Annotated in this window: 45 protein-coding genes (1 of these 45 only partly in view); 27 read left to right on the top strand and 18 right to left on the bottom strand. The window is 76.9% G+C overall.

Translation table 11 applies throughout. The features are described 5' to 3' along the window. Positions 1-136 precede the first annotated feature (136 nt). The 6 genes from LPA54_RS19370 to LPA54_RS19345 are packed head-to-tail and all read right to left on the bottom strand — an operon-like array spanning position 137 to position 6556. Positions 137-1648, bottom strand: a complete 1512-nt coding sequence (locus tag LPA54_RS19370) for an aromatic amino acid ammonia-lyase (protein ID WP_228979466.1) — start codon at positions 1646-1648, stop codon at positions 137-139. Next, a complete protein-coding gene (locus tag LPA54_RS19365) occupies positions 1645-2673 on the bottom strand; it encodes an AMP-binding protein (protein WP_228979465.1) in 1029 nt (342 codons plus the stop codon). Before LPA54_RS19365 ends, LPA54_RS19370 begins: the two co-directional genes overlap by 4 nt. Further along, complete coding sequence (locus LPA54_RS19360; RefSeq protein ID WP_228979463.1) at positions 2670-2963, bottom strand: acyl carrier protein; 294 nt, start codon at positions 2961-2963, stop codon at positions 2670-2672. The genes LPA54_RS19365 and LPA54_RS19360 overlap by 4 nt, the downstream gene beginning before the upstream one ends. Further along, on the bottom strand, positions 2960-3391 hold the full coding sequence (locus tag LPA54_RS19355; RefSeq protein ID WP_228979461.1) for a hypothetical protein: 432 nt from the start codon (positions 3389-3391) through the stop codon (positions 2960-2962). Before LPA54_RS19355 ends, LPA54_RS19360 begins: the two co-directional genes overlap by 4 nt. A 40-nt stretch (positions 3392-3431) precedes the next feature. Next, positions 3432-5255, bottom strand: a complete 1824-nt coding sequence (locus LPA54_RS19350; RefSeq protein WP_228979460.1) for a prenyltransferase/squalene oxidase repeat-containing protein — start codon at positions 5253-5255, stop codon at positions 3432-3434. Further along, entirely contained in the window at positions 5252-6556 is a 1305-nt protein-coding gene (locus LPA54_RS19345; RefSeq protein WP_228979458.1) for a phenylacetate--CoA ligase family protein, read from the bottom strand. Before LPA54_RS19345 ends, LPA54_RS19350 begins: the two co-directional genes overlap by 4 nt. A 220-nt stretch (positions 6557-6776) precedes the next feature. Here LPA54_RS19345 and LPA54_RS19340 point away from each other — a divergent pair, with 220 nt between their 5' ends. From LPA54_RS19340 to LPA54_RS19305, 8 genes are all read left to right on the top strand, one after another. Continuing rightward, complete coding sequence (locus LPA54_RS19340; protein ID WP_228979456.1) at positions 6777-7511, top strand: SDR family oxidoreductase; 735 nt, start codon at positions 6777-6779, stop codon at positions 7509-7511. A gap of 8 nt (positions 7512-7519) precedes the next feature. Further along, positions 7520-8473, top strand: coding sequence for a RimK family alpha-L-glutamate ligase (locus LPA54_RS19335; RefSeq protein WP_228979454.1), 954 nt, complete (start codon positions 7520-7522; stop codon positions 8471-8473). Positions 8474-8507: 34 nt separating this feature from the next. Next, positions 8508-9890, top strand: coding sequence for an amidase (locus tag LPA54_RS19330; protein WP_228979451.1), 1383 nt, complete (start codon positions 8508-8510; stop codon positions 9888-9890). Then, positions 9887-11071 carry an AMP-binding protein gene (locus LPA54_RS19325; protein WP_228979449.1) on the top strand — a complete coding sequence of 395 codons (1185 nt, stop codon included), beginning with the start codon at positions 9887-9889 and terminating at the stop codon, positions 11069-11071. The genes LPA54_RS19330 and LPA54_RS19325 overlap by 4 nt, the downstream gene beginning before the upstream one ends. A 50-nt stretch (positions 11072-11121) precedes the next feature. Then, complete coding sequence (locus LPA54_RS19320) at positions 11122-12510, top strand: hypothetical protein (RefSeq protein WP_228979447.1); 1389 nt, start codon at positions 11122-11124, stop codon at positions 12508-12510. Further along, positions 12507-13781, top strand: coding sequence for an ATP-grasp domain-containing protein (locus LPA54_RS19315; RefSeq protein WP_228979446.1), 1275 nt, complete (start codon positions 12507-12509; stop codon positions 13779-13781). Before LPA54_RS19320 ends, LPA54_RS19315 begins: the two co-directional genes overlap by 4 nt. Further along, positions 13778-15076 (top strand): MFS transporter, encoded by a 1299-nt coding sequence (locus tag LPA54_RS19310; RefSeq protein ID WP_228979444.1) that lies wholly within the window; start codon positions 13778-13780, stop codon positions 15074-15076. The genes LPA54_RS19315 and LPA54_RS19310 overlap by 4 nt, the downstream gene beginning before the upstream one ends. 198 nt (positions 15077-15274) lie before the next feature. Next, positions 15275-16906: a carboxylesterase/lipase family protein gene (locus tag LPA54_RS19305; protein WP_228979443.1), complete on the top strand. Its 1632-nt coding sequence runs from the start codon at positions 15275-15277 to the stop codon at positions 16904-16906. A gap of 51 nt (positions 16907-16957) precedes the next feature. Here LPA54_RS19305 and LPA54_RS19300 read toward each other — a convergent pair whose 3' ends face one another. The 3 genes from LPA54_RS19300 to LPA54_RS19290 form a co-directional block, all read right to left on the bottom strand. Further along, positions 16958-17353 (bottom strand): STAS domain-containing protein, encoded by a 396-nt coding sequence (locus tag LPA54_RS19300; protein ID WP_228979441.1) that lies wholly within the window; start codon positions 17351-17353, stop codon positions 16958-16960. After that, on the bottom strand, positions 17350-18402 hold the full coding sequence (locus tag LPA54_RS19295) for a B12-binding domain-containing protein (protein ID WP_228979482.1): 1053 nt from the start codon (positions 18400-18402) through the stop codon (positions 17350-17352). Before LPA54_RS19295 ends, LPA54_RS19300 begins: the two co-directional genes overlap by 4 nt. A 179-nt stretch (positions 18403-18581) precedes the next feature. After that, positions 18582-20252: a PP2C family protein-serine/threonine phosphatase gene (locus LPA54_RS19290; protein WP_228979439.1), complete on the bottom strand. Its 1671-nt coding sequence runs from the start codon at positions 20250-20252 to the stop codon at positions 18582-18584. Positions 20253-20525: 273 nt separating this feature from the next. Between LPA54_RS19290 and LPA54_RS19285 the strand changes: the two genes are divergently transcribed. Then, positions 20526-20900: an STAS domain-containing protein gene (locus tag LPA54_RS19285; RefSeq protein WP_228979437.1), complete on the top strand. Its 375-nt coding sequence runs from the start codon at positions 20526-20528 to the stop codon at positions 20898-20900. Between the two features lie 88 nt (positions 20901-20988). Continuing rightward, on the top strand, positions 20989-21378 hold the full coding sequence (locus LPA54_RS19280; RefSeq protein ID WP_228979435.1) for an ATP-binding protein: 390 nt from the start codon (positions 20989-20991) through the stop codon (positions 21376-21378). A 43-nt stretch (positions 21379-21421) separates the two neighbouring features. Here the strand turns inward: LPA54_RS19280 and LPA54_RS19275 are convergent, their stop codons facing one another. Then, positions 21422-22165 carry a MerR family DNA-binding transcriptional regulator gene (locus tag LPA54_RS19275; RefSeq protein ID WP_228979433.1) on the bottom strand — a complete coding sequence of 248 codons (744 nt, stop codon included), beginning with the start codon at positions 22163-22165 and terminating at the stop codon, positions 21422-21424. Positions 22166-22339: 174 nt separating this feature from the next. Here LPA54_RS19275 and LPA54_RS19270 point away from each other — a divergent pair, with 174 nt between their 5' ends. From LPA54_RS19270 to LPA54_RS19250, 5 genes are all read left to right on the top strand, one after another. Beyond that, positions 22340-22537, top strand: coding sequence for a hypothetical protein (locus tag LPA54_RS19270; protein WP_228979429.1), 198 nt, complete (start codon positions 22340-22342; stop codon positions 22535-22537). Positions 22538-22720: 183 nt separating this feature from the next. Then, positions 22721-23626, top strand: coding sequence for an ABC transporter ATP-binding protein (locus LPA54_RS19265; protein ID WP_228979427.1), 906 nt, complete (start codon positions 22721-22723; stop codon positions 23624-23626). After that, a complete protein-coding gene (locus tag LPA54_RS19260) occupies positions 23623-24483 on the top strand; it encodes an ABC transporter permease (RefSeq protein ID WP_228979424.1) in 861 nt (286 codons plus the stop codon). The genes LPA54_RS19265 and LPA54_RS19260 overlap by 4 nt, the downstream gene beginning before the upstream one ends. Before the next feature lie 41 nt (positions 24484-24524). Next, positions 24525-25871, top strand: a complete 1347-nt coding sequence (locus LPA54_RS19255) for a sensor histidine kinase (RefSeq protein WP_228979422.1) — start codon at positions 24525-24527, stop codon at positions 25869-25871. Next, the gene (locus tag LPA54_RS19250; RefSeq protein ID WP_228979420.1) at positions 25864-26517 is read left to right on the top strand and encodes a response regulator transcription factor; all 654 of its coding nucleotides are present in this window, start codon (positions 25864-25866) and stop codon (positions 26515-26517) included. Before LPA54_RS19255 ends, LPA54_RS19250 begins: the two co-directional genes overlap by 8 nt. A gap of 60 nt (positions 26518-26577) precedes the next feature. Here the strand turns inward: LPA54_RS19250 and LPA54_RS19245 are convergent, their stop codons facing one another. Further along, positions 26578-27294 (bottom strand): ribonuclease H, encoded by a 717-nt coding sequence (locus LPA54_RS19245; protein ID WP_228979417.1) that lies wholly within the window; start codon positions 27292-27294, stop codon positions 26578-26580. Positions 27295-27464: 170 nt separating this feature from the next. Here LPA54_RS19245 and LPA54_RS19240 point away from each other — a divergent pair, with 170 nt between their 5' ends. From LPA54_RS19240 to LPA54_RS19230, 3 genes are all read left to right on the top strand, one after another. Further along, positions 27465-27941, top strand: coding sequence for a VOC family protein (locus tag LPA54_RS19240; protein ID WP_228979416.1), 477 nt, complete (start codon positions 27465-27467; stop codon positions 27939-27941). A gap of 204 nt (positions 27942-28145) precedes the next feature. Further along, a complete protein-coding gene (locus LPA54_RS19235; RefSeq protein WP_228979414.1) occupies positions 28146-28715 on the top strand; it encodes a hemerythrin domain-containing protein in 570 nt (189 codons plus the stop codon). A 79-nt stretch (positions 28716-28794) separates the two neighbouring features. Then, positions 28795-30048 carry a cytochrome P450 gene (locus LPA54_RS19230; RefSeq protein ID WP_228979412.1) on the top strand — a complete coding sequence of 418 codons (1254 nt, stop codon included), beginning with the start codon at positions 28795-28797 and terminating at the stop codon, positions 30046-30048. Between the two features lie 45 nt (positions 30049-30093). On the opposite strand, the gene LPA54_RS19225 is transcribed toward LPA54_RS19230, so the two are convergent. Beyond that, complete coding sequence (locus LPA54_RS19225) at positions 30094-31083, bottom strand: NAD-dependent epimerase/dehydratase family protein (protein ID WP_228979409.1); 990 nt, start codon at positions 31081-31083, stop codon at positions 30094-30096. A 66-nt stretch (positions 31084-31149) separates the two neighbouring features. Continuing rightward, the gene (locus LPA54_RS19220; protein WP_228979405.1) at positions 31150-31611 is read right to left on the bottom strand and encodes a cupin domain-containing protein; all 462 of its coding nucleotides are present in this window, start codon (positions 31609-31611) and stop codon (positions 31150-31152) included. Positions 31612-31816: 205 nt separating this feature from the next. On the opposite strand from LPA54_RS19220, the gene LPA54_RS19215 reads away from it, so the two are divergent. Both LPA54_RS19215 and LPA54_RS19210 read left to right on the top strand, forming a co-directional pair. Then, positions 31817-32206, top strand: coding sequence for a hypothetical protein (locus LPA54_RS19215; protein ID WP_228979398.1), 390 nt, complete (start codon positions 31817-31819; stop codon positions 32204-32206). A gap of 16 nt (positions 32207-32222) precedes the next feature. Continuing rightward, positions 32223-32396: a CsbD family protein gene (locus LPA54_RS19210; protein WP_228979396.1), complete on the top strand. Its 174-nt coding sequence runs from the start codon at positions 32223-32225 to the stop codon at positions 32394-32396. A gap of 107 nt (positions 32397-32503) precedes the next feature. Here LPA54_RS19210 and LPA54_RS19205 read toward each other — a convergent pair whose 3' ends face one another. Continuing rightward, positions 32504-34267 (bottom strand): glycoside hydrolase family 71 protein, encoded by a 1764-nt coding sequence (locus tag LPA54_RS19205; RefSeq protein WP_228979395.1) that lies wholly within the window; start codon positions 34265-34267, stop codon positions 32504-32506. 213 nt (positions 34268-34480) lie between these two features. Here LPA54_RS19205 and LPA54_RS19200 point away from each other — a divergent pair, with 213 nt between their 5' ends. After that, complete coding sequence (locus LPA54_RS19200; protein ID WP_228979393.1) at positions 34481-35974, top strand: phosphatase PAP2 family protein; 1494 nt, start codon at positions 34481-34483, stop codon at positions 35972-35974. Here the strand turns inward: LPA54_RS19200 and LPA54_RS19195 are convergent. Continuing rightward, the gene (locus LPA54_RS19195) at positions 35964-36938 is read right to left on the bottom strand and encodes a nucleoside hydrolase (protein ID WP_228979391.1); all 975 of its coding nucleotides are present in this window, start codon (positions 36936-36938) and stop codon (positions 35964-35966) included. The genes LPA54_RS19200 and LPA54_RS19195 overlap by 11 nt on opposite strands. Positions 36939-37175: 237 nt before the next feature. Between LPA54_RS19195 and LPA54_RS19190 the strand changes: the two genes are divergently transcribed. From LPA54_RS19190 to LPA54_RS19170, 5 genes are all read left to right on the top strand, one after another. Next, on the top strand, positions 37176-38099 hold the full coding sequence (locus tag LPA54_RS19190) for a MerR family transcriptional regulator (protein ID WP_228979389.1): 924 nt from the start codon (positions 37176-37178) through the stop codon (positions 38097-38099). Between the two features lie 292 nt (positions 38100-38391). Next, positions 38392-39018 carry a DUF6230 family protein gene (locus tag LPA54_RS19185; RefSeq protein ID WP_228979387.1) on the top strand — a complete coding sequence of 209 codons (627 nt, stop codon included), beginning with the start codon at positions 38392-38394 and terminating at the stop codon, positions 39016-39018. Between the two features lies 1 nt (position 39019). Next, complete coding sequence (locus LPA54_RS19180) at positions 39020-39523, top strand: DUF6114 domain-containing protein (protein ID WP_228979385.1); 504 nt, start codon at positions 39020-39022, stop codon at positions 39521-39523. A 131-nt stretch (positions 39524-39654) separates the two neighbouring features. After that, positions 39655-40323 carry a hypothetical protein gene (locus LPA54_RS19175; RefSeq protein ID WP_228979384.1) on the top strand — a complete coding sequence of 223 codons (669 nt, stop codon included), beginning with the start codon at positions 39655-39657 and terminating at the stop codon, positions 40321-40323. Between the two features lie 275 nt (positions 40324-40598). Continuing rightward, entirely contained in the window at positions 40599-42212 is a 1614-nt protein-coding gene (locus LPA54_RS19170) for a phospholipase D family protein (protein WP_228979382.1), read from the top strand. Between the two features lie 236 nt (positions 42213-42448). Here the strand turns inward: LPA54_RS19170 and LPA54_RS19165 are convergent, their stop codons facing one another. After that, positions 42449-42943 carry an MSMEG_6728 family protein gene (locus LPA54_RS19165; RefSeq protein ID WP_228979381.1) on the bottom strand — a complete coding sequence of 165 codons (495 nt, stop codon included), beginning with the start codon at positions 42941-42943 and terminating at the stop codon, positions 42449-42451. 139 nt (positions 42944-43082) lie between these two features. Here LPA54_RS19165 and LPA54_RS19160 point away from each other — a divergent pair, with 139 nt between their 5' ends. Further along, complete coding sequence (locus LPA54_RS19160) at positions 43083-45608, top strand: GAF domain-containing SpoIIE family protein phosphatase (RefSeq protein ID WP_228979379.1); 2526 nt, start codon at positions 43083-43085, stop codon at positions 45606-45608. Between the two features lie 62 nt (positions 45609-45670). On the opposite strand, the gene LPA54_RS19155 is transcribed toward LPA54_RS19160, so the two are convergent. Continuing rightward, positions 45671-45916 (bottom strand): DUF5133 domain-containing protein, encoded by a 246-nt coding sequence (locus LPA54_RS19155; protein WP_228979377.1) that lies wholly within the window; start codon positions 45914-45916, stop codon positions 45671-45673. Between the two features lie 75 nt (positions 45917-45991). Then, on the bottom strand, positions 45992-46415 hold the 3' portion of the coding sequence (locus tag LPA54_RS19150) for a GNAT family N-acetyltransferase (RefSeq protein ID WP_228979375.1). 302 nt of this gene lie beyond the right edge of the window; the window shows 424 of its 726 coding nt (coding positions 303-726); its start codon lies beyond the right edge, outside the window; its stop codon occupies positions 45992-45994.

Raw genomic sequence — 46415 nt, 5'->3', positions numbered from 1 at the left:
GCCGGAACTCCACCGTGGCGGCCGGGGCGGTCCGCCCGGCCGCCACGGTGGAGTTCCGGCTCATCGGCGACCGACGGCAACGCGGCGAGGCGCGGCACCGGGCGTCGGGAGCCCCGCATGATCGGCGGGACACCCCCTAGCGATCGGTGCCCAGGGCGAGTTCGGCCAGGGCGGCGACCTCGCCCGCGAGCGGACGGTCGCGCAGGAGGGGCGGGGCGGCGTCCGCCAGGACCTCCCACAGCCCGTCCGCGGGTGATCCGGTGCGCCGGGCGGCCTCGGTGAGCGCCAGGAGCAGCGCCCCGGCGATCCACCGCAGCCGGGTCAGCATCCCGGCCACGGCGACGGCGCTGTTGAGGGCGAGGGGCACGTGGTCCTGGTTGTCGAGATTGGTGGGAATCGTGGTCATCGACGCCGGGTAGCCGAACTGCCGGATCCTCGACAGGTGGGAGGAGGCGGCGATCTGCACCCCGGCGAGCCCGCTGTCCCGGCCGGGGCGGGCCGCGAGCAGCGGGGGCAGGCCGCCGTTGGCGCGCGGGTCGAGGAGGAGGGCCAGTTGGCGTTCCATCAGCAGGGCGACCTGGTGGACGCAGCCGGCGTGCGACTCGGAGGCCAGGGCGACCGGCGCGGCGTGGAAGTTGCCGCCGTGCCGCACCGTGCCGTCGACGGTGACCGGGTTGTCGGTGCAGCCCTCCGCCTCGGCGACCAGCACCTCCTCCTGGAAGCGCAGTTGGTCCAGGACGGCGCCGAGGACCTGCGGGGCGCACCGCAGCGAGTACCGCTCCTGCAGGGGCCGGCCGCCGGCCCCGACGTGGCCGGGCGGCAGTTCGGCGCGGATGAGCGCCGCGGCCCGCCGCTGCCCCGGCTGGTTGCGGACGCGGCTCAGCGCGTCGTGGTACGGGTCGGGGTCGGCGCCGAGCACGGCGGCGAGCCGGCCGGTCGCCACGGCCGCGAGCCGGGTCGCCCCGGCCAGGTCTCGGTGGTTGTGCAGGGCCAGGGCGAGTCCGGCGCTGGACCCGTTGACGAAGGCGAGCGCCCCTCGGGCGTCCCACACCACCCCGGGGACCCCGAGGCGGCGCAGCACCTCGCCGGGCGGGCGGTGGCCGCCGTCGGGCGGGCCGGCCGGGTCGGCCCAGGCGCGTTGGGACTCGTCGGCGCCGGTCGCGGCCAGCGCGGCGTGGGCGAGGGGTACGAGGTCGCCGCTGGCACTGAGGCTGCCGTCCTCGGGGACGACCGGGGTGAAGCCCGCGTTCCACTGGTCGGCGAGGGCCTGCCACAGCGCGGTGTCGACCGCTGAGTGTCCGGCGGCCATGGAGCGCAGGCGCAGCCACAGCATGGTCCGGGTGACGGCGGGGGGCAGCGGTCGGCCCTGGCCGGTCGCCAGGTGCCGTACGAGCCCGAGTCCCTGGGCGCCGCGGTCGGGGTCGGCGGGGTAGCCGACGAGGGGGCCGAAGCCGCGCGTCACGCCGTAGACGTCGTGGGTGCGGGAGAAGCGGGCGAAGGTCTCACGGCTCACCTGCATCCGCTTCCGCGCGGAGTCGTCAAGCGTGACGCGGGCGTCCCATCCGCTCGCGGCGAGCAGCCGCGCCACGGGCCCGTCAGCGGAAGGGGTGGTGGAACCGGCCTCCGCGCCGTTCACCGGGCCGGTCACAGCTCCTCCCCGGTGGCGACCGCGGACGGGGGCACAGGCACAGGCATGGGTACGGGCACGGGGGACGGCAGCCGCCGTACGCGGGCGACCGACCGCGGCCCGGGCAGGGTGCCCAGCGCGGTGGCGAGGCGGGCGCGGAGTTCGGCCGGTCCGACCGCCGACGGGCCCGCGTAGTACAGCGCGTAGTGCTCGCCGCGGACCTCGTCGGCGACGGGGACGCACACGGCGTCCGCCCCCGGGGCGACCCGCCGTACCAGCGCCTCCACCAGGCCCAGGTCGCAGCGGACGCCGTTGACCTTGACCAGCCCCGGTGAGCGTCCGAGCCGCCGGAAGCCGCGGGGCCCGGCCGGTACGACGAGGTCGGGCATGGTCACCGTCGCGGGCCGGGGCCCGCCGGGCTGCCGGGCCAGTCTCGGTCCGCCCACGGTGAGCCGCGCGGCGGCGGGCGGGGCGGCGCCCGGCGCCGCGTCGGCGCCGTCCCAGGTGACGTCCGGCAGCAGCCGCCACACTCCCTCCTCCCGCCGTACGGGGTCCACGGGGCGCGTCGCGACCGCTCCCGTCTCGGTCGAGCCGAGGACGTCGACGGCCCGGAAGCCCGTCCCCGCCAGCCGCCCCGCCACCTCGTGGGCGGCCCGCGGGACTCGGGCGGTGCTGTGCACGGCCACGACGGCGCGGCACTCCGCCAGGCGGGGGAGCCGGCGCAGCAACAGCTGCCAGGTGGAGGGCAGGCACACCACGAGGGTGCGCGCCCCGCGGTCGAGCGCGGGCGGGACGAGCGGGTCGTCCCCGTGGTCGGTCACCGGGGCGCCGAGCAGGCGGGGGACCTCCACGCCGAGGATCCGGCCGTACAGGTGGCGGGCCGGCGCGTACGACACCACGTGGTCCACCGGTCCGAGCTCCTCGGCCAGCAGGGCGGCTTCCGCCGCGAGCTGCCCGGTGGTGCGCAGCCAGGTGACGGGCGCGCCGGTCGTGCCGGAGGTGGTGAAGGCGACGTCCGCGCCGGGCGCGGCGGGGTCCGCCGTCACCGGTCGGAGCCCAGCGCGGCGGCGTCCTCCAAGCGGTCCGCGACGAACCGGGCCATCCGCGCGGTGGTGGCGAACCAGTGCCGCACGTCGTCGCCGACCAGGTCCACCTCGATGCCGAACTCCGCCTCCACGGCGGCGATGCACTCCATCACGGTCAGGCTGTCGTACCCGTCGCCCAGCGAGACCCGCAGGTCGGCGTCGTCGGCCACCCCGGCGTACGCGGGGCCGAGGCGGGCGGCGAGCAGGGTCCGCAGCCGGGTGGGCACGGTGTCGGGGGACGTCGTCGTCATGGTGTGGGTCCTTCGCTGGCCGGCGCCCCGGCCGGCCGGTCGGAGCGGTGGAGTGGGCCGGCCGCCGCGAGGTACACGTCGGCCGGCGAGGCGGGGCGGAACTCCAGGTAGAAGAAGGCCGTGCGGTCCGTCACCCCGAGCGCCCCGGCGACGGCCGCCGCCAGGCCCGCCCGGAACTCCCCGTCCCGGTCGGGCGAGACGTGGCAGACGACCGAGACGTGGTGCGGCACGCCGTCCTCGGGGCGCGGCGGCAGGGCGGCCACCGGCCAGCCGCCGACGAACACCCGCTCCTCGTCGACGGGTTCGAAGCGGACGACGACGTGGGATCCGTCCACGCCGTGCCGGGTGAGCCAGCGGGTGATGCCGAGCGCGGCGGCGCGGCGCCGGGGCGCGGACAGTCCGGTGCAGGCGATCGTGAGGGTCGGCACGGGGGTCCTTCGCTCCCTTCCTCGGAGGGCGGGGCCGGGGTCACGAGAGGGTGAGGGCGGGGAGCCGCGGGCCCTCGGCGCGCGCGGTGTCGACGGCGTACCCGCGCAGGAGCGCGCCGAGGAGGTCGGCGAGCGCGCCGCCGCCGGCCGGGGAGAGCGGCGTCCAGGCGGTGCCGTCGGGCCGCTCCACCGCCTTCAGGAACAGCTCCAGGTGGCCGGTGTCCACGTGCAGCCCGGCCCGGTCCGACGCGACCACGGCCTCGTACGTGGAGAGCAGGTCCGGCAGCCGGTCGCCGCTGTCGGCGTACCCGCCGCCGCGGACCCGGTGCCGGTCGAGGGCGTGTGCCGGGTCGGCCGGGCGCCGACCGGTGGCGGCGGCGACGATCCGGTGGGCCTGGAGCGTGGCGCGCAGCGTCGCGGGGGCGCCGGGGACCTGCCCGTACCCGCCGCCGGGCGCGGCGCAGGAGGCGGTGAACGCGGCGAGCCCCCCGGTGTCGAGCACGGCGGCCGGCACGTCGAGCAGGCGCAGCGTCTCGACGGCGGAGGCCGTGGAGACCAGGTCGGAGCCGCGTCCGCTCCAGTACCCGAAGCCGCCGTCGTCGTTCTGCAGCCCGGTGAGCCACTCCACGAGCACGGCGCGGCGGTCGGGGTGCCCGGCGAAGGCGCCCGCGGCGACCGCCCAGAGGGTGCAGCGGACCTCGGCGCCCCGGCCCGGCATGTACATCACTCCGCCCTCGTTGGGCAGTTGGCACGACTCCAGCCAGCGGACCAGCTCCGCCCGCCGGGCGGGGGGCGTGTCGGGCCGCAGCGCCAGCGCGGCGGTGGACAGGGCGTCGTCGGCCCGCTCCGGTTCGCGGTAGGTGAAGCCGCCGCCGGGCAGCGCCAGCGCGGTGAGGCGGCGGACCACCGGCCCGGCGACGTCGCCGGTCGGCGCGCCGAGCGCCCGCAGCGTCCCGACGGCGCTGAACGACGCCCACACGTCCTCCACGGGGTACCCCTCCCAGCGGACGAAGGCCCCGGAGGCGCCGCGCAGCGCCCGCACCCACCGCGCGCACGCCGCGGGCCGCCGGGGGGCCGCGCCGAGCGCCGCGAGCGCCCCCACCGCCCGGTAGGTGGCCCAGGCGCACGGCACGTCGGCGGCCGGGGAGAACCGGAAGCCGCCGCCGGCGTCCTGCCGGGCGCGCAACCACGCCACCAGGGACGGCGCGTGCCACGGCGGGGCCTCACCGGGGAGGGCGACCGCCGCCCAGGCGTGCACGCCGTAGAAGCAGGCGCGTACGTCGGTACGGCCGCGGCGCGCGTCGGCCGGCGTCCAGCCGAGGCCGCCGTCCGGGGCCTGGAGCGCGCCGAGCCAGCGCAGCAGCCGGTCGCGCTCGCCGGGCGCGTGGACCCGCCCCAGCAGGGCGGCGGTGCGGGCGCTGAAGTGGGTGGCCCACACCTCCGCGCCCTGCCCGGGCAGCATCCCGTACGCCTCGCCGGTCCACGTGGAGTCGAGCCAGCGCGCGGTGCGCTCCGGCCGGTCGGGCGGGTGGCCGAGGTCGGCGAGGGCCTGGGTGCAGTAGAAGGTGGCCCAGGCGTCGGAGGCCATGCCGGCGCTCCAGGCGTACCCGCCGTCCGCGTTGCGGCGCGAGCGCAGGTAGCGGGCGGTCCCCTCGCGGTCCGGCACGGCGTCGGCCCGGCCCAGCCAGGCGAACGTGCGGACGGCGGCGTAGCCGCACCACAGGTCGGGTTCGCCGGTGGCCGCTCCCGGCACGGCGTCCGGGTCGGGGAAGGCGCCCGGCAGCCCCGCCACGTCCGTCGCACCCGGTGCACCCGGTGCACGCGTGGCGCGCTGCGCGCCCCTCGTGCCCGCCGTGCCGGTCACGGGGCGGTCTCCAGGACGCGGATGTTGGAGCGCTTCCAGCTCTTCTGCGAGGCGCCGCTCTTCGTCAGCCGGGGCAGCGCGTTGACGAAGACGACGCGGTCCCAGGAGAGCCCGAACCGCTCCTTGGTGGCCGCGCGGACGGCTTCGGCGGCGGCGGGCTCCCCCTCCCGGCCGGCGCCGGGCAGCCGTTCCAGCAGCAGTCCCGCGTACGTGCCCGCCTCGTCCACCTCGACCAGGTAGCCGGTGGCCTCCGCGTGCGCGAACACCAGCCCCTCCACGTCGCGGGGGGTCAGCGCCGCGCCCTGGAGGCGCAGGGTGTCGGACTCGCGGCCGTGCACGGTGACGGTGGGCGCGCTCCGGCCGCACGGGCAGTCCCGGCCGAGGGTGACCACGTCACCGGTGGCGAGCCGCAGCAGCGGGCGGGCGTGGGCGTTGAGCGGGGTCACCACCAGCTGCCCCGTCCGCGGCCCGCCGGACGCGGGGCCGACGGGGACGACGCCGTGCGGGCCTCCCGTGTCGAGTTCCACGTAGGCGCTGCCGGTCAGCAGGTGCTGGCCGCCCGCCGGGCAGGTGGTGGCGAGCGTGCCGGTCTCCGTGCTGCCGTAGCTGGCGTCGTGGACGGCGGCCTCCCACCAGCGGCCGAGCCGGTCCCGGAAGGGCGGCGTGTTGACCTCCCCGAGCAGCATCAGCCGGCGCAGGTCCGCGCGGAGTCCGGGGAGCGTGCCGCGCCCCGCCGCCAGGCGCGTCCACTCCAGCGCCACGCCCGGTGCGAGGAAGACGGTGGTCGGCCGGTAGGCGCGCCACAGCTCCACGATCCGGTCCCATCCGGTGATGCCGGACGCGAACGGGTAGCCGCGCAGGTGGGAGAGGTCCAGGTAGTCGGCGACCTGGGCGACCAGGTCGCCCACCGGGACGACGTCGGAGGGCAGCAGGCTCAGGACGCGCTCGTCGTCGTCCAGGACGGACCGCCACGCCTCCGCGACGGCGACCGTGTTCCAGACGACGTCCTCCGCCAGCCGCGGCGTCGGCGTGGGCCGGCCGGTGCTGCCGGTCGTCTCGTAGTAGCGCAGCGCCCCGCCGGGCGCCACGGTCGCGAAGTGGAGCGGCCGCGCCTTGAGATCCTCGCGGCGGGTGAGGGGCAGGGCGGCGAACGCCTCGGGTGAGAAGGGGCCGAGGTGCCGGTAGGCGGGCGCCGCCCGGGCCCGCGACCACAGCGCGCCGAGCTTGCGCGTGTAGAAGTCGTCGGCCGGTACCCCGGCCACCGCCGCGGTCTCCTCGACGGCCGTCCGCCAGAGGTCCACGTGCCGTTGCTGATGCCACATCGGTCGAGCCCCCGGGAGAAGCGCTGGATGGAAGTCTCCGGTCAGCCAACACCGGGCCGCTTAAGCCGCCCTGAAGCCGCCGCGGTGCGGCCGGGCCGGGGGCTTAAGCGGACGTTAAGCGGGTCCCGCCACCCTTCGGACGGACCCGGGCGGCGGCGCCGTCCGGGCGGCAGCGGCGTCGGACAGCGGAGGAGTGCGCGTGACCAGAGTCGTCGTCACCGGCGGGGGGACGGGCATCGGCCGTGCCACCGCGCGGCTGTTCGCGCGGGACGGTGCCGAGGTGGTCCTCGTCGGCCGGCGCGCCGAGGTGCTGGAGGAGGCGGCCGCCGAGCTGGAGCCGGCGGCGGTACGGGTCGTGGCGGCGGACCTCGCCGGCACGGACGGCGCCCGGCTGGTCCTGGAGGCGCTCGACTCCCTGGGCGACGGGAGCGTGGACGTCCTCGTCAACAACGCGGGCGGCGTCGACCGGGACAAGCGGCCCGGGCTGGACGGGTACGCGGACTCCTTCCGCCGCACGCTCGCCGCGAACCTGCTCTCCGCGGCCGTCCTCACCGAGGCGCTGTGGCCGCGCCTGGCCCGCCCCGGAGGCCGCGTGGTCAGCGTCGGTTCGATCGCGGCGCGGCGCGGCGGCGCCGACGGCTACACCGCCGCCAAGGCCGGTCTGATCGGTTGGTCGCAGGGGCTGGCCCGCAGGGGCGGCCCCGAGGGGATCTCTGTGAACACCGTGGTCCCCGGCTACGTCCAGGACACCGGGTTCTTCGGCCCCGCGGGGCGTTCGGTCCGCCACGACACGCTGGTGGCCGAGACCCTGCTGGGCCGGGCCGGGGTCCCCGGCGACATCGCCCCGCTGATCCACTTCCTGGCCTCGCCGGGCGCCGCCTGGATCACCGGCCAGGCATTCGACGTCAACGGCGGAAGCGTCCTCGGGAGGTGACGGCCGGCATGCGGCGCAGAAGGATCCTGTACGTGTTCCCCGACCGCAGCTCGCAGCTCCTGCGGGCGTACGAGGAGGGGGAGTTCTGGCCCGACTACGCGGCCGCCGCCGACCGGGCGGGGCTGGACTTCGCCGTCGCCGCGCCCGACCACGTGGCCCTCGCGCACGGCGCCGCGTACTGGCGTGACGAGGAGCTGTCGCCGGAGCGGGACATCGTCGTGTACGGGGTGCGCACCAACCCCACCCACGAGGTGGACCTGTGGGCCGGCCTCTCCCTGGTCCGCTCGCTGCGGACCCTGGGGTTCTGGCTGCCGATCCCCCTCGACACCGGGATCCTGCTCAACGACAAGTACGCCACCCTCAACGCCTTCCGGGACTCCCCCGTGCCGGTGGTGCCGACGGTCCGGCTGGCCGCCGACCGCGACGCGCACCGGCTGCGCCACGCGGACCTGGTACCGGACGACTGGTACCCCGTGTTCGTCAAGCCGCTGTCCTGGAGCGGCGGCCAGGGGTGCGTGGCCTGCCCCGACCGGGAGACCCTGGAGGCCGTTCTGGGGCTGGCCGCGGGCAGCCGGACCGGGGTGGCCGTCCAGCCGCGCCTGGCGGACGTGCGGTGCGACACGCGGGTGGTGGCCGTCGAGGGCGAGGTCGTCGCGATGTTCGACCGGATCCCCCGGCAGGGGGCGCACGTCGCCAACGTCAGCCGCGGGGCCCGGTACGCGGTGCGCACGGAGATCGACCCGCGCGTGCACGAGCTGGTGAAGCTCGCCTCGGACCGGCTGGGCGTGGCCTACCTGTGCGTGGACCTGCTGCAGGCCGGGGACCGGCTCTGGCTGTCGGAGTTCGAGGCGGACGGGGCGGTGTCCCGGCTGCTCGCCCCGCCCGAGGTGGTCCACCGCGTGGTGGCCGCCCGGTTCACCGCGTACGAGCGGCGGCTGGAGGCGTTCCTCGCCGACCGCTGAGCCCGTCACCCTCCCTCGCGAGAAAGGCACGCCCGTGACCAGCGCCGCCGCACTCGGCTACCTCCGGCACGCCCTGCCGCCCGATGGCGGCCCCGTCTCCGCCGGCCTGCTGCTCGGTCCCGTCGAGGGCCGCGCGGAGGCCCTCGCCGCGGCCGGGGTCGACCGGGCCGCGTGGCGGGAGGCGCGCGCCCGCTGGGCGGGCGAGGCCGACCGGATCACCCGCGCCATGAGCCGCCTCGACACCGGCGCCGACCTCGCGGGCGTGACGGTCAGCGTGAAGGACACCCTCGACGTGGCCGGGATGCCGACCACGCTGGGGCACGCCACCCACCGCCACCACCCGGCCGCCGACGCGCCCGCCGTGGCCCGCGTACGGGCCCTGGGGCTGGCCGTGGCCGGCAAGGCGTACGCCACCGAGCTGAACATCGGCCCTCCCGGCGACGTCCTCAACCCGGTGTTCCCGCAGCTCTCCCCGGCCGGCTCCAGCACCGGTTCGGCCGTCTCGGTCGCGGCGGGCGTCTGCGACTACGCCCTCGCCACCGACGTGCTCGGGTCGGCCCGCTGGCCCGCCGCGAACTGCGGGGTCGTCGGCCTGCGCACCACGTGGCGGGCGGACGGCCTGGCCGGGGGCCTGCCGGTGTCGCCCACGCAGGACGCCGTCGCCCTGATGGCCCGGACCGTGGGCGACCTGCGCCTGCTGTGGCGGCGCGGCCCGGTGGCGGGCGGCGCCCCCACCGCCGTACCGCACGCGCGCCCGCCCCGCGTCGCGACGGTGGCCAACACCGCCGGGTGCGCGCCCGTCCTGGCCGAGGCGCAGGCCCGCGCCGTGGCGGCGCTCGCCGAACTGGGCGTCCCGCACGTGCGGACGGAGCTGCCCCCCTGGATGTGGCGGGCCCGCGCCGACGCCTGGGAGCTGTGCGGCGTCGACGTGTCCGAGGTGGTACGGGAGGTCGAGGACCGGCTCTCCCTGCGGATCTCGCCGGTCGCCCGGGCCTCCCTGGCGCCGGAGCCCGCCCCGGGCCGGCGGGCCGAACTCCTCGCCGCCCAGCAGCGGTTCCGCCGGTCGCTGGCGGCGCTCCTGGACCGCGAGGGCATCGACGTGCTACTCATGCCGGTCGGTCCGACGCCTCCCAAGCGGGTGGCGGAGCGCGCCGGGAAGCCCACCCTGCCCAAGCCGGGCGACGCGGACTACGCCGACCGCCTCGGCTACACGCCGGTCGCCAGCTTCGCCGGGTTGCCCGCCCTGGTGCTGCCGGCCGCCGTCGACCCCGACCACGGGCCGCTCGCCGTGCAGTTGGTGGGCCGCCCGCGCGAGGAGGCGCGGCTGCTCGCCCTCGGCGCCGACCTCGAACGCCTCCTCGCCACCCGCGGGGAGCTCGCCGCCCGGGTCGCCCGCACCCTGCGGGAGGCGCGGTGAGCCGCGTCGGCCGGGTCGACCCCGGCCTGGTCCGCGCCGAGGAGGCCCGCCTCGCCGCGCTCGGCGCGGCGCCTCCGGACGGCGGCGAGAGCGGGCCCGCGCAGGTCACCGCGGCGACCCGGGCCCTCGCGGCCCGCGCCGGCGGTCAGGTCGTGGCCAGCGGCGGCACCACCGGCCGCATCAAGCTCACCACCATCGCGCCCGACCAGGGCGTCCCGCGACTGCTGCGCAGCTGGCGGCCGTTGCGCCCCGGAGACGTGCTGCTGAACCTGTTCCGCCCCGGCCGGCTGTGGGGCGCCCACTACTTCTACAACGCGCTCGCCACCCACTGCCGGGCTTCGGTCCTGCCCATGGGGCCGGTCCCCGACGGCGAACTCTCCGACTGGACGGGGGTGTTCGACGCCACCGGCGTCAACGCCCTGGCGGGGGCGCCGAGCGCCCTCGCCGACTTCGCCGACGCCGTCCGGGCCGCCGGAGCCCAGCTGCCCGTGACCGCGGTGGTGTGGGCGGGGGAACCGCTCACCCCGGCGCGCCGCCTGCGGATCGAACGGGCCTTCCCGACGGCGCGGATGTGGGGCAACTACGGCTCCATCGAGACGTACGTCATCGCCACCAGCCGTCCGGAGTGCGCCCCCGGGGTGCTGCACCTGCTGCCCGACCAGGAGCTGGCGTACGACGCCGAGGGGACCTGGCTCACCCGGGTGGGGGCCGGCTGGCCCGCGCCCGCCGTGCGCTACCGCCTCGGCGACCGGATCGACGCGGTGACCGGCTGCCCCTGCGGCGGCGGCGACGCCTTGCGGGTCCTCGGCCGCACCGACGACCGGCTGAAGTTCCACAACACGATGGTGCGGCTCGGCGACCTGCTGGAGGCGGCGCGGGCCGTGCCGGGCGTCGCGGACGCGCAGTTGCTGCTCACCCGGGACCCGGCCGCCGAGGGCTCGCTGGCCGGGCTGACCGTCCGCTGGACCGGCCACGGGCCCGGGGCCGGGCCGGCGCCGCCCGGGTCGGACGCGGTCCGTGCCGCGCTGCTGCGCCACGTGTACGCCCTCGGCGTGATCGCCGCGCAGCACCCGCACAGCGTGGGGGCCGAGCGGGCGGCCCGGCTCGAACGCAACACCCGCACCGGCAAGGTCGTCCCGTACGTGTGGCGGTCCGGTCCCGCACCGGCCGGCACGGGATGACGAGCACCGCGGCGGGCCATCAGCGAGGGACGACGAGAAGGGACGGCGCCATGGAGCGCGGCACACCGGTGGAGAACCGGACCACGAGGGAGTTCCTCGACGACGGCCGCGGCGCGTCCCGTGCCGTCGCCACCACGGACCCGGCGTTCGACGGCACCCACGCGTGGCTGGGCCGCCCCGTCTTCAACCGGCCGGCCTTCCTGGAGGCGGCCGAGGCGCGCGCCTTGGAACACGACCTGGGCGTGGTCCTGCGCGTCCTGTCCTCGCTGCCCGAGCGGCTCCACGGCGGGGACCCCGGCCGGATGGCGCGGGCCCTCGGACTGCCGCCCGCGCAGGCGGACGCCGTGGCCCGGTGCGCCGTGCCGGGCCCGGCCGTGCCGCTGGGCCGCGCCGACGTGCTGCGGGAGGGCGGCCGGTTCCGGTTGGTGGAGTTCAACACGACGAGTTCGCTGGGCGGGTGCGAGATCGCCGAGATGAGCCGGGCCATGCTCTGCGACCCCGCGCTGCGGGAGTTCGCCGAACGGCACGGCCTGGGCTACGCCGACCCGGTGGCGGGGATGCTCGCGTCCATGGACGCGGCCTGCCCCGACCGGTCGGGGCTGCCCGTCGCCGTCGTGAAGTGGCCCGACAGCCCGCAGACGGCGGAGGACTTCGGGCACATGCGGCTCTTCCTGCGGCAGCTCGCCGATCTGGGGCGGGAGGCGTTCCCCTGCCACATCGGCCAACTCGCCTACCGCGACGGCGTGCTCACCGCGCGGGGCCGGCGCGTCGACCGGGTCTTCCGCACCTTCCAGCTGAGCCGGCTCACCGGCACGCCGCAGACGCGGGAACTCGCCGCGCCGCTGCTCGACGCCGTCGCCGACGGCAACGCCGCCCTCTTCGCCCCGCTCCCGGCCGACCTGTACGGGATCAAGGACTGCCTGGCACTGCTCGGTGACGAGGCGCACCGCGACGTCCTCTCCCCGTCCGAGCGGGAGGTGGTGGACCGGCTGGTGCCCTGGACGCGCCCGCTGCGGCCCGGCCCCGTCACCTACCGGGGCGAGCGCGCGGACCTGCTGGACGTGCTCCGCGCCCGGCGGGAGGAGCTGGTGGTCAAGCCCAGCGCGGGCTACGCCGGGCAGGGCGTCACCGGGGGGTGGATGGTCGGCCCCGACGCGTGGGAGCGGCGGGTCGCGGAGGCCCTGTCCGGCGGTGTGCCCCATGTCGTGCAGGAGCGGGTGGTCGCCGACGCCGAGCGGTTCGTCGACGACGAAAAACCGGACGTCCTCACCCCGACCCTGCTGAACTGGGGGGTCTTCCACACCGTCCACGGCTACAGCGGCGCCTTCGTCAAGGGCGTCCCGCACGCCGCCCAGGACGTCCGCTTCCTCGGCGACGGCTCCCATGTGGGCTGCGTCTTCCACCAGGTCGCCCACCGGACGGGGGAGGCGCGCCGGTGAACGCCCCGCCCACCGGCGTCGTCGTGGACGCCTACACCACCGGCAACCTCCTGCCCGCCGCATTCGCCGCGCACGGCGCGCGCCTGGTCCACGTCCAGACCCGCCGGGCGGTCTCCACCGCGCTGCCCGGCCCGGACCTGGCCCGCTTCGCCGGGAACCTCGTGTACGCGGGCGAGCCGACCCTCGACGAACTGCGCGCCCTCGCACCGGCGTTCGTCGTCGCCGGGCAGGACTCCGGGGTCGCCCTCGCCGACCTGATCAGCGAGCGGCTCGGCCTGCCCACCAACGGGACGGCGCTGTCCACCGCCCGCTGGGACAAGCACGCGATGGGTGAGCGGCTGCGCGCCCGCGGGCTGCGCTGCGCCCGCCAGTTCCGCTCCGCCGACCCCGCCGACCTGGTGCGCTGGCGCAAGGAGAGCGGCCCCGGCGACCTGCCGGTGGTGGTGAAGCCGCTCGGGTCCGCCGGCACCGACCGCGTGTACGTGTGCCGGACGGACGCCGAGATCGAGGCGGCGGCCGCGGCGGTCCTCGGGGGCCCCGACGTGTACGGGCGGCCGGCCGGCGAGGTGCTCGTCCAGTCCTTCCTGGAGGGGACCGAGTACATCGTCGACAGCGTCAGCCGCGACGGGGAGCACTACTTCTGCGGCGTGTGGCGGTACCACAAGCGGCTGGTGGGGGGCCGCCCGGTGTACGACCGGGACACGCTCCTGGCACCCGACGAGGAGCCCGTGCCGGCGCTGCTGCGGTATGTCGGCGAGGTCCTCGACGCCCTCGGCGTCCGCCACGGCTCCGCGCACGCGGAGGTCATCGCCACCCCGGACGGCCCCGCGCTGGTGGAGGTCGGCGCCCGGATGAACGGCAACATGCACCCGGGCCTGCACCGGCTCTGCCTGGGGCACGACCAGGCCGCCCTCACGGCGCTCGCCTACCTGCGCCCGGAGGAGTTCCGCGCCCGGTGGGCGGGGCGCGCGTACCGGCGGCTGCGGCCCGCCGCCGTGTGCAACACGGCCACCGGGCGGTCGGGCGTGGTCGTGGGGGTGGACCCCGGTGCCGTGGCCCGCGTCGAGGCGCTGGAGTCGGTCCACGCGGTGGCGGTGAAGCTGGCCCCCGGGGACCGGATGCGGCCCACCACGGACCTGCTCTCCAGCCCCCTGCGGGTCTTCCTCACCCACGACGACCCGGCCGTCCTCGACGCGGACGTACGGGCCGTGCGCGCCCTCGCCGAGCGGGTGTACGTCCTCGCCGGCGACGGGCCGGGGGGCGCCTCGTGACCCGCCCGGACCTGACCGAGCAGGACCCCGCGGGGCCGCCGGCGGGCCCGCCCGTGCCGAGCCTGTGGCGGCACCGCGACTTCACCGCCTACTGGCTGGGCGAGAGCGCCGCCCGGGTGGGCGTGCAGGTGACCGCCCTGGTGCTGCCGCTGCTGGCCGTCGTGGAGCTGGACGCGACGTCCTCGCAGGCGGGCCTCCTCAACGGCGCCCAGTTCGTGCCGTACCTGCTGTTCACCCTGGTGGCGGGTGTGTGGGTGGACCGGCTGCGGCCACGGCCGTTCCTCGTCGCCACCAACCTCGCCCGGGCCGCCCTGCTCACGCTCGTGCCCGTGCTGCTGTGGCTGGACGTCCTCGGTCTCGGCCTGCTGTACGCCACGGGCTTCGCGATCGGCGTGCTCGCCGTCCTGTACGACCTGTCCTCGTCGACGTACCTGCCCGTACTGATCGGCAAGGATCGGCTGGCGGAGGGCAACAGCCGCGTCCAGGGCAGCGGTTCGGTGGCGCGGATCGCGGGCCCCGGGCTGGGCGGGGTGCTGGTGCAGCTGGTGTCGCTCCCGGCGACCATGGTGGTGGCGGCGGGGGTCCACCTGTTCTCCGCCGTCGCGCTGCTGGCCGTGCGGACGCGCGAGGAGCGCCCCGCGCCCACCGGCAAGCCGGTGCTCCGGGAGATCGCGAGCGCGCTGCGGTTCGTCGCCGGCAACCCGTACCTGCGGGTCTCGGCATTCCGAGCCGGGTTCAACAACCTGTTCTTCATGGCGATGCAGACGCTGCTGCCCCTCTTCGTGGTCCGGGAACTGGGGCGGTCCAGCGGCACCCTGGGGCTGGTCCTCGCCGTCGGGGCGGTGGGGTCGCTGATCGGGGCGGTGCTCGCGGTCGGCGTGGCGCGCCGGTTCGGCCCCGGGCGGGCCATCGTCGCCGGGTTCGGCGTGGGGTCGTTCGCCCAGGCGCTCACCCCGCTGGCGGGCGGGCCCACCGTCGTCGTCCTGACCGTGCTGCTGGGGTCCTTCCTCCTCGGCGGCATCGGCACCACGATCGGCAACATCCACCTGTCCACGCTGACCCAGACCGTCACCCCGGCCCGCATGCTCGGCCGCACCAACGCGGCCCTGCGCTTCCTGACCTGGGGCACCATGCCCGTCGGGGCGGTGGCGGGCGGTTGGCTCGGCGACGCCGTCGGCCTGCGGGCCGCCCTGGTCGTCACGGCGGTGGGCTTCGCCGTCTCGCTGCTCCTCGTGGCGTTCTCCCCGGTGGGCCGGCTGCGGGAGCTGCCCCCGGAGGCGTCCTGGACGGAGTGACCCAGGAGTGACCCGGCGGCCCGGTGCGGGAGCGGGGCCAGGTGGCTCCCCCGCCGGACCGGGGCCCACGCCGGACCGGGGCCCGCGGGGGGCGTACGGCCGGTCGGGGCGACCGGTGGTGCGCCGGACCCGATCCGTGGAACACATCCGCCGCGCGCGCCGGTGCCCGGCGCGGACGACCGGCGGAAGGACGAGGCGATGCGCGGCAGGACCCGGGGCGGCGGGGGCCGGTGGCGGGCGGTGGCGGCGCTCGCCGCGCTGGCGGCGGCGGTCACGGTGCTCCAGGCACCGCCCGTCTCGGGCGGGGACACCGGGCAGGACACCGTCCGGACGGAGTCGGGGCGGGTGCGGGGCGTCCGCTCCGGGGACCACACGCTGTACCACGGCATTCCCTACGCGGGCCCGCCCACGGGGCGGCACCGGTGGGCGCCGCCCCGCCCGGCCGTCGCGTGGTCCGGGGTCCGCGACGCGACGCGGCCGGGCCCCCTGTGCCCGCAGGTGCCGTCCGCGTACGCGCCGATCGCCGGCGAGGAGGAGGACTGCCTCGTCCTGAACGTCACGACGCCGCCCCGCGGGACGCGCGGGCCCGCTCCGGTGCTGGTGTGGATCCACGGTGACGGGGCGGTGGGCGGCGGGGCCTTCTTCGACGGGCGCCGCCTCGCCGAGCGCGGCCTGCTCGTGGTGACGGTCAACTACCGCATGGGCGTCTTCGGCGGCCTGGCGCTGCCGGGGCTGGAGGGCTCCGGCACCTTCGGGCTCCAGGACCAGCAGGCGGCGATGGCCTGGGTGCGGCGCAACGCCGCCGCGTTCGGGGGCGACCCGCGCAACGTGACCGTCGCGGGCGTGTCGTTCGGTGCGGCCGCCATCGCCGGTCACCTCACCTCGCCCGGCGCGCGCGGTCTGTTCGACCGGGCCGTGATGGCCAGCGGCGAGGGCGTGATGGACATGCCGGCCGGCGCGATGGGCCCCGACGTGCCGGGCTACCCGTGGTACGTCTGGCGGACCGGCAGGGAGCTGGAGGACGTCACCACCGAGATGACGGCCCCGCTCGGCTGCGGTGGCGCGGACCCCCGGCGCACGCTGGAGTGCCTGCGAGCGCTGCCGGTGAAGCGGATCCTTCAGGTGCCGCACCTCATGAACGTGTACCAGGCGTTCGCGGTCGGCAACGCCACCCTGCCGGAGCTGCCGCCCGACGCCCTGCGGGCCGGCCGCTTCCACCGGGTGCCGGTGCTCTCCGGCGCGACGCGCGACGAGCACCGCCTCTTCGTCGGGATGCTGTACGACGCGGTGGGCCGCCCGTTCACCGCGGCGGACCACGACCGGGCCCTGCGCACCGCGTTCGGGCGGCACACGGGGCGCGTCGCCGCCGCGTACCCGCTCGCGTCCTTCCCGTCGCCGGGGCTGGCCTGGGCGACCGTGGTGACCGACCGCATGTGGGCGCGCGGCACGCACGCGCAGCACGAGCTGCTGGGCCGGCGGACGCCCGTGTACGCGTACGAGTTCGCCGACCGCGGCGCCCCGATGTTCCTGCCGCTGCCGGGCGGTTTCGACTTCGGGGCGTACCACGCCGGCGACCTGCCGTACCTCTTCGAGGACGACGAGGCGGAGCCGGAGTTCACCCCGGCGCAGCGGCGGCTGGCCGCCACGATGGCTGACCAGTGGGCGGCGTTCGCGCGGACAGGCGACCCGAACGGTCCCGGCCGGCCCGTGTGGCGCCCGTACCGGCCGGGCGACGGGCCGGCGTACACCCAGTCGCTGGCGCCCGGCCGGATCGGGCCGGTCGACTACCACCGCGAGCACCGGCTCGACTTCTGGAGCCGGCTGCCTTGACCGGTCGCGCCCGCCGGGCGCCGCCTGCCCGCCGCCCGGCGGGCGGGGGCCTCAAGTGGGTTGCGGCGGCCGGGCGTGGGCCGGGGTCTCGTCCTCGGCGGCGGGCGCGGACCGCGAGGTGAGGTGCTCCAGGGTGCCGGTCAGCTGGAGGATGCGGTCGAGGAAGGCGGGCCGGCCGTCCAGGTGGAGCGCGGTGCCCGCGGCGGTGGCGTCGCGGTGCAGCGTGAGGAGGGTCGCCAGGCCCATCGAGTCGCACAGGGTGAGTTCCCGGCAGTCGAGGTGCAGCGCGGGCGGCGGCGGCCGCAACCCCAGATGGGCCCGGGCGGCGTGCAGCAGGTCGTCGGCGGTGTCGTGGTCGAGGTCGCCGGCCAGGCCGATGCGCACGGCGCCGCCACCGGTGGTGGTGGAGGTCAGGCGGAGGGCGTCGTCAGGGAAGGTGGTCGTCATGCGTGCGTTCCGGGCTCGGGGACGGGGGCGTGGGGGCCGCGCGCGTCGATGACGTCCCGGCCGGGGGCGAGAAGGCGCAGTGCGCGGGGGAAGTCCTTGAGCTCGTCGGCGAGGGCGTCGAGGCCGGCCCGTACGACGGCGGCCGGGACGCGGCGGGCTTCGAGGACGTCGCGGGTCCAGGCGACGAAGTCGGTGAAGACCCGGCCGTCGTCGGTGTAGAGGGCGGCCGCGAGGAAGTCGACGATGTGGGCGAGGTCCTCGGCGGTCCGCTCGCGCTGCGCCTCGGTGTAGCCCCGTACGGCGGGCAGCCGCTGTTCCAGGCGGGCCAGGGAGTCCCTGACCAGGCGCCGCTTGTCGCGCGTGACGAGGGTGTACTCCTGGTCGGCGAGGTGCGGGAGGAGGTCGGTGAGCTGCCGGGGGCCCGCCGGTGGGCGCGGCAGGCCGCGGGCGAGAGCGGCGGCGGCGGCACGGGCGTCGGGGGCCCAGGCGTCGGCGCCGAGCAGGCGGGCGTGGCGGCCGTCGCCGCCGAAGGCCGCGCCGCCGGCCATGACGGGGATGCCGACGGCCTGGACGGCGGTGATCGCCGTGTGCGCCTGCGGCAGGCGGGTGGGGATCGAGGACGAGAGGGCCAGGGCGTCGGGCGCCGTCCGGTGCAGGTGCGCCACGAGGTGGGGGGTGGGCACCTGGGCGCCGAGGAAGTCGACGCGGTGCCCGTGCAGACGCAGCACCTCGGCGAGGATCCGCGCGGGCAGGGCGTGCCACTCCCCGTCGACGCACGCCACCGTGACCGCGGCCGGGGATCCCGGCGGCGGCGCGTCCGGGGCGGGGGCGCGGTGGGAGACGGCGGCGACGACCCGCTCGTGGATGGCGGTGGCGGCGTGCTCCTGGGCGACGCCGATCCGGTCGGCGGCCCACTCGGCGCCGACTTTCGCCTGCACGGCGGCGATGACGTCGAGCAGCACGTCCTCGACGGTGGCGCCGGCGTCCAGCGCGGTCAGGACGGCGCGGTGGGCGGCGGGCTCGTCGCGGTCGCACACGGCCGACCACAGCGCGGCGCGCGCCGGGGCGAGCGGGTCGCGGGGCGCTGCCGCACCGGGGTCGGCGGGGCGCGCGGCCGGGTCTCGGTGCGGGGACGGGTCTCGGTGCGGGGCCGGGTCGGCGCGCCGGGTGCGGGCGGCGGGCTCGGCGGGATCGGCTGCGGGGCGCGTGGCGGGGTCGGCGTACCGGGTCACGTCGTGTACCTGCCCGGTGTGCTCCCGTCCACGGCCGTGAGGTGGGCGCTGTTGGGCGCGGTGATCGCCACGAGCGCCATGTCGTCGTGCCGGTTGGTGTCGATCCAGTCGGAGGCGAGCATGAGGACGTGGTCGACGACTGCCTCCGCGGGCATGCCGGCGCACCCCGTCAGGGCCGCTCTCAGGCGGTCCTCGCCGAACATGGCGTCGCCCAGCGGTCCGCCCCTGGCCTCGGTGATGCCGTCGGTGTAGAGCAGGCACGTCTCCCCGGGGGCCAGCTCCGTGTGGAAGGTGCGGGCACGGACCTGGGGCAGGGCGCCGACGAGGGTGCCGGCGGTGTCGGCCTCCTCCACCGCGCCGCTGTGCCGGACGATCAGCGGCGGCGGGTGGCCCGCGCTGGTGAGCCGCAGTCTGACCCTGCCTCCCCGGCGGACCACGGAGGCCAGGACGAGGGTGGCGTACCGGGCGTGGCGGCTGGTGAGGAGGGCGCCGTTGAGCAGCCGCAGCACGCGCTCGTGGTCGTCGCACATCGGCAGCAGCGCGTGCAGGGTGTTGCGGATCTTCCCGGTGAGGACGGCGGCGTCCAGCCCCTTGCCGCACACGTCGCCGAGGGCCACGAGGCTCTCCCGGGAGGGGTCTGCTCCGGGGTGGACGTCGTAGAAGTCGCCGCCGACGCGTTCGGCGTCCTGCGAGGCGCGGTAGCCGCCTGCGAACTCGACCCCGTGCAGGTTCCGCAGCGGGGGCGGCAGGAGGTCGGCCATGAGGGTGGCGGTGATGTCGGCCTGCTCGGTGTAGAGGCGCGCCGCGGAGAGGGCCGCTCCGGCGCGGGCGGCGAACAGGCCCGCGAAGACCTCCTCGGCGGCGTCGAACGCCGCCCGGTCGCCGCGCCGCAGCAGGATGAGCGCGCCGGCGGGGACGCCGTGCCCGGGCAGCGGCGTGACGACCACCGAGCCGGCGGTCCCGTCGAAGCCGGAGGGCACCGCCCAGGCGGGCAGCGAGGCCGGGTCGATCCACCGCGACGGGACGGGCGGGAAGCCCTGGAGGGCCTCGGCCAGCCCCGTCACCTCGGTGGGGTCGACGCGGGCCGTGTGCCGGACGACGTCACCGCCGGCGCAGCTCGCCACCGGGTGGCGCCGGCCGTGGGCCGGGGTCACGAGCAGCGCGGCGTCCGCGAGGTGCTCGGCCGCCAACCGCACGGTCGTCTCCATGCAGCGCTCGACGTTCAGGGAGGCCAGCAGCCGGGTGGAGGCGTCGGCGAGGAACGCGGTCCGCCGCTGCTCGTGGTGGAGGGCCCGCTCGGCGAGGGAGCGGTCGGTGTCGTCGACCAGCCACCACACGACGTCGCCGTCCGTGCCGACGGTCGGGTGGGCTTCCAGGGAGAGGCCGTCGTGGCGGCCGCGCACGGGGCGGGCCGGGGCGCCGACCGGGGCGTCACCCCGGTGCCGGGCGAGTCCGCGGTGCGCGTCGGCGAGCCACGGGGGCAGGGTGTCGTCGATCCAGGCGCCGGTGACCGCGCCGGGGAAGAGCGCGGCGGCCGCGGCATTGGTCTGGACCACGCCGCCGGTGGAGTCGGCGACGAGCGCGGGGTAGGGCGCGCTCATCCAGGAGGCGCCCACGGCGTGTGCGAGGCTGCGTTCGGGAGGCGCGATGCCCTCGGGAGTCGTCATATGTGGAGACCCGGAACCACGGGCCTCGCCACCTTCCGCTGGAGGTCGGGCTTTTCACCATCGCGCAGAGCCGGCCGGACGTGCAAGCGGATCCGGCACAAAGCCCGCCGGGCCCGCGGTGAGCGGGAGATCTGCACAGCGGATGCAGGCAGCGGACACCGGAAAGCCACAAATCACTACAAGGCGTGATCGACGGGGACGCCTCGTGGTGCCGACCGGGGCCACGCGACCACCCCGGTGGGCCGCGGCCGGGCGGGCTGCGAGAATGCCGCGGTGAGCCAAGACCCGGAAGTGCTGACGACCGTGACCGGCGAGGTCCGCGTCGTGCGCGTCGGCGGCGAGTTCGACTTCGACACCGCCGAGCGACTCGCCCGCGCCTTCGACCCCGTCGAGGGGCGCGCCACGGCCACCGTCCTCGACCTGTCGCAGGTGCGGTTCGCCGACTCGGCGTTCCTGCACGTCCTCCTCCAGGCGCGGGCCCGCCACCGGGAGGTCGGGGCGCCGCTCGTCCTGGCGCAGCCGGCCGCCTGCGTGGTCCGGCTGCTGCAGGTCACCGGAACGGCCGGCTCCTTCGCCGTCGCCGGCACGGTCACCGCCGCGGTCTCCGCGGCCCGTGGGACGCCGGGCGATGGTCCGACGGAAGGATGAGCGTGTCCGGCCCGCCAAACCCGGGCAAACGGACCTGAGCAAGACGCGAGAGACGGAAGACCAGACGGCAGGGGTGAAGGAGGTGAACATGACGACCCAGGACACGATGACCGGCCACACGCGGTGGCCGGCCACCGCGGCCGCGGCCCGCGACCAGGTGCGCCACCTCCTCGCCACCACCGGCCCGCCGCCGCCCGAGACGGTGCTCAACGACATCCTGTTGGTGACGTCGGAACTCGTCACCAACGCCCTGCGGCACGGCGGCGGCATCACCGCCTTCGACGCCGTGCGGGAGGCGGACGCGCTCCACATCAGCGTGAGCGACCGTTCCCCGACGCCGCCCGGCACCCTCCCGCGCCGCCACCCGGCCACCCCGGGCGGCTACGGCTGGCCCCTCATCCGGCAGCTCAGCGCGCGCGTCACCGTCGAGCCGTCCGCCGACGGCAAGACGATCACCGCGGTCGTGCGGACCCGCTGACGACACCGGCACCCCCGGGCGGCCGCCCGGGGGTGGGGTGCGGTCAGGGGGCGGTGTGGCCCAGGTACTCCAGGTAGGCGTGCAGCGCCGCCGAGGCGCGGAGCCGGTGGAGGCTGCGGCGGCGCAGGTCCCGCTCCCGCTCGTCCAGTTCGCCGCGGACGCGGTCGGGGTCGCCCGTCGCCCTCAGCTCGTCCAGGACCGCGCGGACGGCGGCGAGCGGGTGGTGGCCCCGGCGGAGCAGCGCCACGACGTGGGCGGCGCGCACCTCTCCCACCGGGTAGACGCGGTACCCGGTGGCCGGGTCGCGGTCCGGCTTCAGCAGCCCCCGCTCCTCCCACAGCCGTAGGACCGGCGGTCGGACGCCGACGGCCGCCGCGACCTGCCCGATGCGCAGGCCGCGCCGGGGCGCGGGCGGCGCCCCGTGTGCCAGGACGGTGTCCAGCGCTTCGCGCACCGCGGCCAGCTCGCCGCGTTCGCGGTCGAGTCGGGCGTGGCTCTCGTCGAGCGCGGCCAGGGCGGCGTCGAGATCGCCGGTGTGGACGGCGCGCATGACGGCGCGGGCGGTGGCCCAGCCGTGGCCGGCCGCCATGTCGCGGGCGGCGGTGAGCGCCCGGGCGTGGGTGCCGGTGTAGACGCGGTAGCCGCCGGCGGTGCGCCCCACGGGCGGGAGGACCCCCGCCGCGACGTAGTTGCGGAGCTGCTGGACCGAGACGCCGGCCGTGCGGGCGAGGTCGGCGGCCCGCCATCGCCCCTCGCGGTCGCCGCCGCGTGCTCCGGCCGCGGGCATTGGCACCGTCATCCCACCCTCACCACCAGTTGAGACTTTCCCGACGATTCACCGCACCCATCAGGCGAGGTGGCCGTAAAAGCCTCTCATAGCACTTGAATGAAACAATGGAGACGGACGGGCAGCGGCCGGACGGCCGGGCCCGGTTGACGCATGCATGGGAGGCGACACCACGTGAAGTTCCTGCTCGAAGTCACCGTCGACGACGGGAAGCCGGCCGAGGAGAGGGCGCGCGAACTGGGCCGTGTGCTGCGGTATTGGGGAGGGAACCTGCACCACTACGCGCTGGAGCCCGGCGACGGCTCGCCCGTGTACGACTCCGGCCACCAGGAGGTCGGCCGGTGGCGCGTCGTCGCCGGCGAGACCGCCTGACCCCCGCTCCACCGACCTGACCGCTCCCCCGCCCGGCCTCCCCGCCCCACCCCGGCGCCCTCCCCTCCCCCGCTCGTGGCCGCACCCTCCTCCGGTCGGCGCCCGCCATCGTCCGATCGGTCGACCCCGGGTCGGGCGCATCGGCCGATGCCGCCCGGCCGCCCCTTGGGCGAACCTCGGAACATGCCGATGATCGAGGTACGGGACCTGCACAAGGCCTACGGGGGACGGAAGGCCGTCGACGGCGTGTCCTTCCACGTCGACGAGGGGGAGGTCTTCGGGATCCTCGGGCCGAACGGTGCGGGCAAGACGACCACCGTGGAGTGCGTGGCCGGACTGCGCACCCCCGACGCCGGGTCCGTGCGGGTGGCGGGGCTCGACCCCGCCACCCGGCACGCGGAGGTCACCCGCGTCCTGGGCGTACAGCTCCAGCAGAGCGAGCTCCAGCCCAAGCTCACCGTCCGCGAGGCGCTGGAGCTGTACGCCTCCTTCCACGAACGGCCCGCCGACTGGCGGGTCCTCGCCGGACGCCTGGGGCTGGAGGAGCAGCTGGGGACCCGGTACGCCGCGCTGTCCGGCGGCCAGAAGCAGCGCCTGGCCGTCGCCCTCGCCCTGGTCGGCGACCCGCGCGCGGTCATCCTCGACGAGCTGACCACCGGCCTCGACCCGCGCGCCCGGCGCGACGTGTGGGCCCTGGTCGAGGAGGTCAGGGCCCGGGGCGTCACGGTGGTCCTGGTCACCCACGTCATGGAGGAGGCCCAGCGGCTCTGCGACCGCATCGCCCTCATCGACCGGGGACGGGTCACCGCCCTCGGCACCCCCGCCGCGCTCGTCGGCCGCACCGCCGCGTCCCGCGTGATCTCCTTCGCCGCCGACACCCCGCTCGAAGCGGGCGCACTGCGGGCCCTGCCCGGCGCGGCCCGGGTGGCCACGGAGGACGGCCGCACCGTCGTCACCGGCACGGACGCCACCGTCGACGCGTTCGTCGCCCTGCTCGCCGGCCGCGCCGTCACCGCGCGCGGACTGCGCGTGGGCGACGCCAGCCTCGACGACGCCTACCTCGACCTCACGGGAGCCGACCCCTCATGACCACCCCGAGCGCACCCGCCACCCCCACCGGCCCGACGCCACCCGCCGACCCGACGCGCCCGACGCCACCCGCCGGCCCGACCCGCCCGACGCCTCCGGGGGCGCCGCGCGTCCGGCAGTCCGCCGCCCGCGCCGTGCTGCGCACGGAGGCCCGGTTGTTCACCCGCGAACCGGGGTCGCTGTTCTGGGTGATGGCCTCCCCGACCGTCCTCCTGGCGATCATCGGTCTCATCCCCGCCTTCCAGGAGCCCTCACCCGAGTTGGGGGGCCGCCGGGTCATCGACCTGTACGTCCCCGTGTCGGTGCTCTTCGCGCTGATCATGGCGGGGCTCCAGGCCATGCCGCCGGTCCTCGCCGGCTACCGCGAACGCGGCATCCTGCGGCGGATGTCCACCACGCCGGTCCGCCCGGCCGCCCTGCTCACCGCCCAGATCACCCTGCACGCGGCCGCCGCGCTCGTCTCCTCGCTCCTGGTGCTGGCCGTCGGCCGGCTCGCCTTCGGCGTGGCCCCGCCCCGCAACGCGGCCGGCTACGCCCTGGCCCTCCTCCTCGCCACCGCGGTGGGGCTCGCGCTCGGCGCCGCGGTCTGCGCCGTCTCCCGCACCCAGAAGATCGCCACCGCGGTCGGCTCGGCCGTCTTCTTCCCGACGATGTTCACCGCCGGCGTCTGGGTACCGGTCCAGGCCATGCCCGCTACGCTGCGGGAGGTCGTCGGGTTCAGCCCCTACGGCGCCGCGTCCGACGCGCTCGACGCGGCGGCGGCCGGAGCGTGGCCCGGGTGGGAGCCGCTCGGGGTGATGCTGCTCTGGACGGTCGTCCTGACGGCCGCGGCGGTCCGCTGGTTCCGCTGGGAGTGACGGCGCGGTGGGACACGCCACGGGGAGACGGGGGACGGGGCATGGCGACGACGGTCGAGGAGTACTGGCGGCGGTTCTTCCGCTGGGGCCCGTACGCGCTCCTGCTCATCGCCGCTCTCCTGGCGGCCGTCTCGGCGGAGGCGGTCATGGAGCGGTGGGAGGGGGCCGCGGCCGTCCCCCTCGCCGCCGCGGCACTCGCCCTCCAGGGCTGGTGGGACGGCCACCAGCGGGCCGTGCGGGACGCGGCGCCGGACGGTGTCGTCCCCTGCGCCGCGGGCCCCGCGTCCACCGTGTACTTCGTGCTGCGCACGCTCCTCGGGTTCGCCCTCACCTGGCTCAACCCCTTCTTCGCCGTCTACGCCTGCATGGGCTACTTCGACGCGGTGCACCTCCTGCCGCCCCGGCCCGCCGCGGTACGGGCCGGGCTGCTCGGCGTCGCGGCCACCATGGCCGGGTCGCAGTCCGGCGGCCTCCCGCCGGCCACCCCGTTCCAGTGGGCCGCCTTCGCGGCGCTGTTCGCCCTCAACGCCTGCCTCGCCCTGGTCTTCTCGCACCTGTCCGAGAAGGAGGCCGAGCGGGCCGCGGAGCGCACCGCCACCATCACGGAGCTGGCCGGGGCGAACGCCCGCCTGGAGCAGGCCCTCGCCGAGAACGCCGCGCTCCACGCCCAACTCCTCGTGCAGGCCCGGGAGGCGGGCGTCGCCGACGAGCGGCGCCGACTCGCCGCGGAGATCCACGACACCATCGCCCAGGGGCTCATCGGCATCATCACGCAGCTCCAGGCGGCCACGTCCGGCACGGACCCCGAGCGGACGCGCACGCACCTGCGGCGCGCCGCCGACCTCGCCCGGCACAGCCTCGGCGAGGCGCGCCGCTCCGTGCAGGACCTCGGCCCGGTCGCGCTGGAGCACGACGCCCTGCCGGAGGCCGTGCGCAAGACCGTCGCCGACTGGTCGGCGCGCACCGGCGTCACCGCGATGTTCACCGTCACCGGCACCGAGGAGCCCGTCCACGACGAGGTCGCCGCCACGCTGCTGCGGATCGCGCAGGAGGCCCTCGCCAACGCCGAGCGGCACGCCGGCGCCACCCGCGCCGGGGTCACCCTGTCGTACATGGGCGACGAGGTGACCCTCGATGTCCGCGACGACGGGGTGGGCTTCGACCCCGCCGCCCGGCGCCGCGTCCCCGCCGGTGCCCGTGCCGGCGGCGCCCACGGCGGTGCGCCCCCGGGCCCCGGGCTCGGCGCGGGTCGCGGGCAGGGCGGGGGCTTCGGGCTCGACGGCATGCGGGCCCGCGCCGCGCGCCTGGCCGGCCGGGTCACGGTGGAATCGGCGCCCGGCGAAGGCACGGCGATCTCCGCCCGCGTACCGTTGGTGCGCCATGACTGAGATCACCCTGCTGCTCGTCGACGACCACCCCGTCGTACGGGACGGCCTGCGCGGCATGTTCGCCGCCGATCCGGGCTTCACCGTGCTGGGCGAGGCGTCCGGTGGGGTCGAGGCCGTCGACCTCGCCCTGCGGCTCGACCCCGACGTCGTCCTGATGGACCTGCGCATGCCCCAGGGCGGCGGTGTCGACGCGATCGCCGAGCTGGCACGGCGCGGCGCCCGCTGCCGGGTCCTGGTGCTCACGACGTACGACACCGAAACCGACACCCTGCCCGCGATCGAGGCGGGGGCGACGGGCTACCTGCTGAAGGACGCGCCCCGCGACGAGCTGTTCGCCGCCGTGCGCGCCGCGGCGGCCGGCCGCACCGTCCTGTCACCGGCCGTCGCCTCCCGGCTCGTCAGCGCGGTACGGGCGCCCGCCGCCCCGGCCGACGGGGTCCTGTCGGCCCGGGAGCGGGAGATCCTCGCGCTCGTCGCCCGCGGCGCGTCCAACCGCGCCGTGGCCGCCGAACTCTTCATCAGCGAGACCACGGTCAAGACCCACCTCACCCACATCTACGACAAGCTGGGCGTCCGGGACCGGGCGGCGGCGGTCGCGACCGGCTACGACCAGGGCATCCTCGGCGGCCCCCGCGCACCCGCGTGACCGGCGCCCGGGTGTGCCCGCCCGGGACGACCGGCGGCGGGCGCCCCGCGCCCCGGGCGGTCAGGCCGTCGCCGCGCCGGCGGCCGCGCCGCAGCCGGGGTGGCCCCAGCGAGCGCCGAGCTTCGCGATGGACTCGCCGGCGGCGTACGGCTTCCCGCAGGGGCAGGTGCCGCGGAACTTCGCCTTGATGGTCCGCGCCCGGGACGCCGAACCGCCCGCGCCGCTCCCGCCCGCCGTCCGGCGCGCGGCGGTGGGCTTGCGGCCGGCGGGCGCGGTGCGCTGCGGGGCCGGTACGGGCAGGTCGACCGCGCCGAGCGCGGTACCCGCCGCCTCCTGGCTGACCGCCGCGTCGCTCGCCGCCTGGTCGGCGATGGCGTTGAGCCGGTCGCCGTCCTCCCGGTGCGCCGGGACGTAGCGGAACTCGACGTCCCGCTCGGCGAGGAGCGCGTCGATGCGCTGCACCAGCTCCTGGTTGGCGACGGGCTTGCCGGCCGCCGTACGCCACCCGTTGCGCTTCCAGTTGGGCAGCCACTGCGTCACGGCCTTCATGGCGTACTGCGAGTCCATGCGCACTTCCAGGGCGGTGCCGGGGGCGACGGCCTCCAGGAGGCGTTCCAGCGCGGTCAGTTCCCCCACGTTGTTCGTGGCGCGGCCGAGGGGGCCGGCCTCCCAGCGCTCCGGGCGGCCCTCGGCGTCGGCGATGACCCAGGCCCAGGCGGCGGGGCCGGGGTTCCCCTTGGCCGCCCCGTCGCAGGCGGCGATGATGCGATCGGACATCCCTCGATCATGCCCTACCCGCGGGGGTGCGACGGACCGCCGCGGAGCAGCTCGAAGCCCCCCGCCCCCGGCCAGGCGCGTCCGGCATGACCGTCATGCCCGCCCTACGATGGTTCGGGGGGCGCGGCCGCCGCCGGCGGTCGCCGACACCGAGCGGAAGGCGGAGTCCGGTGAGCGCCACTCCCATCCCCCCGGATCACCCCCGCGTCACCCCGTACCTCGCCGTCGACGGGGCGGCCGCGGCGATCGACTTCTACCGCACGGTCCTCGGCGCCGAGGAGCGCATGCGGATGACGGGGCCGGACGGCCGCGTCGGCCACGCCGAGCTGGTGCTCGGCAACTCCGTGATCATGCTCGCGGACGAGTTCCCGGAGATGGGGTTCCTCGCCCCGGGCGCGGTGGGCGGCACGCCCGTGGTCCTGCACGTGTACGTGGAGGACGTCGACGCCGTCTTCGCCGAGGCCCTCGCGCAGGGCGCCGCGGAACTGCGCGCGGTCAGGGACGAGTTCTACGGGGACCGCAGCGGGCAGTTCCAGGATCCGTTCGGCCACCGCTGGAGCGTCGCCACGCACGTGGAGGACGTCCCGGCGGACGAGTTGGAGCGGCGCGCCGCCCGGGCCGCGGGCTCCGCGGCGGACGAGGCCTGAGCGCCGGCCGCGCCCGTCCGACGGCCCAGCCGCGCGCGCCGCGTCCGGTACCGCCGTGACGCGCGTGGTGCGGCGGGCGGCCGCCCGCCGCCTGAGTGATAGCGGGGGCGCCGGGTTGCTTCCGGGACGCCACGTGGGATCTGACCGGTGGGGCTTCGTCACCGACGTCGATCGAACAGCCACGGGCTACGGAGAGGACCGATCATGGGACACGGCGGGAACGTCATCCAGGAGCTGACCGCTGACCACCGCGAGGTGGACGAGCTGTTCGGCCGCATCCAGGCGATGCCGCCGGGCGACCCGGGACGGCGCGAGCTGGCCGACGAACTGACCATGGAGCTGGTCCGCCACGCGGTCGCGGAGGAGGAGCACCTGTACCCGACGGTCCGCCGCTACGTGGACGACGGGGACGACCTCGCCGACAAGGAGATCGCCGACCACGCCCACGTCGAGCGCCTGCTCAAGGAGCTGGAGCACTGCCGCCCCGACGACGACCGCTTCGACCCCCTGATCGACGAGCTGAAGGCGTCCGTGACCGCGCACGTGGCCGATGAGGAGAACCACCTCTTCCCCCTGCTGGCCGAGTCCTGCTCCGGTGAGGCGCTGGACGTGCTGGGCGCGCGGGTCCGGGCCGCCAAGGAGAGCGCGCCCACCCGGCCCCACCCCGCCGCGCCCGACAAGCCGCCCGCCAACCGGCTCCTCGCGCCCGGTATGGGGATGGTGGACCGCGTGCGTGACGCGCTCAGCGGCCGCGGCCGCCAGCGGCAGGGATGAGCCGGCCGCCGGTGGCCGTGACCGGCGTCACCAGGGCCTCAGCGGTTTCCTTTCCCGACAAACCGGGCAACCGTCGCACATGTTTCTTGATCGAGAACACTTGGTCGACCGCACGGCCGCGCTGCTGACCGCCGGCTACGCCTGGCTCCCCGACCGGATGCGCGCCGCCCCGGACGGCGTGGTCCGCACGCGCCTCATGGGACGGCCCGCGCTCGCCGTGCGGGGCCCCGAGGCGGTCCGCTTCTTCTACGACGAACGCCATGTGCGGCGCGCGGGCGCCCTTCCCGGCCCGGTGCTGTCAACCCTGTTCGGGCACGGGGCGGTCCACACCCTGGACGGGGAGGCCCACCGCGTCCGCAAGGCGATGTTCCTCGCGCTGCTCACGCCCCCCGAACAAGTCGCCGACCTGGTGGAACGGACCACCGCCGCCTGGGACGAGGCCGTCGCGCGCCGGCGCGGCAGCCCGGAGGGCGTCGTGCTCTTCGACGAGGCGGCCCGCGCGCTGACCGTCGGCGTCTGCGGCTGGGCCGGCGTGCCGCTCGGCTCGCGCGACCCGGACGCGGTCGCCCGCGACCTGGTGTCCCTGGTCGACGGCTTCGCCACCATGGGTCCGCGGCACTGGCGCGCCCGCGCCGCGCGCCGGCGGTGCGAGGCGTGGATCGCCGAGCTCGTGGACGACGTGCGCGAGGGGCGTGCGGAGCCGCCCGAGGAGAGCGCCCTCGCCATGGTCGCGCGCCACGTCGACGCGGACGGGCGGCGCCTGGACGCGCGGACCGCCGCCGTCGAAGTGCTCAACATGCTCCGGCCGACCGTGGCCGTCGCCTGGTTCGTCACCTTCGCCGCGCACGCCCTGCACCGCTGGCCCTCCCACCGGGCGTGGCTGCGCGACGGCGACGCCGCCCGTACCGCCGCGTTCGCCCACGAGGTCCGCCGCTTCTACCCGTTCGCGCCCTTCACCGGCGGCCGGGCGGCCACCGATCTGACGTGGCGGGGCGCACACGTGCCGGCGGGGAGCCTCGTCCTGCTCGACCTGTACGGGCAGGACCACGACGAGGCGCTCTGGACGGACCCGTACGCCTTCCGCCCCGAACGGTTCCTCCAGCGGCCCGTCGAGCGGGACGAGCTGGTGCCGCAGGGCGGCGGGGACCCGTCGAGCGGCCACCGCTGCCCCGGCGAGGCGTTCACCATCGCCCTCCTCGAAGCGCTCGCGGTCCGACTGGCCCGGCTGGAGTACACCGTCCCGGAGCAGGACCTGCGGATCCCCCTGCGCCGCGTCCCGACCCTCCCGCGCAGCGGCTTCCGCCTGGTCCTCCCGCCGGCGGACGCAGGGTGAGACCCGGGGGCCGGCCGCGGCGGCGGCCGGAGCCCCGCGCCGCCCTCAGCCGCCGAGGGCGGTGAGCAGGGCCCGCTCCCGCTCCGGGCTCAGTCCGGCGCGCCGCTCGCGGTCCAGGCCCCGCTCGCGCTCCCAGCGGAGCGTGTCGGCGAGCAGCTCGGCGCGCGGCCGGTGGCGGAGCCCGGCGGCGCGGGCCGCCGCGCCGCTGCGGGCGGACCACCCCTCCCAGCCCGGCTCGACCAGCCACATCGGCAGCGATTCGGCGCCCATGAACCCGGCGACGCCGCGAGCGGCCAGCCACGCCGAGTCGGCGGTCACCACCGGGCCGGTGTGCCCGCCGACGGTGCGGGACAGGTCCACCCACTCCGCGAACGGGACGACCGGACCGACCGCGTCGTACGTGCCGGTGGTGCCCCGGCCCGCCGCGTCGAGGAGCCAGCCGGCGAGGTCGCGCACGTCGACCACCTGCGTCGGCATGGCCGGCTCGTCCGGTACCAGCAGCGGGCCCCGGGGGTCGCGCGCGGCGCGGGCCACCCAGTAGCCGGCCCGGTCGCTGCCGTCGCCGGGGCCGCCGATCAGGCCGGCGCGCGCGACGAGGAGGCGGTCGCCGACGGCAGCCCGGGACGCCTGCTCGCAGGCGGCCTTCGCCTCCCCGTACGACGACCGGTCGACCTCGTCGTGGCCGCTCGGGTCGAGCAGCGGCGCCGACTCGTCCGCGCCGGGCTCGGCGTGCGAGGCGTACGCGCTCACGGACGAGACGTACGTCCAGTGGCGGGCCCGGTCCCCGAGCGCCTCCAGCGCCCCGCGCACCAGGCCCGGCTGCCACGACACCTCGACGACGGCGTCCCAGGCGCGGTCCGCCAGCGGCTCGTACGCGCCGGGCGCGCGCCGGTCCGCGGCCACCAGCGTCGCGCCCTGCGCGACCTTCCCGCTCTCGCCGCGGGCCAGACACGTCACGCGGTGGCCGCGCTCGATCGCCTGCCGCGACACCTCACGGCCCAACCAGGCCGTCCCACCCAGAACCAGGATCTCCATCCCGTCACCCAACCACCCCGGGCCCCGGGCGCCCAGAGGAGTTCGCCACCGGCGGACGGCGCCGGCTCAGGGCAGGAACGGGGCGAGCGCCTCGCGCAGTCCCGGCCGGTCGGCGAAGTCCCCGGGGCCGGCGAACCGGTGGTCGGCGTAGTCGAAGCCGGGCGTGACGACCTCCGCCACCAGCGCGTACGCGGCGTCGCCGGTGAGCCGGGAGCCCTTCCACACCTGCCCGGGGACGACGAGGAAGTGCCGTTCGCCGGTGCGCAGCGTGATCCGGTCGAGGGTGCCGTCCGGCGTGGCGGTCACGTACTCGACGGGGCCGCCGTCGACGAGGAAGTGGAGGATGTCGCTGCGGTTGCGGTGCAGCCGCCCGAGCGGCTGGTCCCGCGTGAGGAGGTAGTGGATCGCGGTCGCCGCGGGCCGCGGCCCGGTGGGCGTCGGCGCGGTGTGCGGGCTGGTGTAGATCCGCCGGAAGTACCCGCCCTCGGGGTGCGCCTCCAACCCCAGCCGCCGCCTCCACTCCGTCACGGTGCCCTCGCTCTCCTCGCCCTGCCGGCCACCCTAGGCCCTGTCCGCGCTGTGCGCTGCCGGCTCCCCTCACGGACAGGGGCCGGGGAGCGGGGCGGCGTCGCGGGGGCGATGGCGCGGGGGCGGCGTCACGGGGGCGGCGTCACGGGGGCGGCGTTACGGTGGAAGTCCCCCTGTCGGACGGCTCCGTGGGAGCGTGGTCGCCATGGGCCGCACCACCCGGCCGCTGCTCGGATCGCGCGTCGCGGCCCGGGGCACGCGCGTCGCACGTGGCGCCGTACGGGTCGCGGGGCGCGGGGTGCGCGTCGCGCGGGACGGGGCGCGGCTCGCGCGGGGTGCCCGGCACGACGCGCGCGGCCTGTCGAGGCGGCGGGCGCTGCTCGCCCGGGACCTCGCCGCCGGCCGGATCGGGCGCGTCGAGTACGCGTGGCGGGAGCGGGCGCTGCTGCGCCGGCTGGAGTGGATCCGCCGCTACTGGACCGGGGCCACAGCCGGCGGACCGGTGGTACGGCGGATGAACCGGTGGATCCGGGGAAGCCGCAGTCGGGAGAGGACGTCGCGCACGTCCCAAGCGGGGCGCGACCCCGACACGTGAGCAGGAGGTGTGGGACATGACCACTGGCAAGAAGGCCGAGAACGCCGCTCAGACCGCGAAGGGCAAGGCCAAGGAGGCCGCCGGCAGGGCCGTGGGCAACGAGCGCCTGGAGGCCGAGGGGCGCGCGGAGCAGGTCAAGGGCGACGCGAAGCAGACCGGCGAGAAGCTGAAGGACACGTTCAAGCACTAGGTCGGCGGCGCCCAGCGGGACGGGGCGGTCAGCGGTGGCGAGCCACCGGTGGCCGCCCCGTCCGCGTGCGCGCGACCGTGCGCCCCGCGCGGCGAGGGGGCCGGGGGTCAGCCGCAGCAGCCGGGGGCGTCGCGTCCGCTCGTCGCGGCGTAGTACTGGAGGTCCTGGACCGCGATCTGTCCCCGCACCCGGTAGGGCAGGCGCACCGCGGCCCGGGTCCTGCCGTCGCGGACGGCCTCCGCGGAGACGGTGCCCGGGCGCAGCGGCGCCAGGACGGTCCGTACACCGGCCGGCAGCCGGTGGGCCGAGGTGGTGGGACCGACGGTGGCGCGGACGGTGGCCGGGCGGCTGAGGAAGGCGATGACCTCCACCGTGTCGCGGGGCGGGGCGCTGCTGCCGCGGGGCGCCATGAGCCGGGACTGCCCGCCCGTGGGCGCGGCGCCGGCGAGGTGGGTGCGCGAGGAGACGTACAGCGTGTCCCGGGTGATCCGGGGCCACTCGCCCGTCTTGAACCGCGTCAGGTAGTACGCGCCGAGGTCCAGGTAGGCGTGGCCGTTGTGCAGCGACGGCGCGAAGTGGGTGCCTTCGGAGTAGTCGTTCCAGGTGGTGAGTTGGACCCAGTCCGCGTCGCCTTCGATGGCGCGGTTCCACGTGGCGCGCAGGGTGGCGGTGTTGCCGGCCTCGTCGTAGACGCCCTGGTTGGGTCGGGCGTCCTGGACGGAGACCGGTTCCATCCAGATCTTGCCCATGCGGTGGGCGCGGCGGGCGTCGCGGCCGGGGTCGCCCTGCCCGGTGTGGCTGCGGCTGCCCCACTCGGAGAAGCCGTGGCTGATGGGGGCGAACGCGTCGTGCCGGGCGCCGTAGTCGAGGAAGAGCGGGACGAACGCGGTGCGGACGCCGTGCCGGGTGCGCAGGGTGTCGAGCACGCCCGACCACCACGCGGCGCCGCGCGCCTCGGCCTTGAAGGGTGAGACGACGAGGCGGCCGTCGTCGAGGCGGTGGGCGGAGGGGTGCCGGCCCAGTTCGGCGAGGGCGGCGGCGAGGCGGCGGGCGTCGGTGGTGCGCAGGGACGCCATGTCCGGCATCAGCATGATCTTGAAGTCGGGGTCCACCGACCGGGCCGCCTCCATGAGGAGCCGGCAGCGTTCCCAGTTCCTGCCGGAGAGGGAGAGCAGGTCGAGGGTGAAGCCGTCGAGCCCCGCGGCGCGCGCCGTGCGGACCTCCTGCCGCAGGTTGGCCAGCTCCCAGTCGCCGCTCTTGGGCGGGACGGGCAGCGGACGGTCGCGGAGCAGGCCGCCGTAGGCGCTGTGCTTGCCGCGCTCGCCGTGCGGGGTGAGGTAGTTGCGGGTGTAGTAGTCCCGCCCGGCCTCCTGGTTGTCCAGCGAGAGCGGGTAGGGCGTGAAGTAGTGGGCGAAGACGAGTTTGCCGCGGGCGCGCAGGGCCGCGCGGTCCGGCAGGTCGAACGGCAGGGCGGGGGTGGGGTGGGCCGCGGCGCCGGCGTCGCGGGGTCCTCCGGTGTCCTCGGTGCCGGCGGTGCCGTCCGTGCCGTCCGCTGCGCCGCTGCCGGGTGACGGCTCGTCGGCGGCGGGCCCGCGGTCGGGCCGTACCGGCGCCGGGGCCGTGGCCGGCGGGGCCGTCGGCGGTTGCGCCGCCGGGTGTGGCGCGGGCGGGGCGGTGGAGGCGGCGTGTCCGCGGGCGGCGCCGTGGGGGGCGTCCCCGCCCTGTTGTAGGCCCCACGCGGTGGCGAGCGTGGCGCCGGTGCCGGCCAGCAGCAGACCGGCGACGAGCGCGGCGAGGGGCCGTCCTCGACGGCGGGTCCGCCGGTGCCGGCTGCGGTGGGCCCCGCCGTGTCCGCCGTCTTCCGTCCTCATGGCGACCTCTCCCTCCGGGCGGCCGGTGTCGGGCGCCCGACAGAAGTAGAGCGGATCACCAAGATCCGGACAACCGTTCCATAGGAACGGACGGCGGGGCTCCGTTCCGGTCCCCCGGCCGCCCCGGGAACGACAGGCGTCGCACCGGCCCCTCCGGGTAGGTTGCTCGGGGTCGGGACGTCCGGTTCCGGGGCACGGGAGGAGAGTCAGGCCATGCGGAAGGCGGCGAGGGCCCGGGGCGTATTCAGCCGAGTGGACCGGGCGGTGTTCGCGCAGGTGGCGCAGCGCACCTGGCCCGCGGCCGAGCCCGTGCTCCCCCGGCTGAGCCGGAGCGCCAACCACGGGCTGCTGTGGTTCGGCGTCGCGGCGGGCATGTGGACGCTGGGCGGGGCGCGCGGGCGCCGGGCCGCCGTGCGGGGCGTGACGTCGCTCGCCCTCGCGTCGGCGACGGTGAACACCCTGGCGAAGGGGGCCGTGCGGCGCCGCCGCCCATTGATCGACCACGTGCCGGTCGCGCGCCGGCTGCCCCGCCAGCCGCTGACGACGTCCTTCCCGTCCGGCCACTCGGCCTCCGCCGCGGCGTTCACCGCGGGTGTCGCGCTGGAGTCGCGCGGCCTGGGCGCCGTCCTCGCGCCGGTCGCCGCGTCCGTCGCCTTCTCCCGGGTGTACACCGGCGTGCACTACCCCAGCGACGTGCTGGTGGGGATGGCGCTCGGGGTGGGCGCGGCCTTCGCGGTACGCGGGCTGGCCCCGACGCGCGACCTGGTGGCGGTGCCGGCCCGGCCGCGCGCCGAGGTGCCCGCCCGACCGGACGGGGACGGGCTGGTGGTCGTCGTCAACCCGTCGTCCGGCGCGCAGCCCCAGCTCGTGGACCCGGTGGCGCAGATCAGGGGGCAGCTGCCGAAGGCTGAGGTCGTCCTGTGCCGCCCCGGCGAGGACTCCCTCCCCGACCTGCTGGAGACGGCCGCGGCCGCGGCGGCGGCGCGGAGCGGCGTGTTCGGCGTGTGCGGCGGCGACGGCACGGTGAGCGCGGCGGTGGCCCCGGCGCTGCGGCACGGCGTACCGCTGCTGGTGCTGCCCGGCGGGACGTTCAACCACTTCGCCGCCGACCTCGGCGTCGACACGGTGGCCGAGGGCTGCCGGGCGGTGGCCGAGGGGCACGCGGTCCGCGTCGACGTCGGACGGGTGGTGCGCGACGGGGACACCGCCGAGCCGGTCTACTTCCTCAACACCTTCAGCCTGGGCGTGTACCCGGAGCTGGTACGGCTGCGGGAGCACTGGTCGCCCCGGATCGGCGGCCCCGCCGCGACGCTCCTGGGAGCCGCGCGCGTGCTGCGCACGGCGACGCCCCTGCGGGCGGAGGTGAACGGGCGGCGCCGCTCGATGTGGTTCCTGTTCGCCGGCAACGGCGCGTACCGCAGTGTGGGGCTCGCCCCGCTGCGCCGGCACGACCTGGCCGACGGGGTGCTCGACGTGCGCATCGCCCAGGCCGGCCGGCTGGCCCGGCCGCGGCTGCTGGCGACGGCGGCCGGCGGCCTCGCCAGGACCCGCCTGTACGCGGCCGCGCGGACGACGTCCCTGCGGGTCGGCGGGCTGCCGGCGGACACCCCCATGGCGTACGACGGCGAGGTGGTGCCCGCGGCGCGCGAGCTCGTCCTCGACAAGCTGCCGGAGGCCCTGACCGTCTACCGGCCGCTCACGGACTGACGCCGCCGCCGTCGGGTGCCGGGCGGCGGGACGAGCCCAGGGCGCGTACGGCCTCCACCAGGAGGTCCCAGTACGCGTCCACGTCGACGTCGACCCCGACGTGGACGTTGGGCGGTGCCCCGGTCACCCCGTCGAGGTCGACGACGGTGGCGCCGCGCGTGTGGATGCCGGTGAGTTCGACCGCCACGGGGGCGTGGACCAGCCGGACGAGTCCGGGGGCGATGACGTGGGCGACGGTGAGCGGGTCGTGCAGGGGCGGGGCGGGGAAGCCGAACACCTCGCGGTAGGTGTGGCCGAAGTACGTGAGCAGCTCGGTGCAGAGGTGGGCGAGGGGGGTGCCCAGCGCCCGGAAGCGGTCGACCACCGGCGGGGTGGCCAGGGCCCGGTGGCTGACGTTCAGTCCGATCATGGTGACGTGCAGTCCGCTGCGGAGGACGACGTCGGCCGCCTCCGGGTCGGCGAGGACGTTGAACTCGGCGGCGGGCGTGCGGTTGCCGCGGCCGGTAGAGCCGCCCATGAGGACGATCCGCTCGATCCGGGCGGCCGCGTCCGGGTGGGTGAGCAGCAGGGTGGCGACGTTGGTGAGCGGCCCGGTCGGCACGAGCGTCACGGGCTCGGGGTGGGCGAGGAGGGTGTCGCGGAGGAACGTGACGGCGTCGCGGCCGTCGAGCGGCACGGTGGGCGGGCCGAACCCCGGCCCGTCGAGCCCCGACTCGCCGTGGATGTCCGGCGCCACGATGCCGGGCCCGCGCAGCGGGTGGGCCAGCCCCGCGGCGACGGGTACGCCCTCGATGCCGGCGGCGGTGCAGACGCGCCGGGCGTTGAGGGTGGTCTTCTCGACCGTCTGGTTCCCGGCCACGGTCGTGATGCCGAGGAGCCGGACGGCCGGGTGGGCCGCGGCGAGCATGATGGCGAACGCGTCGTCGTGCCCGGGGTCGCAGTCCAGGATGACGGGGACGGGCATGGGGCTCCTCTCCTGCCGGGGGGCGGCGGGCGCCGCCCCGTCCCCCACCCTCCCCCGCCGCGTCCCGCCTGTCACGGACGCCTCGGCTCCCCGGCACCCGGGCGCCCGCCGGGGCGCGGCCCCGCCGGGGGAACCGCCGGTCCTCCGCCGGCCGGGGCCCCGGGTGTGGCCGGTGGAGAGCCGGGATGATCGCGGGTAACGGTCCAGGGGTGTGGTGCGCCCCCTAGACTCCCGAGGATGAGCGGACGGGGCAGGCAGCAGCCGGATCGCGACGGGCGTACCGGCCCGGGCGACCAGCGGCAGCGGCGGGGGAAGCGGTACCGGCGCGACGAGCTGGCCCGGGCGGCCGGGGTGAAGGAGCGCAACCTGCGCTACTACCAGGAACGGGGGCTGCTGCCGCCGCCGGAGCGGGAGGGCCGGATCGCCTGGTACTCCGACGAGCACCTGGCACGGCTGCGGCTCATCGACGACCTGTTGGGCCGGGGGTATTCGGTCAACGGCATCGGCGAACTGCTGCGGGCGTGGGAGCAGGGCAGCGGCATCGCGGGGCTGCTGGGGCTGGAACGGGTGATGTCGCACGGCTGGGTGAACGACGAACCGGTCAGCCTGCCGCTGTCGGCCCTCGCCGAGTTGTTCGGGACGGCGGGCACCGCGGCCGACACCCGCCGGGCGGTGGAGCTCGGGTACCTGCGGATGGACGGGGAGACGGTGACCCACGTCAGCCGCCGGCTGCTGGACGCCACCTCCGCCGTGGTCCGGGAGGGTGTCCCGGTCTCGGAGATCCTGGACGTCGCGGCCTTCGTGCGGAGCCAGGCGGACGCGGTGGCGGGCCGGTTCGTGGACCTGTTCCGCCGGCACGTGATCGCGGGGCGGGAGTTGGACGAGCTGACGCCGGACGACGTCCAGCGGGTCATCGACGCGGTCACGGCCCTGCGGCCGGTGGCGGGGGACGTGGTGGCCGCGGAGTTCTCCCGCGCGATGGCGGAGCGGATGGACGCGGAGATGGCCGGCTGGCTGCGCGGGGCGCAGGGGGCGGCGGGGGCACGGGGAGCGGCGGAGGACCAGGGAGCGGAAGCCGCGGGGGCGGAAGCCGCGGGGAGGACGGCCGGGGCAGGTGGGGTGGAAGGGGCGCCGGGGGCGGAGGAGCCGCCCGTCGAGTAGGCCGAAAAGCGCCGCCCCCCAACCTTGCCAATGGCCAATGGCACTCTTACATTCAACCCGTCGGTAACACCCGCGAGTACGGTCGGCGTCGCGCCTCCACCGCGCGGCCGCTCTCCGCTCACTCTCCCGCGCACCGCCGCGCACCCCCGGTGGCCCACCCCGCACGCCGGACCCCCGGAGCCGTCCTGACGGTACGTCACACCCCCTGCGGCGGCATCCCGCGTGTGTGCCTGACGACACCCGCGGCCGCACACCTCCGTGCGGCCGCGCACACCAGCAGAGGGGATCGTTCATGAGAAAGGCACCCCCGACGGACACGGACGAGGTCGTCGGCCGTATCCAGTGGAAGCGCTTCGCCGCCCTCTCCGCACCGGGCGTCGCCCTCACCGCCGCCCTGGGGGTCGCGCTGTCGAGCGGGGCCCTCGCGGCCTCGTTCGCCGTATCCGGCCAGCAGTTCAAGGTGTCGGCCGAGCGGCTGACCGGCGAGGGCTTCGCCCAGTACGGCAGCATCGACACCAACGCCCGCGGCGAGCTGCTGCCCGTCGCGGTCACCGCGATCCGCTCGGCGAAGCTGCACAGCCTGTGCCAGTCGGTCGTCACGTCGCTGCCGGTGGTGGGGGACATCTCCCTCAACCTCACCGCGGGCAAGACGACGCCCGTCGCGGCCACCGACCTGTTCGTGGACGCGACGCAGCTGTCGGGTGACGCCGCCTTCAACAACATCGAGATCGGCCGCGACGCGTCGACCCTCGACAAGGGGCCCGACGGCGCCCAGGGCATGCAGGACCTCTTCGCCCAGCAGGCCGACGACATCCACATCACCGGGCTGAAGCAGGTCGCCTGGGCGACGAACGCGGGCACGTTCAAGCTCTCCGGGCTCAACATGAAGGTCAGCAAGGGCAAGAAGGAATGCTTCTGACATGCCGTCGCCGGTGAACCGGGCGGCGGAGCCGGAGCGGGATCACGGGCCGGACGAGCAGACCGCCGCCCTCCCCGCACCGCCCGTCCGGGAGCGCGTCGGCCCGCGGCTGAGATGGCGTCGCTGGCGCCGGAGCCGGCCCTTCTGGGGCGGCCTGGTCACCGCGGTGGCGGGGGCGGAGATCTGCGTGATCCCGCTGGCGCCGATGGAGGTGATGCTGCACCAGGGCATCGCCGGCGTCCCGTCCGTACTGCTCGGGATTGTCATGATCATGCTAGGCGTATCGGTGTGGTGGTCCCCGCAGTACCGCTCGCTCGCGGGCGTCGTCACCACCCTGATCGCCGCGGCCGCCCTCGTCATGTCCAACCTGGGCGGCTTCCTCATCGGCACGGTCCTGGGCATCGTCGGCGGGGCCATGACGTTCGCCTGGCAGCCGGTGGCCGCGTCCCGCCACTCCACCGGGACGGCGCCCCCGCCCCCGGCGGCCACCACCGCCGACACCTGACCGGACACGGCAGCCATCGCTCCCCCGTGTCCGCACCACCGTGGTCACCCACGGGCTCCACCCCGATTCGGGCCCCCCACGACCGCACCCCCGTGACATCCCGTCACGCCATCCCCGAAGGAGCACGCCAGATGGCAACCCTCACGACCCGCAAGGCGCTCGCCCTCGGCACCGGCCTCGCCACCGCCACGGCGCTGGCGCTCACCGGCACCGCCTCCGCCGCGGCGCCCACCGCGCCGGCCGCCGCCGGCTCCACCACCGTCAGCCCCGCCGGGCACGCCTTCGCCGCCGCGCTCACCGGCAAGGCCACCCTCAAGGCGGGCGCGGTGACCGTCACCTGCTCCGTCTCCGCCTCCAGCGGCACGGTCCCCGCCGCGCCCGGCAACCACAACGCGGCCGGGCCCGTCACCAGCGCGATCACCCCGCCCAGCTTCACCTCCTGCACGACGAGCATGCCGGGCGTCAGCGCCTCCGTCGCCACCAGCGGCGCGTGGACCGTCTCGATGCAGCACGGCTCACCGATCGTGGCGTCGTTCACCGTGCCGACCGGCGGTCTGGTCGTCACCACCTCGGGCATCGCCAGCTGCACCGTCACCGCGGCGCCGACGGCGCCCGCCGCCACCAGCGGCACCTGGGCCAACGGCGCGCCGTCCTCGCTGGCGTTCTCCAACGCGCAGGTCCCCGTCAAGGTCGTGGGCGGCTTCGGCTGCCCGACCAGCGCGACGACCTCGTCGTTCACCGCGAAGTACCTGGTGACCGACAAGACGGACCCGGCGCAGCAGATCACCGTCACCAGTTGATCGACGGGCGCGGGGCGCCGCCGTCCGGCACGGCGCCGCCCCGCGCCCCGCGTCCCACCGGTTCCGTCCCACCCGGTCCCGTCCCCGACGCTTCCCGCGCCGTGGGCGGGACCTCGGCCGTCCGTACCCGGCGTCCCTCCCCCTCGGCCCTCCCCCGGCCCGCCTCCGCGGAACACCCCGCACCGGCCCCGGTCCCGGTCCGCCCGCGCCGGATGGGCGGGGCGCGACGGGGTACGCGGAGGGCGACGCACGACCCGACGGCCGGAGGACCCGCCGTGGAACCCACCGACTGGCTGCTGACCGCGACGGAACGCGGCAATCCGGCCGTCCGCCTGGACAGCCGGCGCGGCGAGGCCGCGTGGACCCGCGGCAACGACGTGCGCCCGCTCGTGCACGGCGCCGCGTACTTCGCGGAGCTGCTCGCCGCGGTCCGCGCCCAGCGCGCCGGTGACCTGTGCCTCTTCACCGACTGGCGCGGGGACCCCGACGAACGGCTGGACGGGGAGGGCAGCGAGGTCGGGGCCGTCCTCGCCGACGCGGCGCGCCGCGGTGTGATCGTCAAGGGGCTGGTGTGGCGCTCGCACCTGGACCGCTTCCGGTTCAGCGCGGAGGCCAACCGGCACCTGGGCGAGGTCGTCCAGGCGGCTGGCGGCGAGTACCTCCTCGACATGCGGGTGCGCCCAGGCGGCTCCCACCACCAGAAGTACGTCGTCCTGCGGCACCCGGGCCGCCCCGAGCGGGACGTCGCCTTCGTCGGCAGCACGGACCTCTGCCACAACCGGCGCGACGACGCCGCGCACCGCGGCGACCCGCAGTCACTGCCCATCGCCGACGCCTACGGGCCGCGCCCGCCGTGGCACGACATCCAGCTGGCCGTGCGCGGCCCGGCCGTCGGGGACGTGGAGGCGTGCTTCCGCGAACGCTGGGACGACCCCGCGCCCCTGAGCCGCAGCCCCGCGACCCGGCTGCGCCAGCTCCTCCGCCGCGAGGACACCTTCGCCGACCCCCTGCCGCCCCAGCTGCCCGACCCGCCGTCCCGCGGCACCCGCACGGTGCAGGTGCTGCGCACCTACCCGCGGCGCCTGCTGCACGGGTACGACTTCGCCCCCGACGGCGAGCGCAGCATCGCGCGCGCCTATCTGAAGGCGCTGCGCCGCGCCCGCTCGCTGATCTACCTGGAGGATCAGTACCTGTGGTCCACGGACGTGGTCCGGTGCTTCGCCGACGCGCTCCGCGCCCACCCCGGCCTGCGGATGGTGGCGGTGGTCCCGTCCTTCCCCGAGTCGGACGGGCGGCTGGCGCTCCCGGCGAGCCTCGTCGGCCGGATCGCCGCGCTGGAGGGGCTGCGCGGCGCCGGCGGCGACCGCGTCGCCGTGTACGGGTTGGAGAACCACGCCGGGACACCCGTGTACGTCCACGCGAAGGTGTGCGTGGTCGACGACGTGTGGGCGGTCGTCGGCTCGGACAACGTCAACCTCCGCTCGTGGACCCACGACTCCGAACTGAGCTGCGCCGTCCTGGACGAGGCCGCCGACCCCCGGCAGCCGCGCGACCCGGCCGGCCTCGGCGACGGGGCCCGCCGCTACGCGCGGGAGCTGCGGCTGGCCCTCGCGCGGGAGCACCTGGACCGGGCGGCGCCCGCCTCCCGGGACGACCCGGAGCCGCTGTGCGAGCCCGCCGAGACCTTCCGCGCCTTCGCCGCGTCCGCGGCCGCGCTGGACGACTGGCACGACGGCGGCCGCCGGGGGCCGCGCCCGCCGGGCCGGCTGCGGACGTACCGCACACCCCGGCTGTCACCGCTCGCGGCGGCGCTGTCCGCCCCGGCGTACCGCCTGCTCGTCGACCCGGACGGCCGCCCGGGACGGCTGCGCCGACGCGGCGCGTACTGAGCGGGACGGGGGCGGTCCGGCAGAGGCGGGAAACCGGCCGCGCGGGTCGCCCGGGGCTCGCACGAGCGAGCCGTGTCGGGCCGGGCGAGGGCCGGACCCGGGCCCGCCACCGCCCTGCCGCGGAGAGTGCGGTGGTCCTCCGGGTGCCCGCGCCCACGGTCGTCGACGCACCTATGCCGTCGGGAGCGACGGGTGCGCCGCCGGCGGCTTCCCGGGCGGGGGCCGTGGGTTCCCGGTCAGCCCGGGGTGGTGCCGGGGTGGACCTCCGGGTCGCGGTCCGACGCGGGCCAGACGTAGCCGAGGTCGGCCGGGACGCCGGGGAAGCACTCCGTGTAGTACGCGGGGTCCTTGCGCACGAGCGCCGACTGGTGGCTGCGGTGGAACAGCGGGTCGCCCAGCCACGGCGGCACCTCCCCGGCCCGCGCCAGCTCGTCCTGCCCGCGGACGGGCGCGTCGGGGCGCAGCTCGCGGTACCCGGCGAGGAGGGAGTCGGCGCAGGTGTCGCGGTGGCCCCGCGCCGTCCAGACGTCGCACATCTCCAGGCCGTACCGGACCAGGGCCTCCTCGTACCCGATCCACATGCGCACGGCGGGGTGCCGGCGCCACCCGTACCCGGGCACGGTCAGCCCGCGGAACACCTGGAGGGCCTCCACCCGCTGCTTGCCCAGGCGCCGGAGGTCCATGGCACGGGCGGAGTCCCCGAAGGACGGGTACGGCAGGAAGGTCTGCACGCACCCGTGTCTACCGCAGGCCGCCGCGCCCCGCACGTCGGCCCTGCCGGGTGGCGGGGCGCGGGCGGCGGGCACGGGGCCGGGTGGAGTACACCCCCGGTGCGCGGCGTGGGCCAAAGGGGTGTGCCATGCTCGGAGGGTGGAAGACCCGCGTGTGCCGACGGACGACGACGCCTCCGAGATGGTGGCGTTCGCCCAGACCGTGGCCAGGTTGCGCGCTCGCGTGGAGGAGTTGGAGGACACGCTGGCCACCGCCGCCGTCCACGAGCGCGCCAAGGGCGTGCTCATGGGGCGGGACGGCCTGTCGGCCGGCGCGGCCGGCGCGGCGCTCGCGCGCGGCGCCGGCGAACAGGGCCGCACCGTCACCGAGGAGTGCTGGAGCGTGCTCGGCGGTGACGCCCGCCGGGGCCCCTCATCCGCCCCGCCGCTCGGGACGCTCCCGCGGACACCGGACACCGGCCCGGGACGGCGCGCGCCGGAGGCGTCGGCGGGCCGGGCGCGGGTCCTGGCCGAGCTGGCCGGGCGACTGGAGGCCGCCCGCACGCACCAGGACGCGGCCCGCGCGCTCCTGGGCGGCCTGCGCCGCGCGGCGGCCGTGGCCGGGGTGCTGTGGTACGGGGTGGAGCAGCCCTCGGGGGACCTGGTGCTGCGCGGCCACGCCGGTGTCGAGGGGGCGGCGGTCCACCGGTCCCGGATCCCCGCGACGAGCGGCCACGCGGCCGTGGACGCGGCCCGCGGCGGCCGCCCGGTGTGGGAGGACGACGCCGTGCGGGAGCCCGCGGGCCCGGCCCCGCTGGGCGGGCCCGCCGGGCGCCGGGCGGGGGTCGCCTGGGTGCCCGTCGCCGGCGCCGACGCGACGACCGGCGTCGTCGGCTACCTCCCGGCCGGACCCGCGCCGTTCACCCCGGCCGCCCGGACCCTGCTGCGGGAGGCGGCACTGCTGGCGGGAGGGCTGCTGCGCACCCGGTTCCCCGGTGCCGCGCCCGGTCCGGCCGCGGCGATCGGGACCACGGCGGCCAACGGGGCCGCGCCCGGCGCCGCACCGGCAGTCGGAGCCGTACCGTACGACGGGCCGGTACCGGCGGCGGGCCGGGCGGGGCCGGGCGGCCCGGCGGACGCCGGGAGCGCCGTTCCGGACGCCAGCGTGGTGCAGGCGGTCCTCGACACCCTGCCGATGCCGGCGGTCCTGCTCACCCCCCTGTGGTCACCCGACGGCGACGTCGCGGACTACCGCATCGACGCGGCCGCCCCCGAGTCGGTCGACTCCGTCGGCCGGCGCGGCCGGGAGATGGTGGGGCGGCGCGTCCTGGAGACCTACCCGACGGTCGCTGGCACCGACCTGTGGCGCGGCTACCGCGACGCGCTGCTGACCGGTGTGCCGTACGAGAGCGAGTCGTTCACGTACGAGGAGGTGGCCGCCGGGGCGCCCAGCGAGTCGTCCTACACGGTGCGTGCCACGCGCCTCGGCGGCCGGCTCGTCGTCACCTGGGCGTGCCACGACCCGCTCGTGCGGGAGGCCCGCAGGCTGCACCAGATGGAGCACCTGGGCGACCTGGGCTGGGCGGAGTGGAACCTCCTGACGGGCGAGGCGACCTGGTCGGAGCAGGCGTACCGGATCCTCGGGCGTGACCCCGCCGACGGCCCGGTGTCCTGGGAGGAGCTGGCGCTGCACGTCGTCCCGGAGGACGTCCCGCAACTGACGGAGGCCGCCGGGCGCCTGCGGGACGCGGCCGACCCCGTGGACCGGACGTTCCGGATCACGACCGGGGCGGGGGTGCGGCACGTGCGGTTCGTCGCGGAGGCCGTGACGGACCCCGCGGGCGCGGCCATCGAGGTGCACGCCCTCTACCAGGACCTGACGGCGCAGCGCCGGGCCGAGCAGGCGCTGCTGGAGTCCGAGCGCGCCTTCCTCGTGCAGCAGGGCCTGCTCCAGGCCGAGCGGGCACTGGCGAAGAGCCTCCAGGAGGCGCTGCTGCCCCGGCAGGAGCGGAGGCTCACGGTCGCCGGGCTGCGCACCGAGGTCTTCTACCTGCCGTCGGAGGAGGGGCTCAGCGTCGGGGGCGACTGGTACAGCGCCATCGGGCTGCCCGACGGCAGCGGGCTGTTCGTCATCGGCGACGTGGCCGGGCACGGCATCGGGGCCGTCGCGACCATGGCGCAGCTGAGGTTCACCGCCAAGGGCATGATCGTGACGGGTTCGCCGCTGCCCGACGCGCTGATGCGGCTCAACGCGCTGCTGCTGCACGCGGCCGAGGGCCGCCACACCACCGCCACGATGATCCTCGCGCGCTACCAGCCGTGGGACCGGACGATGACGTGGGTCCAGGCGGGCCACCTGCCGCCGCTGCTGGTCCGGGACGGCACGGCCCGGTTCCTCGAACCGCCCGCCGGGATCATCCTGGGCGCGACGGCGGAGTGCCGCTACGAGGAGCAGCGGTTCACCCTGGAGGCCGGGGACCACCTGCTGCTGTACACCGACGGGCTGGTCGAGCGCCCGGCCGAGGACATCGCCGAGGGCCTCGCGCGACTCGCGGCGGTCGCGGCCGGGGCGGTCGGCGACGAGCAGGGCGCGGAGCACCTCACCCTGCGGCTCACCGCGGACCTGTCCCCGACGCGCCGCGACGACGTCTGCCTGCTCCACCTGGGCCCGCCTGAGGCCGACTGACCTCGCGGGCCCCCTGCGGCTCGCCCAGGTCCGGCCGGGCGGGCCGACCGGCCGGCCGCGCGTCAGGCCGTGAGCAGGGAGTCGTCCGTGAGCACGGAGTCGTCCTCGGGCCGGGCGCCGGGGAGCTGGTGCCGGGCGGCGACGAGGGCCGCGTCGACGTCGTGCGTCCCGGTGGAGACGCACAGCGTGTACGCGACGTCCGCCAGCCGCTGGCGGACGGCCGGTGTGCCGTTGCCGGCGTCCAGCTTGCTGAGCGCCTCGTACTCCTCTATCAGCTTCGTCAGCACGGCGGGGTGGGCCATCAGCACGACTCGGCTCCTTTCCTACGGTCAGGGCGTCCGCTTACCCGGGCTTCCCCCGCCCACACGCGTGGGTCGTGTGCGTCAGGTGAGGAGGAGCCGACCGCCGGCGTCCTCGTGGTGCCGGTGGCCCGGGTGCGGCGGGGGAATCCGCGCGGGCGTGCCGGTGGCGGAGAGACGCAGCTCGATGACGGAGCGGACGGCGGGCCACTCCTCGGCCAGGACCGAGTAGAAGGCGGTGTCGCGGACGACGCCGTCCAGCCCCCGCGAGTGGGCCCGGCGGACCCCTTCGCAGGTGACGCCGAGCCGTTCGATCGCGGCGCGCGAGCGCGAGTTGCGCGCGTCGGCGCGGAGCGAGACGCGGCGCACGCCCCAGGTGTCGAAGGCGTGGGCGAGCATGAGCAGCTTGGCCTCCGTGTTGGCACCGGTGCCGCGGGCCTCCGCGGCGAACCAGGTGTTGCCGATCTCCGCCGCGTCGGGCACGGCGGTGAGCGGGTCGCCGCGGGGG

It is taken from the genome of Streptomyces sp. DH12 (assembly GCF_020873895.1).
Classification (GTDB): domain Bacteria; phylum Actinomycetota; class Actinomycetes; order Streptomycetales; family Streptomycetaceae; genus Streptomyces.
The sequence above is the reverse complement of the archived record's forward strand: the minus strand, read 5'-3'. Positions and strand labels throughout refer to the sequence as shown.

What these genes read in the sequence shown, in the direction of transcription:
- LPA54_RS19360 (WP_228979463.1), bottom strand. Translation starts at nt 2,963, where the DNA reads ATGACGACGACGTCCCCCGACACCGTGCCCACCCGGCTGCGGACCCTG.
- LPA54_RS19335 (WP_228979454.1), top strand. Translation starts at nt 7,520, where the DNA reads ATGCGGCGCAGAAGGATCCTGTACGTGTTCCCCGACCGCAGCTCGCAG.
- LPA54_RS19320 (WP_228979447.1), top strand. Translation starts at nt 11,122, where the DNA reads ATGGAGCGCGGCACACCGGTGGAGAACCGGACCACGAGGGAGTTCCTC.
- LPA54_RS19305 (WP_228979443.1), top strand. Translation starts at nt 15,275, where the DNA reads ATGCGCGGCAGGACCCGGGGCGGCGGGGGCCGGTGGCGGGCGGTGGCG.
- LPA54_RS19300 (WP_228979441.1), bottom strand. Translation starts at nt 17,353, where the DNA reads ATGACGACCACCTTCCCTGACGACGCCCTCCGCCTGACCTCCACCACC.
- LPA54_RS19290 (WP_228979439.1), bottom strand. Translation starts at nt 20,252, where the DNA reads ATGACGACTCCCGAGGGCATCGCGCCTCCCGAACGCAGCCTCGCACAC.
- LPA54_RS19280 (WP_228979435.1), top strand. Translation starts at nt 20,989, where the DNA reads ATGACGACCCAGGACACGATGACCGGCCACACGCGGTGGCCGGCCACC.
- LPA54_RS19275 (WP_228979433.1), bottom strand. Translation starts at nt 22,165, where the DNA reads ATGCCCGCGGCCGGAGCACGCGGCGGCGACCGCGAGGGGCGATGGCGG.
- LPA54_RS19265 (WP_228979427.1), top strand. Translation starts at nt 22,721, where the DNA reads ATGCCGATGATCGAGGTACGGGACCTGCACAAGGCCTACGGGGGACGG.
- LPA54_RS19260 (WP_228979424.1), top strand. Translation starts at nt 23,623, where the DNA reads ATGACCACCCCGAGCGCACCCGCCACCCCCACCGGCCCGACGCCACCC.
- LPA54_RS19255 (WP_228979422.1), top strand. Translation starts at nt 24,525, where the DNA reads ATGGCGACGACGGTCGAGGAGTACTGGCGGCGGTTCTTCCGCTGGGGC.
- LPA54_RS19250 (WP_228979420.1), top strand. Translation starts at nt 25,864, where the DNA reads ATGACTGAGATCACCCTGCTGCTCGTCGACGACCACCCCGTCGTACGG.
- LPA54_RS19245 (WP_228979417.1), bottom strand. Translation starts at nt 27,294, where the DNA reads ATGTCCGATCGCATCATCGCCGCCTGCGACGGGGCGGCCAAGGGGAAC.
- LPA54_RS19235 (WP_228979414.1), top strand. Translation starts at nt 28,146, where the DNA reads ATGGGACACGGCGGGAACGTCATCCAGGAGCTGACCGCTGACCACCGC.
- LPA54_RS19230 (WP_228979412.1), top strand. Translation starts at nt 28,795, where the DNA reads ATGTTTCTTGATCGAGAACACTTGGTCGACCGCACGGCCGCGCTGCTG.
- LPA54_RS19225 (WP_228979409.1), bottom strand. Translation starts at nt 31,083, where the DNA reads ATGGAGATCCTGGTTCTGGGTGGGACGGCCTGGTTGGGCCGTGAGGTG.
- LPA54_RS19215 (WP_228979398.1), top strand. Translation starts at nt 31,817, where the DNA reads ATGGGCCGCACCACCCGGCCGCTGCTCGGATCGCGCGTCGCGGCCCGG.
- LPA54_RS19210 (WP_228979396.1), top strand. Translation starts at nt 32,223, where the DNA reads ATGACCACTGGCAAGAAGGCCGAGAACGCCGCTCAGACCGCGAAGGGC.
- LPA54_RS19205 (WP_228979395.1), bottom strand. Translation starts at nt 34,267, where the DNA reads ATGAGGACGGAAGACGGCGGACACGGCGGGGCCCACCGCAGCCGGCAC.
- LPA54_RS19200 (WP_228979393.1), top strand. Translation starts at nt 34,481, where the DNA reads ATGCGGAAGGCGGCGAGGGCCCGGGGCGTATTCAGCCGAGTGGACCGG.
- LPA54_RS19195 (WP_228979391.1), bottom strand. Translation starts at nt 36,938, where the DNA reads ATGCCCGTCCCCGTCATCCTGGACTGCGACCCCGGGCACGACGACGCG.
- LPA54_RS19190 (WP_228979389.1), top strand. Translation starts at nt 37,176, where the DNA reads ATGAGCGGACGGGGCAGGCAGCAGCCGGATCGCGACGGGCGTACCGGC.
- LPA54_RS19185 (WP_228979387.1), top strand. Translation starts at nt 38,392, where the DNA reads ATGAGAAAGGCACCCCCGACGGACACGGACGAGGTCGTCGGCCGTATC.
- LPA54_RS19180 (WP_228979385.1), top strand. Translation starts at nt 39,020, where the DNA reads ATGCCGTCGCCGGTGAACCGGGCGGCGGAGCCGGAGCGGGATCACGGG.
- LPA54_RS19175 (WP_228979384.1), top strand. Translation starts at nt 39,655, where the DNA reads ATGGCAACCCTCACGACCCGCAAGGCGCTCGCCCTCGGCACCGGCCTC.